Consider the following 55082-nt stretch of genomic DNA (forward strand, 5'->3'; position numbering starts at 1 on the left):
TTGGAGAGCGCCATGTCCGCTGATCTCGAGCATATCCGTCAAATCATGCGAGAGGCTGACTGCCTGTACACCGAAGCTGAAGTCGAGGCGGCCATCGCCCGCGTGGGGGCGCACATCAACGAGCAACTGGCCGACAGCAACCCGGTGGTGTTCTGTGTGATGAACGGCGGTCTGATTTTCGCCGGCAAGCTGCTCACCCACCTGCAATTCCCGCTGGAAGCGTCCTATCTGCACGCCACCCGCTATCGCAATGAAACCAGCGGCGGCGAGCTGTTCTGGAAAGCCAAGCCGGAAGTGTCGTTCATCGACCGCGATGTGCTGATCATCGACGACATCCTCGACGAAGGTCACACCCTGGGCGCGATCATCGACTTCTGCAAACACGCCGGTGCGCGCAAGGTGCACACCGCCGTGCTGATCGACAAGGACCACGACCGCAAGGCGCGTCCGGACCTGAAAGCCGATTTCGTCGGCCTGCCGTGCATCGACCGCTACATCTTCGGCTACGGCATGGACTACAAGGGCTACTGGCGCAACGCCAACGGGATTTTTGCCGTTAAAGGAATGTAAGCCATGAGCACGCCGCGCTTTCTTGACCAGACCCTGTTCAGCGAACTTGCCGAGAAAGCCAAGGCCAATCCTCGCGGGCGCCAGCACCATAATTTCCATCAGATGGAGGAGCCTTGCCACCGGATGGCGGTGGGTTTGCAACCGGCGACGTACATCCCGCCCCATCGACACCTGGGGCACGACAAGGCGGAAACCCTGCTGGTCCTCAAAGGACGCCTGGGCTTGTTGATCTTCGACGAGTCCGGCGCGGTGGTGCGCAAACAGATCCTTCAGGCGGGTGGCGAGTGCGTGGGGGTGGACCTGCCGCCCGGCGTGTTCCACGGCCTGGTGGTGCTGGAAGCCGACAGCCTGATGTTCGAGTGCAAGGCCGGCCCTTACCGGCCGGTGGGCGAAGGTGAGCTCGCGCCCTGGGCGCCCCGTGAAGGCGAGCCTGGCGTGGCTGAATACCAGGCGTGGATGTGTGAGCAGTTTGTGGAGCGTCTGTAGGAGCGAGCTTGCTCGCGAAGCATGCATGACCAATGCGCGGTACCAGACTGCCAGCGTTATTGTTAATGTCCATCGCGAGCAAGCTCGCTCCTACAAGAGGTCTGTGATGAATCTGTTGATCCGCTGCTGCGCCGCCCTGTTGCTCTCCCTCAGCCTGCCGCTGGCGGCCGCGCCTGCGCCGATGCACGCGCAGTTCCTGCCGCCCGATGACCTGACCCTGAGGGAGGCCGAGCCTGAGCAACAACAGTTGCTGCAGGTCACCGAGTACTCGGTGGTGGTCGGCAGTCAGCGCCAGTCAAACCAGCAGCCGATCCCGGTGACCTCGCCCTTGCTGATTCGCCTGAAGGGCAAGTCCTTGAACAAGGGCGCGACCATCAATCAGGTGCTGGTGAATTTCGACGGCGAAAGCAAAAGCCTGAAAAAGCCGATCTACGACGACAAGAGCAAGACCCTGACGCTGTTCTACCCGTTGGCGCAGTACCGCGTGGTGATCGACCTGTTGCGCAATGAGACGGTGTATTGCCAGTTCCTCAGCTACGCCAACGGCCATGTCTGGGGTGACCTGCACACCGGCGCCGTGCGTTCGCGTTGAGCCGGGCAGCCGGTGAAGGGTAAACTGCCTGCCCCGTGAAATGTCTGCGAGCTGGAGTCGGCAATGCGTAAAGATAAGAAGCAAGTGATTGGTGACGAGATCGGCGACGAGCAGATCAAGTTGTTCCTCGATTTCGAGCCGGTCGACGCCACTTCGCCGTCCCTGCACAAACTGATCAAGGCCTATCGTGGCCTGCGTATCGATGACTTCGAGCGCTTCCTGGTGTTCTTCGTTGCCGCCGGCTTTGATCTGGATGGCAAGGATGCACAGGGCAACGATTTCATTGCGTTGATCAAGGACCAGCGCAACGCCGCCGAATACATCGAGCTGATCAACGCCGCGCGCGGCTGACGGCTTTCAGGCAGCACAAAAAAACGCCCCGCTCTCGATGAGAGCGGGGCGTTTTTCATGGGGTCGAGTCAAGCGAAGCTTGGCGTCTCGCTGCTTTCTTCGACCAGTTCCAGCGCGATGTTGTTCTGCGCATTGATCTTGCGGTACAGCGCGGCATCGGTTTCCAGCTGTTTTTCACGGGCCGGGAAGATTTCCGCCAGTTTGGTGGCCCATTCGCCGGACGCTTTGCCCGGGAAACATTTCTCGATCAGTTCCAGCATGATCGAAACGGTCACCGAGGCACCAGGCGAAGCGCCGAGCAGTGCAGCCAGGGAACCGTCTCTGGCCGCGACCAGTTCGGTACCGAATTGCAGGATGCCGCCCTTTTTCGGGTCCTTCTTGATGATCTGGACCCGTTGGCCAGCCACTTCCAGACGCCAGTCCTCGGCTTTGGCCTGAGGGTAGAAGCGGCGCAGGGACTCCAGGCGCTGCTCCATCGATTGCATCACTTCGCTGACCAGGTACTTGGTCAGGTCCATGTTGTTCTTCGCCACGGCAAGCATCGGGCCGATGTTGCCGGCGCGAACCGACAGCGGCAGGTCCATGAAGGAGCCGTGCTTGAGGAACTTGGTGGTGAAACCGGCATAAGGTCCGAACAGCAGGGACTTCTTGCCATCGACCACACGGGTGTCCAGGTGCGGCACGGACATGGGCGGCGAACCCACGGCGGCCTGGCTGTACACCTTGGCCTGGTGGTGCTTGACCACTTCCGGGTTGTCGCAACGCAGCCACTGGCCGCTGATCGGGAAGCCGCCGAAGCCTTTACTTTCCTCGATGCCCGAGGCCTGCAGCAACGGCAACGCCGCGCCGCCCGCGCCGAGGAACACGAACTTGGCGTCGACTTCACGGGTGTTGCCGCTGTTGACGTCCTTGATGCTGACGGTCCAGCCGCCGTTGTTGCGCTTCAGGCCGGTCACGCGCTTGCAGTACTTGACCTGGGCATCGGGCGCGCTGGTCAGGTGCTTGAGCAACTGGTTGGTCAGGGCGCCGAAGTTGACGTCGGTGCCATTGATGACGCGGGTCGCGGCGAGCACTTCATCAGCCGGACGGCCTGGCATCATCAGCGGCATCCACTCGGCCATTTTGGCCTTGTCCTCGGTGTACTCCATGTCGGCGAAGGCGTGATGCTTGCTCAGCACCTTGAAGCGTTCCTTGAGGAACGATACGCCACTGTCGCCTTGAACGAAGCTCAGGTGCGGCACTGGACTGATGAAGGATTTGCACGAACCGAAGGTGCCTTTTTTGGTCAGGTAGGACCAGAACTGCTTCGACACCTCGAACTGGGTGTTGATGTGCACGGCTTTCTTGATGTCGACGACGCCGTCGGCGCCCTGGGGCGTGTAGTTGAGCTCACACAGCCCGGCGTGACCGGTACCGGCGTTGTTCCACGGGTTGGAACTCTCCGCGGCACCGGAATCCATCAGCTCGACGACTTCCAGCTTGATCGCGGGGTCGAGCTCTTTGAGCAGCACGGCCAGGGTGGCGCTCATGATGCCGGCCCCTACCAGTACTACGTCGACTGCTTCGTTATGCGCCATTTAACGCGTCTCCAAAATCTGCAGCACCAAATTGACGGCATGGCTGCCAGGCGTTCCGGGGCGTATCTGTGTTGCCCCAGGTACCCATGGCAGGATCGCCATGTCCGAATCTTCGCAATTTTTCGCAACTTCGACGGACGCTGCCTGCCGGGCTCGATCAGAGTCACATGAACTCATTTCAGCGGGCGGCTGGCAATTCGACTTATGGTCGAGACCTCCGTTCGTGCAACCAAATCCGTAGCGGACAGGCTTCAGGCTCCGGTGTTCGAGGTGTACTCGGTCCTGTGTCGTCGGGCTGTTTCAGACGCTAATGGTGCATATTCAGACGCAAAACTATTCATTTGCTCGCCACACTCTTGTGAAGTTGTGAAAACCCGTTTTTTTCACGCTCTTTTGAAGACGTGAACCTCAAAAAGGGCTGTCCCTGCCTGGCACCGTGCCCGGATGGATGGCCGCCATGGGGTGCATGACGGGCAAAACGGGCAAACAGCTCAGTGACCGAGCGTAACGACAGCTCTGCAGATTCGCGAAAAGAGGGGGTTGCTCAAGGAACAGCAAGCGCGCCAGCTTCACTCGATCTGTGTGGGCGGCTCTCTGTGGGGCGGTGCGGGGTGCCAAAACCGAAGCATTGGCGATGCTGCGAGGCCCGATCAGGAGACGTCCTTATAATCGGGGGGAGATTGTATCTAAGAAACGCAGGGAAATGGACGTGTTTAATGACTTTTATTAGGCGTCTGGTCAGGTTGCCAGCAGTTGCTGGGCCCTGGCGCGGGGTCGACGCGGGCTGACACGGGCGCTGGCGGGCAGGGGGTGATGCAGCCAGTTGAGGCGGATTTCCTCGATTTCGACCCAGCCTTCGCCCATGGGCTGCAAGCTGCATTGCTTGAATGCCTGGCAGTGACCGTTGTGATCGAGCAGCGCGAAGCAACGGTGCAACGGTCGAGGTGCAAACAACGAGATCAGGTAGCGCATGGCCGGTTACCTTGAGGGGTGATGGCTGTGGAGGTTGTCAAAAAAGCGTGACGGGCAAGTGTACGGAGGGTGAAATCTGTGTGACAGGCGTGGAATCCGAAGGTCTTGTCGGACTAATCCTTGATTGTTGCGCTGGTTCGCCGCACAGGCGCACCGCTATACTGCCGGCCTGTCTGTGCCTGATTCTGGAGAGAAGAGCATGTTGCAACGCTTGTTGTTCGGTTTGATCACTGTGACCAGCTTGACGCTGGTTGGCTGCGCCCACAGCCCGCAACAACTCAATCCGGAGCCGAAGCTGACGACTCAGCTGGCACCGGTCGGCCATGGCCAGCCTGTGGTGGTGCGCGTGGTGGACGGTCGTCCTTCACCGACCCTGGGCACCCGTGGCGGTCTGTATCCCGAGACCAGCGCGATCACCGTGCAGGGCGCGCAGATCCTGCCGAAGTTGCAGGCCCAGGCCGAAGCGGCCGTGCGTCTGCTGGGCTTCACCCCGACGTCCAATGCCCTGAATGCCCCGCAACTGACCGTCACCCTGGCCGAGCTGAAGTATCAGTCGCCCAAGGAAGGCATGTACGTGACCGAGGCCACTATCGGCGCGACGTTCCGCTCCGATGTGCAGAACGCCAACCGTCGCTACAGCGGTCGTTACGGCGCTTCCCTGGACCAGCGTTTCGGCATGGCGCCGAACCAGGAAACCAACACCAAGCTGGTCAGCGATGTGTTGAGCGATGCGCTGACGCGTCTGTTCAAGGACCCGACCGTAGGTCAGATCCTCGGCGAATGATGCGAGCCCCTGCAGGAGCGAGCAATCTCGCTGCTGCAGGGTAACGTTGGGTTCAGGCCGCTTCTGAATAGAAATCCAGCACACTCACGCCCGTCAGCAAGTCTGCTTCAGGCAGATCCGCATGTTGATGGCCACCCAGCGCGCAGTACACCAGCCAATGTCGATCCTGTACGTTGAAGGCGAGGCTGCCGACCAACGTTTGTTGTTCGTCGCTTTGGGCTATCAGGTAGAGGCGGTCCTGGTTTTCGGCGTGGAGCATGACAATGTCCGTGTCGGTTTTGGTGGGGCGAGAGACTGGCGTATTCAGATGACGAAGCCGTGACGCAGGACAGGAATCTGCCAAATGGTGGGTTATTTATCGCAAAACGGCGGGCAGCCCGGGTGTCTTTCGGTAGAATCCGCGCCGCAGTCGTCGGTTCGGCTGCCACACCCGTTATGTCCGAGGTTCGTGATGTCGCTGCATTTGATGACGCTGTTTACTGCCCATCCCGCCAAATTGATCAACTTGCTGGCCTTGCTGTTCGCCTTCCCGGGCAGCTGGTTGTTGCACGCCACGCGTCGCCGCGAACTGCGCGCCCAGGCCAGTCTCGCCGCGCAGCGCCAGACTCGCCCGAGCGACGAGCCAACCGTCGATTGGGCCACCTTGCGCATGAACCGGTTTTTCTATCGTTTCGGCTTTGCCTGCCTGGGGCTCGCGCTGCTGGTATCGTGGATCAGCACGCGCGTCTGAGCATTCCCAAACACCAATGGGAGCGAGCAGGCTCGCTCCCACAGGTTTGTAACCAGGCAAGACGCATCTAAAGCGGCAACCCAGCCTTCACCCGGTACTGATTACGAACCGGCGTGGCGTATTGCAGCACCAGGTACGGACGATGCGCTTCAGGGCAGGCGTCCAGGCGCTGTTGCCATTCTTCCTCGGCCTTGGCCAGTTCATCGGCGGCAAACACCTGGGCGGCGGTCGGCACCTGCAACTGCGGATCGGCGTCCTGCCACTGCGCGTAAGCCAGGTAGTGCACCGGGAACAGGCGATAGCCTCCCAGAATCTGCTTGTCCATTTCGATCGCCAACTGCTTGGTGTCTTCGAACAGTTCGGTGATCGGCGCGGCGAAGTTCACATGGACCCGGCCCTTGTAGCCGGTGATGCCCTTGGCAATGCTCACATCGTCTTCGCCCGGCGCCTTGGTGTAGCTGCCAGTGGTGGCGCGGATGTAGAGCTCGCGGGCCTTGGCCTGGTCGCACGGGTCGTATTCGTAACTGATCGACACCGGGGTGAGGTTCAGCGAGCGGATGACCTCGCCGAACGGCTCGTCCTTGCGGCTCATGTGGAACATCTTGAGGATCGCCGACTCGGTGCGGTCATCGCCGTCCTTGGCCCGGCCTTCGGCCTGGGCGATCCAGATCGAGGCGCAATCGTTGCGGATCGAGTGGTTGATGTAGGCGGACAGCAGCTGGTAGGCCGCCATTTTTTCCCGGCGCCCGGTGATCGAACGGTGCACGATGAAACTCTTGTTCAGGCGCATCAGGTCGCTGACGAAGGGTTTCTGCAACAAGTTGTCGCCGATCGCGATACGCGGTGTCGGCAGGCCGGCGTGGTACACCGCATAGTTGACGAAGGCCGGGTCCATCACGATGTCGCGGTGGTTGGCGATGAACAGGTAGGCACTGCCGGACTTGAACTGCTCGACACCCGTGTAGGTCACCCCGTCCGTGGCGCGGTCGATGGTGTGGTCGACGTAATACTCGACCTTGTCCTGCAGCGTGGCCACGGAATTGACGCCGGCGAACTCACGACGCAAGCGATGCGCTATAAGAGGTTTGAGCATCCAGCCGAAGGCACCGGCGAAACGCGGAAAGCGGAAGTGGGTGAGGATATCTAGAAACGCCTTGTCGCTGAGCAACCGTGCCAGCACCGCTGGTACTTCGCTATCGTCGTAAGGTCGGATGGCATCGAATTCGCCCATCATGCTCTCTTGTTGGAAACGGCTAGGGTAAGTAAAGGTTTTGATCGAAAACCGACAGGGCACGGTCTGAAAAGGTAGCCAGACACCAATAGCCCTGCAAATAGACCGGCGATTATACGCACAAGTCACCCGGGAGACCGCGATGCTGGAAACCGAGCGCTACGAATGTCCGTATTGTGGGGAGGAAGCCGAGGCGGTGCTGGATTTGTCCGGCGGCGATCAGACCTATATCGAAGACTGTCCGGTGTGTTGCCGGCCCATCACGTTTGTGCTGCAGACGGACGGGCAGGAATGGTTGCTTGAAGTTCACAGCGAAAATGAATGAAAGGGGCGCTCCATGCAGCGGATCTATGAACCGGAAAACCTGATGGAAGGCGAGTTGCTGCAAGGCATGCTGGCCAGCGAAGGCATCGAGGCGCATCTGGCCGGGCGGGATTTGCTCGGTGGCAGCGGTGAGTTGCCCATTTTCGGCCTGCTGGGCTTGTCGGTGGAGGACGACCAGGCGGACAACGCCCGGGCGTTGATCACGGCGTACAATGCCGCATTGCCGCTGCCCGGCGATGAACCGGAAAGTTTTCCCGGCACGCTGGTCTGTTAGGCTGGCGGTCGTTTTATCAAGAGTCGTGCAGCCCCATGTGTGGACGTTATGCCCTGTTTCGCTGGAATCCCGCCTTCGCGGCCCTGCCTGGCTTCCCCGCCGACCAGCAGGCCCAGTGGAATATCTCCCCCAACGATTCGGTGCTGATGCTGCGTGCCGGTGCCGACGGTCAGCGTGAGTTGGCCCAGGCGCGCTGGGGATTGACGCCGCCATGGCTGACCGACCTGTCCCGCACCCCGGCCCATGCCCGGGCCGAAACCGTGGCCGAACAACCGATGTTTCGTCAGGCCTTGCGCGAACGTCGCTGCCTGCTGCCGGCCAACGGTTTTTACGAATGGCGCGGTACCACGCGCAAGCGCCCCTACTGGCTGACGCCGGGAGAAGGTTCGTCGTTGTTCTTTGCAGCCGTCTGGGAAGCCTACCCCGTGCAGGAACAGGTCTGGTTGAGCACGGCCGTGATCACGCAGCCGGCGGCGAGTCAGCGACGGCCGTTGATTCTCGATGCAGCGGGGCAGAAGGCCTGGCTCGATCCCGAGACACCCCTGCATGTGTTGCAGGGGTTGCTGGCCGGGGAGCCGGTGGCCCTGCGCGAGCGGGCGCTGGCCAACCTGGTGAATGATCCGAAGTTGAACGGGCCGGAGTGTCTCACCCCCGGCTGATCGGCTGTTTCGGGCGTTCCGACGATGGGGTCCTTGGATCAAACCTTGAACTGATTGATCAACCGCCGCTGTTGCTCCGCCAGTTTGGTCAGGCCCGCGCTGGCGGCGCTCGATTCATCGGCGCCGCCCGCCACTTCATTGGCCACCTGGCCAATGTTGATCACGTTGCGATTGATGTCATCGGCCACCGCGCTCTGTTCCTCGGCCGCACTGGCAATCTGGGTATTCATGTCGTTGATCACCGAGACCGCCCGGGTGATGTCATCCAGCGCCTGGGCCGCCTTGGCAGCGTGTTGCACGCTTTCATCGGTGCGGTTCTGGCTGTCCTCCATCACCCGCACCACGTCACGCGTGCCTTGTTGCAGTTGCTGGATCATGGTCTGGATTTCTTCGGTGGCTTGCTGGGTTTTCTGCGCCAGGTTGCGCACTTCATCGGCCACTACTGCAAAACCACGGCCCTGTTCGCCGGCGCGGGCCGCTTCGATGGCTGCGTTCAACGCCAGCAGGTTGGTCTGTTCGGCAATGCCGCGAATGGCGGTCAAAATGGCGTTGATGTTCTCGCTGTCCTTGGCCAGGGTTTGCACCACGTTGACTGCCTTGCCGATTTCCACCGCCAGGGCGCCGATCGAGTTCGACGTGTCCTGGACGATCTGCTTGCCCTGGGCTGCCGACTGGTCGGCATGGCTGGCCGCCTGCGCCGCCTGGGTGGCATTGCGCGCCACGTCCTGGGCGGTGGCGGTCATTTCATGCACGGCGGTAGCGACCTGATCGATTTCGACCATTTGTTTCTGCACGCCGATGTTGGTGCGGATGGCGATGTCGGCGGTGTGCTCCGACGAGTCGCTGACGCTCTGCACCGAACTCACGACCTGGGTGATCATCGCCTGCAACTTGGCGAGGAAGGTGTTGAAGCCCTTGGCGATCGAGCCCAGCTCATCGGCGCGGTCGCTGGTCAGGCGGCGTGTCAGGTCGCCTTCGCCCTTGGCAATGTCGTCGAGCATCGCCACCATCTGTTTCAGTGGACGGGCAATGCCGTGGCCGACCAGCCAGATCACCAGCAAACCGATGCCGGCAATCAGCAGGCCGACCATGGCCATGCCAAAGGTGTCGGATTTGCGTTGGGCATCGAGGTCGGCCTGCAGCTTTTGCAGGTCGGCCATGACCGCGTCCAGCGGCAGTTGCAGCATCAGCGTCCAGCGCGCGTCGGTCTGGCCGATACCGAATGGCAGGTACAACTCGATCCGGCCCTGGTTTTTGTCGACGGTGTAGGTCACTTCGCCGCGCTTGAGATTGGCCATGTTGGCAATCTGCTGGCTGTCGAGGATATCGCTGACCTTCTCGCCGAATTTGCTCGGGTCCTTCGTGTAGGCGACGATTCGGCCGTTACCGCCAATCAGCGCCATGACGCCGGAGCCGTTGTACAGCTTCTGGTTCGCGCCCAGGAGCATTTCCTGGATGAAGTTCACCGACAGGTCGGCACCGACGATGCCCTGGAAGGCGCCGTTGAGCATGATCGGCTCAATGAACGAAGCGAGCATGACGATCTTGTCGCCGACCTTGTAGGGCGCCGGGTCGATGACACAGGATTTTTTGGTTTCCTTCGAGCACAGGTAGTACTCACTGGCGCGCACGCCGGTGGACAGGGTTTTCTGGTCGTCGACGTCCACCAGTTTGTCCAGGCCCAGGCTGCCATCGGCATTACGGAACCACCAGGGCAGGAAGCGGCCGTTGGCAGGGTCGATGCCTGTCACGCGGGTGCCGATGTAAGCGGCGTCATTGCGGTCCAGTACGTTTTGTTCCCAGGCAATGTAGGTGCCGAGAATTTTTGGGTTTTTGGCGACGTTTTCCTTGATCAGGTTGATCAGTTGCTCACGGTTCAGGCTCAACTGCGGCTGACCGTCGGCGCCGGGCGTGCCGATCAGCGCGTTGACCCGCACCAGTCCTCCGGCAATCAACAGGGGCGCTTCGAGCTCACGCTGGATCTGGCTGACCTGGGTCTGCGCCAGGGACGTCAGGCGTTGTTCGATGACCTGTTCGAATTGTGCCTGGGTTCGCTCCTGAACCATGGCCTGGGTGCGAGCGCCGGAGAACAGGGCGTACAGCACCAGCGCGGCAACGACGCTTAAGACGATGGCACCGGCCAGGGCTGCCACGGAAAACTGGATCGACTTGAATTTCATGGGGACTCCGCACGCAAGAGGGCATCTGCGGTGCTGTATCGGCATTGGCGTCTTCCGTCATGAGTGCGGCGCGATGAATTGACTGTTTTGGTGCGGTCGATGTCGTATTTGGAATCATTGCCCAGCGTGGCTGGCCGTGGTGGGGCGGGGTATGTGAATTTTTTCCTACCGCAGGACCTTCATCCGAAATGTTCGGTTGAATGTCTGTTGTATCTGGCGCCGATACAATTGGGCGCCTAGGATACGCGGCATGTTTTCAAGGAGTTTTTTGATGAACAAGCGATTGATTGTGTGTGCCCTGAGCGCGGGCCTGATGCTCGCCGGTTGTCAGTCGGTCAACACCACCAGCGGCGGTGCTGTGGGCGTGGAGCGCAAGCAGTACATGTTCAGCATGTTGTCCACGGACGAAGTGAACCAGATGTACGCCCAGTCCTATCAAAAGACCGTGGGCGAGGCGAGCAGCCAGGGCGTGCTGGACAAGACCAGCACCGAGGCCAAGCGTGTCCAGGCAATTGCCAACCGGTTGATCGCCCAGGCGCCGGTTTTCCGCCCGGACTCGGCGCAGTGGAAATGGGAAGTCAACCTGATCAAGAGCGATGAACTCAACGCCAACTGCGGACCGGGCGGCAAGATCATTTTCTACACCGGTTTGATCGACAGCCTGAAGCTCACCGACGACGAAATCGCTGCGGTCATGGGGCATGAAATCGCCCACGCCCTGCGTGAACACGGTCGCGAAGCGATGTCCAAAGCCTACGGTATCGAGATGGCCAAGCAGGGCGCGGGTGCCTTGTTCGGCCTGGGGCAGGACAGCCTCGCGCTGGCGGACACCGTCGCCAACTACGGCATGACGCTGCCCAACAGCCGCGCCAACGAAAACGAAGCGGACCTGATCGGCCTGGAGCTGGCCGCCCGCGCCGGCTACAACCCGAACGCCGCGATCACCTTGTGGAACAAGATGAGCAAGGCTTCGGAAGGTTCGCCGCCGGAGTTCATGAGCACTCACCCGGCCTCGAGCAGCCGGATTGCTTCGCTGGAGGCGGCGATTCCGAAGGTGATGCCGTTGTACGAGAAAGCGCCGAAGTCCTGATTTTGCGCTGTTGCTCCTGACGCCATCGCGAGCAGGCTCGCTCCCACAGTCGTTTGCATTCCAATGTGGGGGCGAGCCTGCTCGCGATGAACGATGACGCGGTTCAAACCCAGCCGCTGCTCTGCATCGCCTTGTACACTGCCACCACCGCGAGAATGAAGAACGCCGACGCCGCCAGGCGACGGATCAGCGTCAATGGCAGTTTTTCCGCAGCAAAATTACCCGCCAGTACCACCGGCACGTTGGCAATCAGCATGCCGGCGGTGGTGCCGATGATCACCAGCCACAATTCAGGGTATTGCGCGGCGAGCATCACCGTCGCGATTTGTGTCTTGTCGCCGATTTCCGCAAGGAAGAAGGCAATCAGCGTCGTCACGAACGGCCCGAACTTGCGGGAAGTGCTGGCTTCGTCGTCGTCCATCTTGTCCGGCACCAGGGTCCAGAGCGCCGTCGCGGCAAAGCTCGCGGCGAGAATCCAGTGCAGCATCGTATCCGAGAAGAAACCGCCGACCCAGGCACCGACTGCACCGGCTGCCGCGTGGTTGGCCAGGGTGGCGGCGACGATGCCGGCGATGATTGGCCACGGTTTGCGGAAGCGCGCAGCGAGAATCAGCGCGAGCAGTTGCGTCTTGTCGCCGATTTCGGCCAGGGCCACGATTGCGGTGGGGACGAGCAGTGAATCCAGCATCAGGGTTTTCCTAAGGGGCGGGTCGACACGGCTATGACACGTACAGCCTTCCCGCCCCGGGTAAGGTGTGCGTGTCATAGGTCTTGTCAAACCCTGCGATCCGTCTGATGCGGACGCTGGGGTCGCATGCGCCATGGTCTGAGGACCAAGTATGTTGACGCATGCCGGGCGAGCTGGGTGCTCGCGGGAGACTACTCCCCTAGGACGGAGCGGATTCTGCCTAGGCAAACCCGATAGGGCAAGTCCCTTGTTTTAAAAAACGTGTCAGCCGCGTTTGGCCCGATAGATTCGGAATCCCTGGCCCTCGGCCTTGATCGCACACACACCCAGGTGCTCTTCGATCAGTGGCTGGTACTTCAGGAAACTGTTAGCCACCAAGCGAAGTTCGCCGCCGTTTTTCAGGTGTTTCGCTGCTTTTCGCAGCAAGTTCTCCGTGGCGAAATAATCGGTGTGCACCCCGACATGGAACGGCGGGTTGCTCAAAATGGCACTCAAACCCATCGGCGCGGCGTCGATGCCGTCGCCGGTAATCACCTCGGCTTCCAGGCCGTTCGCGGCGAGAGTCAGGCGACTGCTGGCGGCCGCGAACGCGTCGACATCCAGCAGGGTCAATTGGTTGTGCGGGTAACGGCGCTTGACCGCTGCGCCCAGGACCCCGGCGCCGCAACCGAAGTCCAGTAAATGACCGCTCGGCAATTTGTCCAGGTGCTCCAGCAACAACGCGCTGCCACGATCCAGTCGCCCGTGGCTGAACACGCCCGGCAGACTGATGACTGTCAGCGGCCCTTCCGCCAGTGGCAACTCGTAGGTCTGGGCCAGGCTTTCCAGGGATCTGGCCTCTGGCGCATTGGCCACAGTGACTTGCCAGAGCTGGCAATGCCGCGCGCTGTCGAGCTTGCGCGGCTTGCCGAAGGGGTTCAGCTGTTTGGCCGCACCTTCGATGCCGCTGCGCTTTTCACCCACCAGGTACAGCGTTCGACCGGCCAGGCGCGAGGCGAGGGCGTTGAGCAGGTAATCGGTGAGGTCCTTGGCTTTTGGCAGGAACACCACTGCGGTCTCGAATTCACGCTCGGGGGCGGTCACGCCGAAATGGCTGCGGCCCTCGAAACGAGCGTCCAGGGCAGCCTGGTCGCCGGCATGCCAGCACCAGCCGTGGGCGTCGGGCAGGCGTCCCAGCAAGTCGTCGGCGGGCAAACCGGCCAGCAATACCGAACCCTGGAACAACTCGGCCTGACGAAGCAGTACTTCACTGCGCGGATCCATACTCTGCTCCCTGAAAAAAAGTGCGGCAGTTTATCAACTGACGACCCGCAGTGCCTTACCGCTGAAGTAGCCCAGTGCGTTTTCGGTCAATTGCCCCACGATTCGCTGCCGAGCCTCGCGACTGCCCCAGGCGTTGTGCGGTGTGACGATCAGGCGCGGAATGTCGGCGGCGAGCAACGGGTTGCCGGCGGCTGGCGGTTCGATGCTGAGCACGTCCGTGGCGGCGCCGCCAAGGTGGCCGTTACGCAGGGCATCGGCCAGCGCCTGCTCGTCGATCAGGCCACCGCGTGCGGTGTTGACCACGAAGGCGCCCGGCTTCATCGACGCCAGTTCGCGGGCGCCGATGAAGTGGCGAGTGTGCTCGTTGAGCGGGCAGTGCAGGGTCAGGGCATCGATCTGCGGCAACAGCTCCTCCAGCGGCAGGCGGTCCGGGCGGGCAGGGCGCCCTGGAATCTGGCCGAGCAGCACGCGCATGCCAAAGGCTTCGGCCAGGCGGGCGACCGCGCCGCCCAGTTCGCCGTGACCGAGCAGGCCGAGGGTTTTGCCTTCGAGTTCGACGATCGGGTAGTCCAGCAGGCAGAACTGTCTGGCCTGCTGCCAGCGACCTTCGCCCACGGCTTTCTGATAGTCGGCCAGGCGCGTGGCCAGGTTGAGCAGCAGCATGATCGTGTGCTGCGCCACCGATGGCGTGCCGTACCCCTGACAGTTGCAGACCGTCACGCCGTGGGCGCGGGCGGTGGCCAGATCGACGTTGTTGGTGCCGGTGGCGGTGATCAGGATCAGCTTCAGCTCGGGGCTGGCGGCAATGGTCGCGGCGTCGATCAGGATTTTATTGCTGATGGCGACCGTGGCGCCCTTGAGGCGTTCGGTGACCTGCTCCGGTGACGTCTGGGCGAACAGTTGCAGTTCATCGAAACATTCGCGCAGGGGGCTGAGTTCGAGATCGCCGAGGTCCAGCGAGGGGTGGTCGAGGAAAACGGCGCGGCGAATATTCGTCATCAACTGTACCTTTTGTGCGTTGAACTGAAGGCGTAATCTGCCGAGCCTACCAGATGAAACAAATCGTTACGCATTATCGAGACGCACGCGGGACCCTGTGGGAGCGAGCAAGTCCGCTCCCAGGGACGATGCGAGCCGACAGGCGTGAATCATACCGAACTGCCCCAGAGGACCCCCATGTACTGGACAGAATTCCTGACCGTTGCCCTCATCCACCTGCTGGCCGTGGCCAGCCCCGGGCCGGACTTTGCCGTGGTGGTACGCGAGAGCGTGACCCATGGTCGGCGTGCCGGCACCTGGACGGCGCTGGGTGTCGGCACAGCGATTTTCCTCCACGTCGGTTACTCGTTGCTCGGCATCGGCCTGATCGTGTCGCAGTCGATCGTGCTGTTCAACGCCTTGAAATGGGCCGCAGCTGCCTACCTGCTGTACATCGGCTTCAAGGCCTTGCGCGCGCAGCCCGCGAAGCCGGTGGCGGACGACCTGCACAAGGAAGCGGGTGAGCGTACCGCTCGCGGGGCGTTTACCTCGGGCTTCGTGACCAATGGCCTGAACCCGAAGGCCACGCTGTTCTTCCTGTCGCTGTTTACCGTGGTCATCAACCCGCATACCCCGATGGCGGTGCAAGCGGGTTACGGGGTTTACCTCGCTGCCGCAACGGCGACCTGGTTCTGCCTGGTGGCGATGCTGTTCAGCCAACAACGCGTGCGCGCCGGTTTTGCGCGCATGGGCCACTGGTTCGATCGGACCATGGGGGCGGTGCTGATCGCCATCGGCGTGAAACTCGCATTGACCGAAATGCACTGAGTTCACCGCGCTCCCGGCGAACAAATGCTGGCGCAAAGCTAGTATTTGTTCGCCTCTGCAAATCATTCCTTTGGCTGATTTGGCCGGCGTGAGAGGGCACTAGAGTGCTTACTTTCAGCCACGACCGTGCAGTCAGAAAAGGGATTCTTATGTTGCAGACTCGCGTTATCCCCCCAGCCGAAGGCGCTTACCAGTACCCATTGCTGATCAAACGGCTGCTGATGTCCGGGGCTCGCTACGAGAAAACCCGTGAAATCATTTACCGCGATCAGTTGCGCTACAGCTATCCGACCCTGATCGAACGGGTCGCGCGACTGGCCAACGTACTGACGGAGGCTGGCGTCAAGGCCGGTGATACCGTGGCGGTGATGGACTGGGACAGCCATCGCTACCTGGAATGCATGTTCGCCATCCCGATGATCGGCGCGGTGATCCACACCATCAACGTGCGCCTGTCGCCGGAACAGATCCTCTACACCATGAACCATGCCGAGGACCGCTTCGTGCTGGTCAACAGCGAGTTCGTGGGGCTTTACAAGGCGGTGGCCGGGCACCTGACCACGGTCGAGAAAACCCTGCTGCTGACCGACCTGCCGGAAAAGACCGCCGATTTGCCGAACCTCATCGGCGAATACGAGCAGTTGCTGGCGGCCGCGAGCACCCGGTACGACTTCCAGGACTTCGACGAGAATTCGGTCGCGACCACGTTCTACACCACCGGCACCACCGGCAATCCCAAGGGCGTGTATTTCACCCACCGGCAACTGGTGCTGCACACCATGGGCGTGTCGACCATCATGGGCGCCATCGACAGCGTGCGGCTGTTGGGCACCAACGACGTGTACATGCCGATCACCCCGATGTTCCATGTGCATGCCTGGGGTTTGCCGTATGTCGCGACGATGCTCGGCCTCAAGCAGGTGTACCCGGGGCGCTACGACCCGGAATACCTGGTGGAGCTGTGGCGCAAGGAAAAGGTCACCTTTTCCCACTGCGTGCCGACCATCCTGCAAATGCTCCTCAATGCCAAGGCTGCGCAAGACACGGATTTCGCTGGCTGGAAAATCGTCATTGGTGGCAGTGCGTTGAATCGCACGCTGTACGAAGCCGCCAAGGCCAGAGGCATTCAATTGACCGCCGCCTACGGCATGTCGGAAACCGGGCCGCTGGTGTCGTGCGCGCACCTCAACGACGAGTTGATGGCGGGCACCGAAGACGAACGCACCACCTATCGCATCAAGGCCGGGGTGCCCGGGCCACTGGTGGAAGCGGCGATCGTCGACGGCGACGGCAACTTCCTGCCCGCCGACGGAGAGACCCAGGGCGAGTTGGTGCTGCGCGCGCCGTGGCTCACCGAAGGTTATTTCAACGAGCCGCAGAAGGGCTCCGAGCTCTGGGCCGGCGGCTGGCTGCACACCGGTGATGTGGCGACGCTGGACAGCATGGGGGTGATCGACATCCGCGACCGGATCAAGGACGTGATCAAGACCGGCGGCGAGTGGATCTCGTCCCTGGACCTCGAAGACCTGATCAGCCGTCACGCAGCGGTACGCGAAGTAGCAGTGGTGGGCATCGCCGATCCACAGTGGGGCGAGCGTCCGTTTGCCTTGCTGGTGATCCGCGAGGGCCATGTAATCGGGGCCCGGGAACTCAAGGAACACCTCAAGCCATTTGTCGAGCTGGGGCACCTGAGCAAGTGGGCGATCCCGAGCCAGATCGCCCTTGTTACGGAAATTCCCAAGACCAGCGTCGGCAAGCTCGACAAGAAGCGCATCCGCCTCGACATCACCGAATGGCAGGCCAACAACAGCACCTTCCTCTCGACGCTTTAAGCCTTCCCCGGCGTGCCTGAAAAGGCACGCCAGGCCCACCAAGCAAGCGCTTGGCTTGTCATTTCCGGATTTTCAGCCATCCTTCCCCTGCCGACGGGCGTCGGTCTGGCGAAAGGACTGTTCCAGAGTGGCTGGCCGCTGCAAATCACACTTTAGAGGGATCAAGCAGTACTACCTGCTGGCTATAGTCCGCTCAAGGATTTTTAAGAACGGGGCACACGCACAACACGGGGCGATGCAACTTTGGAGTGACGTCGGGAGGCCTCTGGCACCCGGTCAACCACGGCGTTTTTAAAAGTACTCACTGCCATAACAATAATGCACATGGAGTAGCGTCGATGACATCAGCAAACCAGTTCTGGCGCCGGGCGAAACTGCCTCTGGCTGTCAGTCTTGCCTCCACGCTCGCCGGGCCCGCATTCGGCGTCAGTTTCAACATTGGTGAAATCGAAGGTCAGTTCGACTCATCCCTGTCGATTGGCGCCAGCTGGTCGACCGAGAGCGCCAACAAGAACCTCATCGGCGTCAACAACGGTGGTCGCGGACTGTCGCAGACTTCCGATGACGGCCACCTGAACTTCAAGAGCGGGGACACCTTCTCGAAGATCTTCAAGGGTATCCATGACCTTGAGTTGAAATACGGCGACACCGGTGTCTTCGTCCGTGGCAAATACTGGTATGACTTCGAACTCAAGGACGAAAGCCGTCCGTTCAAGGACATCAGCGACAGCAACCGCAAGGAAGGCGCCAAGTCCGCCGGCGGCCAGATCCTCGACGCCTTCGTCTACCACAACTACGCGATCGCCGATCAGCCGGGTTCCGTGCGTCTGGGCAAGCAAGTGGTCAGTTGGGGTGAAAGTACCTTCATCGGCGGCGGCATCAACTCGATCAACCCGATCGACGTGTCCGCGTTCCGTCGTCCGGGTGCCGAGATCAAGGAAGGCCTGATTCCGGTCAACATGTTCTATGTGTCCCAGAGCCTGACCGAAAACCTGTCGACCGAAGCGTTCTATCAGATCGAATGGGACCAGACCGTCGCCGACAACTGCGGCACGTTCTTCTCGCAACCGGACGTGATTGCCGACGGCTGCGACAACAACCTGGCCGTTCTGCGTACGCGTAACGGCCTCAACAGCTCGCTGGCCGCCGCAGGCCTGCCAGCCGGGCTGCGTAACGCCGCCATCAACACCCTGGCGGCCCGTGGCGTGAGATGGGGCGACCCGGATGAAGGTGCCATCGTGCGCCGCGGCCCCGACCGCGACGCCCGCGACAGCGGCCAGTTCGGCGTGTCCTTCAAGTACATGTTCGAACCGCTGGACACCGAGTTCGGTGCCTATTTCATGAACTACCACAGCCGTGCGCCGATCTTCAGCGGCAAAGGGGCTCCGCTGAGCGCGTACAGCGCCACGGCGCTGGGTGGCGCGCTGATCGGTGCAGGTATTCCAGGCGCTATCGTGGGCGGTCCGACCGGGCTGGCTGCACAGCTGCTGCCGTTGCAAGTGGCGGGCAACTCCGGCTACTTCGTCGAGTACCCTGAGGACATTCGCCTGTATGGCCTGAGCTTTTCCACCACGTTGCCTACCGGTACCGCGTGGAGCGGTGAGTTCAGCTACCGTCCGAATGCACCGGTGCAGCTCAACACCACCGACATTCTGTATTCCGGCCTGACGCCGCTGGATCCACGGGTGTCCGTGCTGCAAGGTCAGCCAGGGCAGGATCAACACGGCTATCGCCGCAAGGAAGTGTCGCAACTGCAGACCACCTTCACCCACTTCTTCGATCAGGTGATGGGCGCCGAGCGTCTGACCCTGGTGGGCGAGGTCGGCTGGACGCACGTGGGTGGCCTGGAAAGCACCTCCAAGGCACGTTACGGTCGTGATCCGAGCTACGGCCCCGGCCCGCTGCCTGGTGGTCAGTGCCAGGCGTTGAACGCCAATACCCTGGCGGGCGGAGCGCTAAACAACGTCAGCCGCTACTGCGAAAACGATGGCTTTACCACGACCGATTCCTGGGGCTACCGCGCTCGCGCCATCTGGGAATACAACGACGTGTTCGCCGGCGTGAACTTCAAGCCGAACATCGCCTGGTCCCATGACGTCGACGGCTACTCGCCGGGTCCTGGCGGCAACTTCGAGGAAGGTCGCAAGGCGGTCAGCCTGGGTCTGGATGCCGAGTACCAGAACACCTACACCGCGTCGTTGGCCTACACCAACTTCTTCGACGGCAAGTACACCACCGTGGACGATCGCGACTTCGTTGCGCTCAGCTTCGGCGTGAACTTCTAAGCACTGCATTTTCAGGACGAACACACTTATGAAAACAACAAAGAGTCTGTTCCACGTTGGTGTTCTGGGGCTTACGCTGCTGGCCACCAGTGTGATGGCTGCGGTCCCCGCAGCCGAAGCGGACAAGCTGGGCAAAAGCCTGACGCCGATGGGCGCCGAGATGGCGGGCAATGCCGACGGTTCGATCCCGGCCTGGAAACCGATGGCGAAAAACGCCGGCACCGTCGACAGCAAAGGCTTCCTGTCGAACCCGTACGCCAGTGAACAACCGCTGTTCACCATCACCGCGCAGAACGTCGACCAGTACAAGGACAAGCTTGCACCGGGCCAGTACGCGATGTTCAAGCGCTACCCGGAAACCTTCAAGATGCCGGTCTACACGTCCCATCGCGGTGCCACCGTGCCCGATGACGTGTTTGCCGCCATCAAGAAAAACGCCACCAACACCACGTTGGTCGGCGGCGGCAACGGTCTGGAAAATTTCGAAACCGCCGTGCCGTTCCCGATTCCAAAAAGCGGCGTCGAGGTGATCTGGAACCACATTACCCGTTATCGCGGCGGCAGCGTGACCCGTCTGGTGACCCAGGCCACACCGCAGCCGAACGGTTCGTACAGCCTGGTGTACTTCCAGGACCAGTTCGTGTTCCGCGACAAGATGAAGGACTACGATCCGGCGAACCCGGGCAACATCCTGTTCTACTTCAAGCAGAAAGTGACCGCGCCGTCGCGTCTGGCCGGTGGCGTGCTGCTGGTGCACGAAACCCTCGACCAGGTGAAGGAACCCCGTGCCGCATGGGTCTACAACGCCGGCCAGCGTCGTGTGCGCCGTGCGCCGCAAGTGTCCTATGACGGCCCGGGTACCGCAGCCGACGGCCTGCGTACGTCCGACAACCTGGACATGTACAACGGTGCGCCGGATCGCTACGACTGGAAACTCGAAGGCAAGAAAGAGATGTACATCGCTTCCGACAGCTACAAGCTCGACGATCCGAAGCTGAAGTACTCCGACATCATCAAGGCCGGTCACATCAACCAGGACCTGGCACGCTACGAGCTGCGCCGGGTCTGGCATGTGGTCGCCACCTTGAAGGATGGCCAGCGCCACATCTACGCCAAGCGTGACTTCTACATCGACGAAGACACCTGGCAAGCGGCGGTGATCGACCACTACGACGGCCGCGGCCAACTGTGGCGCGTTGCCGAAGCGCACGCCGAGAACTACTACGACAAGCAAGTGCCGTGGTACGCCCTGGAAACCCTGTACGACCTGCAATCGGGCCGTTACCTGGCACTGGGCATGAAAAACGAAGAGAAGCAGGCGTATGACTTCGGCTTCACCGCCACCACCAGCGACTTCACCCCGGCGGCATTGCGCCAGGATGGGGTTCGTTAACCGCAACTGAAGAGGCCGCATCCTCGAAAAAAAGCCCCGATCGGTTCGGGGCTTTTTTTTGTTCGTGACTTTTTGTAGCCATTTGTAGCAATAACCTTCATTACCTCCGCATTTACCGCTAGTCTGCAAAAATCTGCAACGCCGCCACCCGCAATTCAAACAAGAGCCGGCCATGACTGATCTGTCCCCCATCCCGGGCCCTGCCAGCGTTTCCGTCGCGACATTGGACGGGCGTTTTTTTCGCCCGCCGTTGCCCGACGGTTACGTCCTGCGGCCGCGTTTATGCGAGCGTTTAAGCGCCGGGCTCGGTGGCAGGCTGTTGCTGGTCAGTGCACCGGCGGGGTTTGGCAAGAGTTCGCTGGCCGTGGAGTTCTGCCAGGGCTTGCCCGATCACTGGCAAAGCCTGTGGCTGGGCCTGAGCCCGCGGGACAACGACCCGGGCCGGTTTCTCGAACGGTTGCTCGAAGGCCTTCAGGACTTTTTTCCACAACTGGGCCGTCAGTCGCTCGGCCTGTTGAAAATGCGCCAACGGCATCAGCCGTTCGCATTCGAGGAATGGCTCGATGGCCTGCTCGACGAGCTGGCTGTGCATCTGTTGCCGACGGCACCGCTGCTGCTGGTCCTCGACGACTACCATCTGGCCCAGGGCCCGGTGCTCGATCGCTGCCTGCAATTTTTCCTCAATCATCTTCCCGACGGCCTGCTGGTGATGGTCACCAGTCGTCAGCGCCCGGACTGGCACTTGGCGCGCCTGCGGTTGTCCCGCCAGTTGCTTGAGTTGCATGAACAGGATCTGCGCCTGACCCACGAAGAGGCCTCGACCCTGCTCGACCGGCACAGCACCTCCCTGCGTGGCGAAGCGCTGGAGAACCTGATCCAGCGCAGCGAAGGCTGGGTGGCCGGCCTGCGCTTCTGGTTGCTGGCGGCGTCCGAGGCCGGTTCCGAAGGCCCGCTACCCCAGTCATTGAACGGCGGGGAAGGGCTGATTCGCGATTACCTGCTGGAAGAGGTCATCGATTGTCTGCCCGCCGACGTGCAGGCATTCCTGTATGACACGGCGTCCCAGGAGCGTTTTTGCAGCGAGCTGTGCGACGCCATCCGCGAAGCCCATGACAGCGCCGAGATCCTGCGGTTTCTGCTCGCGCATCAAGTGTTCCTGGTGCCGTTGGACGAGCACGGTCACTGGTACCGTTATCACCATCTGTTTTCCGATCTGCTGCGCACCCGGCCGACCCGCCAGGCAATGGTACCGGCCGCCAGCCTGCACCTGCGCGCCTGTCGCTGGTTCAACGCCCAGGGGCTGCTCGACGAGGCGGTGGAACAGGCGTTGCGCGCCGGGCATCTGGATGTCGCCGCCAACCTGGTGCAGAACCTTTCCGAAGAACAATTGCTGGCCGAACAGAACGTCGGCATGTTGCTGCGCTGGAAAATGGACTTGCCCGACAGCCTGCTGATCAGCACGCCACGTTTGATCGTGCTCTACAGCTGGGCGCTGGGGCTGGCCTGTCAGTTGGATGCGGCCGAGGAGCTGGCCAGTCACCTGAGCCGCTTCCTCCCGGCGCCATCGGCCACCGCGCAGAAATCCATGCTGGCGCAGTGGCTGGCCTTGAGCGGCATCATTGCCCGGGGGCGCGGCAATCGGAGCTTGACCCTGCTCTATTGCACCGAAGCCCTGGAGAGCCTCCCGGCCAAGCGTTATGGCCAGCGCCTGATGTGCCTCTCGACCCTGTCCAATCTGGCGATTGCCGACAGCGACCTGTGGCGTGCCCGTGGCCTGAACCGCGAGTCGCTGGAGCTGGCGCAACGCGTCGGCAACCCGCTGTTCGAAGCCCTGGCCCATTACGACCGCGCCCGTGTATTGCAGGCGCGTGGGGAAATCCTGCGTTCGCTGGATGAAGTCCGCCAGGGGCTGCAACGCCTGCAGGGCCTGTCGCCGCAGCGGCTCTACGCGGTGCGCGCGCGATTGACGCTGTACGAGGGGTTTCTGCTGGCGCTGCGCCTGCAACCGCAGGCTGCGCGCCAGCGCTTGCAGACAGGTTTGAGCGAAGCCCGCGCCTGTCGCGACATCAGCGTATTGATCGGCCATTGCGTGATCGCCAGGCTAGAAGGCAGTAGCGGCGAATTCGCCAGGGCGTTCGCCGAACTCGCCGAAGCCGAACGGTTGATGCACATCTGGGACGTGCCGCCGATCTATTACCTGGCGATGATCACCCTGGTCAAATGCGAGCTCTGGCTGGCCCAGGGGCGTACCGACCTGGCGGAAGCCTGGCTGGCGCGCCTGGGGCAGACCTACAACGGCGAGCAACCGGCCGCGCCGCCGGAGTTTCATCCGCAACTGCCGCTGCATATCGAGTTGCAGCAGGCCTTGCTAGAGGCCATCCAGGGCCAGCCAATGCTTGCCGAGGGACGTTTGAAGGCCTTGCTCGAGCGCGGCCAGCAAACCGGTCATCAACTGCTCAGTACCATGGCCCTGACGCAACAGGTCGAGTTGCTGCTGGATAACGGCCGTGAACCGCAGGCGCGACAGGTTTTCGCCCAGGCGCTGGAGACGGCGAACGGCGGAGCCCTGCAGCCTTTCGACAACTTGTTGAAAAAGCACCCTGACTGGCTGCGCGAACAACTGCAGCACGGTGCGGCCGCACCGGTTTCGCAGAGCCTGTCGGACCGGCTCCCCGTCGTCGCTGCCCGGGTTCCCCTTGAGCCCGCCTGCGAACAGCTCAGTTCCCGTGAACTGGCGGTGCTGAAACTCATCGCTCAAGGTTGCTCGAACCAGGAAATCAGCGACCAGTTGTTTATTTCCCTGCACACGGTGAAGACCCACGCCAGCCACATCAACAGCAAACTCGGGGTCGAGCGGCGCACCCAGGCGGTAGCGCGGGCGAAGGCGCTGGGTGTGTTGGGCTGATATCGCCAGTCGGTTCACCTTGTGTTCAAGGATGGGCGGCCAATGTGTGCGAAAATCCCTCATCCCCCGTTTATCGAGCAGGCTCCCGATGTCGCAAAAATCGCCCCTCATCCGCGAAACCTTCCCCGTCGGCCCGTTGCAGTGCAACTGCACGAATGAGCAGAAGCGTAAGTGGTTGAATTAAATAATAAATTCTATTTTTTTTAGAAAAATCAAATAGTTGCGTCATTGCAGTTTAATGCAGTGTTTTGCGAGTTTTAGCAGGGTTTTGCTTTTTCGGTGTGCCGGATTTGTGCCACGCATTGCGATTCATCGAGCAATGGCCTGGCTAGCTCAAGGCTACGTTCATTTGAGTAAGGAACGTAGCCTTGAGACGTTGCGTCTCGCATTGGTTTACTGAGTTAACGATGCAAAAGCATTCAAAATCTCTTTGATTTCGATAATATCTTCTCCATTATCATTATATGTAGAACGCGCTTTTATCTGGTCGGCCGTCATGCGTGGCCAGAATCGCTCTAGTACATCGTCTTTTCGTATTGTAAGCGCGGTAGCGATTATTTTTTTTGCGTCACAGGTGTCTGTGTATGCAATATTGGCTTGGTGAGAATCAATAAAAAGCTGAGGATCTAAATAGTTCTCTGGTTCTCGTTTTCTAGTTGAGAAGGCAATTCTTCCTTCTGCCTTCAGTTTTGCAATGTTTTCAGTATTTCTGGTGTGTTGTATTTCATCGCCAACATCTGAATCGATTAATATTCCCCAGTTCAGATCTAGCTGCTCTATGAGCTTTTTTGAAACCCAATGTTTGAGGTTTCCGCAACCTCCTATTGGGATGCACGCGATGCCCAGTTCGTGAAGAGTTTTCTCAATATCTCCATTGTTCTTAAGGGCAGTTGCTGCATGGTTAAGGAAAGTGACGTCGCTATGGCCTTCGACCAATAACACAGCCTTTGACGCCGCTATTTCCCTTTCTGGCAGTACGCCGAGGCTTTGCGCGACTTTCTCTAAAACATCATCTCCTCCAAACTGTATGCAGGGATTTCCTGTGTTGTCTTTTTCAATAAAACGTATTGATTCCAACGGTAATAGGCCTGCTAGTGCAGGCACATGCGTGGTTAGTATTATCTGACAGTCAGGTCGGCATGATAGCGAGATTAGTGCTTCGATAAGCATGATCTGATAACTAGGATGTTGCGAGGTTTCCGGTTCCTCAATCGCATAGATTACTCTTGGGGAACTGTTCTCTGCTTTTATTTTTTCCGCCTCGGCGCGAAAAAAGTTGAGAAGGATCAATCTTCTTACGCCACTACCGCGTTTGTTTATCGGTACGCCATCTTCGCCATCCAGTGTAAAACTAAATGTCCATTTTGGTTTTTCTTTGAATCTAGGGTGTAATTCCGAAGCTAGGGCCGGGTCCATTTCCCTGAGTTTTTCTTTGGTTCTTTCAGCGACTTCTAGGACCGATTTTTCAATTTTCTCTTGTAAGGCATCAATCTCAGCTTGCAGAGCTTTTTTCGCCTGATCTACCGCAACTTGCATAGGGTTTTTTGCTTCTGGATCGGCATCATTGCTTTCTCTATCGGATTTAAATAGTGCGAATGTAGGAAGTTCTGCTTCTATTTTTTTGTAAATGGCTTTGGATTCTTTTTCCAAAGAGCTTACATCCAGGTATTGATCCTGGAGCAGCAAATTTTCAACGCTGCCCCAGAGCGCTTCTCTCCAAAGTGAAGCTACCCTTTTATCCGCTACCCGATCCTGTATGCCAAGTTCTTGTCCGAGTTGTTTTAGATCCCCTAGCTTCAAGTTATGCAGGTTGCTCAGTCTTTCAGTCGAAGGGTGTAGACATTTTAGGTGTATAGAAGGACCGCTAACGGTCTTTTGTATCTTATAGAGTTTCCTGATTTCAATTTCGCCCGTGGAATTTACCAGGTACTCTTTTTTGAAGCTGGTGGGGTAGTTTTCATCAACAATTAACTCGGTTGGCAGGTCGTCGAATATGCAGGTTATCTCGATGTCTGTGTTTTCTGTTTTTACATTCTTGTCGCCAATATCGATTTTTACGTTTTTGTTGTTGAAAAAAATCTCCAGCGCTTCAAGAATTGTCGACTTTCCGGCGTCATTGCGCCCTGTAATAGCCGTAAGACAGTCTTCAAATGATATGCTTGTTCGATCCCTATAGCCGCGAAAATTGCAAATAACTAATTCCTTCAGTCTCATTACATACTTTCCTTATAGTGAGTTTGTTTTTCAAGTGCGGTTTGGCGTATCTATCATCGGATTAGAAAGAACAGATTAGTATTGATAATTCGAATAATGGTAGCAGAGAGCTACTCCGGCGCTGAAGTTTTCATAGGTTCTGATTCCTACCTCGCGAGAAATGTACCGGTACAGATTTTCTAAAAACCTTACCGTGAGCATGACAGGGCATTGCTTGAACCTGAGGACATTCGCAAAACCATGCAGCCATGAGCACTAATCTGCTCAGGCCATACGAGTGTCAGCCTATGCAAGCCTTACTCACTGTCGACCAGCTTTCTGCCTGTCTACAAAAATCCGTCGCAAGCATCCGTAGCGATGCTACTCGTAATCCCCAGGCTCTACCGCCAATCTGTCGTCTGCCCGGGACTAAACGTTTGCTATGGCGTTTGGAGGATGTGGAGACATGGCTGGCAGAGCATGTCGTTGGTAGTGGTTTTGCAACGTCAGGTGCGGAGCATCAGCACGCTCGGCCAGGGCGCCCTACTAAAGCCGCGCAAATCGCTCAGCAGCGCCGCTCTGCAAAATGAGCTCCCGGGGTTCTCTTTCTGAGCGGGTGGAACAATTACGAAAATCCGCCCCAACAAGACCTACTGTAGCGCTGCCACCTACCCCCTTGTTTCTGCCGGGCTTAAGTGAATTCAGTCGTGCAATGCCTAATCACCTTGCCCGTTCCAGCTTGTTCGCCCCGGTGGCTCGTGGAGGTAAGAAAATGCACAAGGAAACGGTATTGGTCAGCCGAAAGGACGCTGTGCTCACTTTTTGGGGTGAACAGTTAGATGAGGCCCAGGCCGATGTTTGGATGCAGTTGATGCACGAGGCAATTAAAGCTCCGCTAGGTGATGCTGTGCCAATCAATCGTGCACGTCTGCTGCGAACGATAGGTAGGCAGACCGGGAATTATGAGTATCAGTGGTTGCACCGAACGATGAAAGCGTTGAGCTTTGCCATGCTGATCGTCGAGTTGACGAAGGATGGTATGCCGAAGCTTGAGGTTGGCAGAGCAGAGTCACTGCATCTGATTGATAAGTTTATGTACGACCCAGAGCGAGAGAGCTACATCGTCCGTATCGATCCAAGGTGGCGTTTTCTGTACCGTAATCGCGAGTACGCATTAATCGATTGGGAGAAGCGGCTGCGTATTCGCAAAGGTCAAGATATGGCCAAGGCCTTGCAGCGTCTCGTCGCAACTTCGAGTGAGTCTGTGCAGCGATTTCAGCTCGTTTGGTTGAAGGAACGCTTCCAGTACTCCAGTCCAATGCGCAAATTCAGGGCTTCATTAGATGCTGCGATGCAGGAGTTGGAACGCGTGGAGGTCATTGCAGCCGGAAGAATCGAGCTCAGCACTAAAGGGGTGGAGCAGGCAGTGTGGACACGCCTTTAACCCGGTTGACCTATCGGGGTTGTGTTCCGCCCGCTTCGGGGTTGCATTCCGGTCAGTCGGGGTTGCATTCCGCTTTATCGGGGTTGCGTTCCCCCCGAGGTGCTAGAGGCCGCGTAATCCGTGGTGTCCAAAGGAGCAAAATGCCTTCTACCTTTTTTCTACTGTTTAACTACCATCACGATGCTGTGGATAACCTTACTTTTAGACATCATTCGATGTCGTCCGACCGCACGAGCTTGAGTGTTGTATTTGTTCGAAACACGACTGCCAAAGCGCTAGACCAGCCCGCACTCGATGGGACTAACCCAATACGGTCTGTTGCTGACGCGCTCCTTTTCGATTTTTCTGATTTCTAACTGAACTCCTTCCTAAATCCCCAATTCGGATAAATGCTTTTTTATTTCATCCAGTTTTAGTATTTTCTTTAGTTGTAGGTATGTCGAGAATGCTCGTCCGAAACCATAACCATCGCCAAATCTTCCGTATGGATCTGTTGTAGCTAGATATCTGTATGAAGCGATGGTTGATGTAAGAGAAAAAGAACCATGAACCAAGTAATCCATAAAGACTTTATTTAATGCCTCCTCGGTTGTCGATTGTTCCAAGGTTTTTGAGATGGTTTTTACTATGGTTGAGGTCTGGTGAGCCTCGCCCCACAACGCAGACCAGATATCCTCTGGTCCGCTCCAATAAATATCTTCTGCATTATGAAAAAGCTGAGAAAGAAGGTTCAATATCTGTGTCGGATGTCTTCTTACATCTCCTCGAAAGTATTTATAGAGTCTGTTCGATTCCACCATATCTGGCCAGCCAAGGCTCTTGGTCTTCTGGTCGATAATGCAACTGAGTTGATATGGGCTTGACGCTCCAGCACCCATGCGCAGGTGATTCATTAGTGCGATAGTCCGTAGCTTTATGCGATCACCGCTATTTTTAGAATTCATAAATTTATCGTCCTTAAGAATTTTCTCGGGTAATGAAACGTAGCAACAAGCGACGTGAAGCACCAAAAGGGATCGGTATGTAGTGGACGGTGACTGGTGTGTGATCCGTTGCGGCACCTTAGAGGGGGCTGAGGTTTGAAATGCATTTGTTACACCGTCGATTACACGCTGCTCCCTTTTGGTGTTTATCAAAAATGCTCCGGTGACGTAGTGAGATTTTGGTGTTGGGTAGCGGTGATTTTTTTGTAGTCAGGCGTCATGCAGTATCGGGATACATATTTTGTAAATTGGGTATATCCGATACTTAGTTTGGGTGCACTGCTGGCGTATATATTAATCAGCGTATGGCCTGCATTGATTTGTTTTTGAAAAGTATCTTGCAGCTTAAGGAAGTCAACCTTCCCCTGGCCGCGCCTGGCCTCAGAATTAGGGCTGTTGAAAGCTTTCATGATGGTTCCTGTTTGATGGTTTTTTCTATGTCTAACAGGAGGAAAGAAAATTTGGAAGAAGTTAGTTAAAGATTTTTATTGTATATGCGATTTAGCGCGATTTAGCGCGATTTAATGCGACGCAAAGAAGATTAATGCGATTGATGTCTGAGATTTAACCTGCCGCATTAAATCGCATAGATTCGCAAACGATATGACGGCAAGATGTGTGTTGTACGGGTACAGGCTTCGCCCTTCCTCTCCCGACACCTTGTCTTACTCGCCTGAGGCTCGACGGAATCTTGTTCTGCGAAGCCCACTATCGCTACCGCGACACAAGCAATGTCATGTGAAAAGGAGCGCAGCTATGATCGATACCGAACTACCAAAAACGAAAGCCCGCCGACGCGGTAAGCCGATTGAGGTTTGGGTGAATGATGAGGAAAAAACGCGCATCACCGCACGTGCCGAGCAGTGCGGGATGTCCCGCTCTGGATACTTGCGGGCTGTTGGATTGAACTACCCAATTCGGTCTGTGGTAGACCTGACCGCCGTCGCCGACTTGGTAAAGGTCAATGGCGACCTTGGGCGAGTAGCAGGCCTATTGAAGTTATGGCTGTCTGAGAAGCGTGGGCGGGGAGAACGAGTGTTGGAAGTTGACGCCATGATGCTGGAGTTTCGTGGACTACAGGGAGAGGTTAGGTCGATTATGAGCAAGATTGTTTACGAGCGGAGTTAACTCTGGTCGTGAAGGTTTTCTAGTATCTAATTAGGTGTCGGATGCGGAGGGGGGCGTGCAGCTACGTTGGTTAATCTAAAACCATTTTATCTAGCGAAGTTTAATATTAAATCATTGCACTGATCATAAGCTGGCTGTTGAGATCGAAGCTCGCAAGGCCGAGCGTAGCGGGGACGCTTTTACAAATATTTTATGCTATGCAGTGAAAAAAAAGAGAATATTAGCAGTGAATATTGCTCTAGGATGGTGTGCGGAGCTGGAATGAACACTGGAGGATTCATGCGCGAGAAATCTCACGACGAAATCATGGGCAGAAATTACCGTGAACGACCGGCAGAAGCTGTGGCAATGTTCCAAGCACTTCTGTTCGAAGGTGGGCAACTTGGTGAATGGCGCATTTTTTTTCGCCATATCCGGAAAGCATTCTTGAGACGCTGAGTACGTGTAGGTTTACCAGCTTCTGGGGGATATCGCGCCAATGGACAGCTCACGAAGATCTGTTTAGAAAGCGCCGTTTCAGCTACTCCGTCGAATAGCCTTCAATCCTATGGGAGGTTGGCTGCCCTGGTACAAAATATCCGCAGCGACTTAGCATACCCTCGTGGTGGACAGGGGAAGCCGTCTACGTCTAAAATCCCAAAATAGGTTTTTTTGAAGATAATCATGACAGAAGACACAAACGTTAAGAAGCCACGCACCAGCACAGTTGGACGGGCGAAGGCTTTGGAACGCTCATCACCCCCTAGCCAGTCGATCTACAAGGATGAATCGGTTTCTCTGAGCAACGGAAATAGTCTGAATCATTATGACCATTGGGATACACCCACTGTTATCATTTCAGACGGTGCATACGGCATTCTAGGATTTGAAGGCGACACGTCAGATCATTTGGGCATCCCTGAGTGGTACGAGCCTCACATTCAGGCATGGAGTAAGCGTGCGACCGCTCAAACAACACTTTGGTTTTGGAATTCTGAAATTGGCTGGGCTGCAGCACATCCAATTCTTCAAAAACATGGGTGGCGTTATGTAAATGCTAATACTTGGAATAAAGGCAAAGCCCATGTGGCTGGAAACGTAAACACAGCTAAAATCCGACGCTTTCCGGTAGTTTCTGAAGTATGCGTTCAATATGTTTTCGAAGCACGGATCGAAAATGAGACTTTGCAACATTGGCTTCACAAAGAGTGGAAAAGAACAGGACTCACTCTTCGGTCAGCAAATGAAGCGTGCGGAGTCAAAGATGCAGCTACCAGGAAATATTTAGACCAAGGGCATTTGTGGTACTTCCCGCCTCCAGAAGTGTTTGCCAAGATGGCTGTGTATGCCAATGAGAAAGGTAGACCTGAAGGTCGCCCTTATCTTTCTCAAGATGGCATCCGTCCCATGACGGCCGACGACTGGTCTAAAATGCGCTCAAAGTTTTATTGCCCGCACGGCTGGATGAACGTGTGGGATCGGCCCCCTCTCAAGGGATCGGAGCGTATAAAAGTACCCGATAAAGGCGCCAAGGTTGCTCATTTGAATCAGAAGCCACTGGACCTGATGAAGTTGATCATTGAGGCTTCTTCCGATCCAGGTGACGTAATTTGGGAGCCCTTTGGTGGTTTGTTTTCTGCCAGTCTTGCGGCAAAACAGACACAGCGCAGGGCATTTTCAGCTGAGCTCGACTCCGATTACTTTCAACTTGCTCTATCTCGCTTTCAGATAGAACCAGATTTGTTCACTTAAGTAGAACTTCTTCAGCATCTAAGTCTTGGATGTTGAATCTTTCAGCTAAAGCCGCTTTGATAGCGGCTTCGTCACGACTAGCCAAAAGCTTATTCCATTGACCAATTGTCATACCATGGTACTCAGTCGCGTAAATTGATTCCGCAAAGGCTTCGATTTCATTGTGCCCTATCCGATCTAGCTTGGCGAAATTGGTATCTAGGCGGTAACTGAATTTGGCCATCAAAGTTTTTAACTTTTGCTGGTAGTCTTGCGAAGGAGAGTAACTATTACTATCTTCTCCCCAGGAAGCCATTAGCGCAGCAGCCTCTTCCAGATTTCTTTTTTCAATAGCTGAATCGTTATTCGCTTGCCACTTATAACCTGCAGTATTCGTTTGCTGGAGGTTTCTGGTGCGTGCCTTTGTATCCTGCGGTTCAAGCACCAAATAATCAGGGGGATTATGATAATGGCTATCCCGGGCGCTGGCTACAGACGCTCCTGACGCAACCGAAACACCAATAATTCTTGGTCGCCCAAAAATGACGAATTCCGGTAGCCATGCGATTAGTGCGAGATACGTGTGGTCGTCCAAGAAGTGGTTTTGGCTATCCTTAAAGCGTCCGGTTATTTCTGTTGCTAGCGGAAACCACGCTTTAATTTCAAATCCGGGAGTCGGAGCCACGGCTCCCTCAAATATAATGTCGGGAAATCCTGGATCTTGGCGTTTCCATTTGCCGAGCGCGTGGAACTCCTCCTTCTCATTGAGAAATTCACACGTATTGAACTCGATCATATTTCCCATGAGAGGCGAGAGTTTTGAAATGACCTTGGAAAGGTTAACTGACGCTTCAGGCGACACTGGCTTATTTATCAGGAGAACGTCAAAAATGCGTCCCGATAATTCATTTAAGTGTTGGCTCGCTGCCTGGATAATTTGATTTGTGTTCATGAATTGCACCGAGGACGGAGTGAAAGATCACCGTTGCCTCTACCTCAAGGGCATCGCAAACCGAAACAAACTCAACCATGTCTAAACGCCGCTCACCACTCTCGTACTTCGATACGAAGGACTGGGGTCTGCCTAGGCGTGCAGCTAGTTCAGCTTGCGTCATTCCTTGACGCTCGCGGGCCAGCGTCATAATTCGACGAAAAGCTCCATAGGCGGGCGTGTGTAGAGATTTAACCATTCCGGTATTCTCTAACCTATATTGGGATATCCCATTTCGGGATTATCGATAGCCAACAAACACAGGCTCCACGCGTTAGCTTGCATTTACGAAATTCGTAATCGGCTGGCGGATACACCTTCCTGACCATGCAGCGGTATGTTCTGCTTTTTTTGCGCGACCTGTTGCGATGATCCGCATCGACACCTCCTGGCTCGCCACTGAGCCTATGCGCTCGCTGGCACCAGTTTTGGAGGGGCGTGGCGGTCTTCGGTGTGGCGAGCCTTCCATGCTGCTTGCATTCGTTTCGATTCACAGACTCACTCTGCTAGAGCAGAATGCCGCGCAAGACCTTTTGGAGGAGCGTCAGATGCCGGATCTAAAAACAATGTTTCAACTTAGCGGCCGTGGCTACGCGGCAGCGGGCTTGAGCCATGCCACCCTAATTATTATTGACGCCCAGAACGAGTATCTCAGCGGCCCACTGGCGCTGAAAGGTGTAGATTCTGCCGTAGTCAATATCGGCAAATTGGTAGCCGCAGCGCGAGCCCTCGGTCGGCCTGTAGTTCATATCCACCACCTCGGAACTGTCGGCGGACTATTTGATCCCCAAGGTGAACGCGGTGATTTTATATCTGAACTGCGTCCCCAAGCAGCTGAGTCGATTGTAGAAAAACGTCTGCCGAACGCTTTCAATGGCACTGGTTTGGATGAGTTGCTGCAAAAACTTGGCCACGTTGACTTGATAGTTTGCGGTTTCATGAGCCATTCGAGTGTTAGTGCCACGGTAAGGGCCGCTAAAGATTATGGCTATCGATGTACTTTGGTTGAGGACGCATGTGCTACCCGTGACCTGCCAAGCAAGCTCGGAGTGGTAACAGCCGAAGTCGTGCACCAGACCGAAATGGTAATCATGGCTGATAATTTTGCAACTCTAGCTTTGACTGAAGATCTGATTTGATCATCGGAGCAATATTTTTTCGGCGGACTAGTAATACGCTTTCTACCACTGGGAGATGCTGAGAAATACGCCGATCGGCTCTCAGCGAGACTAGACCGATTTAAATCGCGCGCTGTTGATGCCTTTTCGAGCGTGAGTAAGATCAGGCCTAGTGACTGGTCCTCAGTCTATAAGCATATTGCCTAGAAAGCGGCATTCTGAATGGCCCCCTCTGTAGGCAGTTGAGCGCCTAGGCCACAACGCCACAGCACTCTAAAAAATCCTCATAATGCTGATGGGGAACATAGGTCGATCAACCGAAAAAATGCCCTAGCATTGTTAAGTGCGGGGCAGTTGATCGGAAATTGATGTGCGACCAGATGACGTCACAGAAAAAATACAATGGGGGTGCAGTGCTGAGCTTCCTCCGCCTCAGCCTAATTACCGTCGACACCAGTTGCTGCGCCGCTTTCAGCTACCTATTCATACGCGTGTTTATAATTGATTTTACTTGGCGTCTGGTATGGCTGGGCAACTCACAATTAGCGGGTTAATTGCTAAGCGAGCTTCTTGGCTAAGTCCTCCGTTTTGGGATGGTAATAACGCATGAGCATGCGCGTGTCCTGATGGCCAGTAATCTTGGTCAGTTCATGTAGCGGGAATATTTCCGCTAGACGCGAGGTTGCCTCATGACGTAGATCGTGGAAGCGCAAATCTATTAGGAACGGATCGGCCTTTATGCGCTTGTCGATCTTGTCTTGGGAGATTTTCTTCTGTTTGAGGTGAAGGAACAGGCCTTCGCTGTAGGCGTTGCGTGCATCGGCGATAGCATCGGCGAACGCTTTAGTAATTGAATCGGGTCTGCTCCGAAAGCAGCGTCCATCGTCCCGCTCGGCAAGGTTTTTCAATATATCCACTGCCTTGCTGGAGAGGGGAACGCCACGTGAAGAGCCGTTCTTGGTCATTGGGAGCAGAGCAACTCGTTTATCTAGATTGACGTTATTGCTCTGCAAGCCAGTTATTTCACTGCGGCGCATCGCGGTTTCCACTGCGAAGGTCATAATTTTTGGTAGCTCGGTTGAGCGAGAGTGACGGCGAATCATTTCGAGCTCGTCCAGATGCTCGCACACGAGCTTTCCATTGTTTTGTGTCCATACATCTGCACTGAGAACCCGTCGCTCGCGTGCGTCGTCAACGCTCGGTTGGCGGATTAGTTCTACCGGATTGCTTAGTGACTCCATGCGCCATTCTTTGCGAGCGATGGTGAATACGTGAGAGATCAAGGCCAGCTCGCGGCGTACTGTGGAGGGAGCTAGGCCGTCCCCGAGGCGCTTATCGCGGTAAGTTGCTATATCGGAGCCTCGAATGCTGGCAAGCGAGCGAAGAGCCAGTGGATGACGTTGCATGGCCTGGATACGTGACAGCTCGGAGGCGCTACTGCGTTTTTTGCTGGTCACTTCCTTGGCGTACAACTCCAATGCGCTGGCGAAGGAGGTCGCTTCAGCTTCGCTGCGGCTTACGAATACGCCAGCGTCCATTTCCCGCTCTATCATGGTCGCCCAGGTTTTTGCTTCTACCTGGGTATTGAATGTGCGTGTCTGTTGGGGCCACCCTTTGCGTCTGATCTGGGCGTGCCATTGGTGGGGGCCTTTTTTCCTAAACGTCGCCATCGCTTTTCGCACTGTGCCAAAAATGTGCCATTAACTTTACAGGAACACCCATGGAAGCCGCAAAGCCCTTGCTTATCCGCGAAACCTTCCCCGTCGGCCCTTTGCAGTGCAACTGCACGATCATCGGTGATCCGGTCACGAAAAAGGCGGTGGTGGTCGACCCGGGTGGCAATCACGAATTGATCCTCGCCCGGCTCGACGCGCTGGGCCTGAAGGTGGTCAGCATCATCCACACCCACGCGCACCTCGATCATTTCCTGGCCTCCGGGCAGTTGAAGGAAAAGACCGGCGCGACCCTGCACCTGCACAAGGAAGACCAGTTCCTCTGGGACAACCTGGAAATGCAATGCCAGATGTTCGGGGTGCCTTATACCCCGGTGCCTTCCCCTGATCGCTGGCTGGCCGATGACGAGGAACTGGCCTGCGGCTGCGGCGTAGCGCTGCACACCCCGGGCCACACGCCGGGTTCCATGAGTTTCTGGTTTTCAGAGGCCAAGCTGCTGATTGCCGGAGACACACTGTTCCGTCGCGGAGTCGGGCGCACGGATTTGTGGGGGGGTGATCAGGCGACCATCGTGCGTTCGATCAAGCAGCGTTTGTATACCCTGGACGAGGACGCGACGGTGGTGACGGGCCACGGACCGGACACGCGCCTGGGCGATGAAATGCGCGACAACCCTTTTGTGCGCGCTTGAAGGTCGGCTACGGAATTTTCGGCGTCTGGCGTGATCCAAAGCGCGCAAAGGCCGATGTCCGTTGCACCACAGAATGCCAAGAGTAGGAGCTTTTCATGTTCACCAAACAGCGTTTGATTATCGTCGCTACTGCTGTGGCCTTGCTGTCTGGCTGCGCCTCGCCCAACCCTTACGACAACCAGGGTCAGGCTGACGGCGGCTCCGCAGGCATGAACAAAACCGCGAAGTACGGCGGCCTGGGCGCATTGGCCGGCGCACTTGCAGGTGCTGCCATCGACCACAACAACCGTGGCAAGGGGGCGCTGATTGGTGCCGCCGTGGTGGGCGCTTCCGCTGCCGGCTATGGTTACTACGCCGACCAGCAGGAGAAAAAACTGCGCGCCAGCATGGCCAATACCGGTGTCGAGGTGCAGCGTCAGGGTGACCAGATCAAGCTGATCATGCCGGGCAACATCACGTTCGCCACCGATTCGGCGAACATCGCTTCCAGCTTCTACCAGCCGCTGAACAATCTGGCCGGTTCGCTGAAGGAATTCAACCAGAATCAGATCGAAATCGTTGGCTACACCGACAGCACCGGCAGCCGTCAGCACAACATGGACCTGTCCCAGCGCCGGGCCCAGAGCGTTGCGACCTACCTGACCTCGCAGGGTGTGAGCGGTGCCAACCTGAGCGCCCGTGGCGCCGGCCCGGATAATCCGGTGGCGAGCAACGCCGACGTCAACGGCCGCGCACAGAACCGCCGTGTCGAGGTCAACCTCAAGGCGATTCCGGGTCAGCAGTACGGTGGCCAGCAGCAACCGGGGACGGTGCAGCAGTATCCGTAACATCCTGGATTGATAAAAATGCCCGGTCTGATGATCGGGCATTTTTTTGTGTGGCTTTTGCGGGCCCCATCGCGGGCAAGCCCGCTCCCACAGGTTTCGCGGTGCAAACACGATTGGTCCAACACAGCAGATCCCTGTGGGAGCGGGCCTGCCCGCGATGGGGCCGGATCAGACGCTCATCAGTTAGCCTCTTTCACCGCACTGAGAAATGCACAGGTCCGCTCCTGCTGCGGATGCTCGAAGATCTGCGCGGGTGTGCCCTGTTCGTGGATCTGCCCCTTGTAGAAGAAACACACGCGATCGGCGAACTCGCGGGCGAAGCCCATCTGGTGTGTGACCATCAGCATCGTCAGATTGTGTTCGGCGCCGAGCTTGCGAATCACATTGAGTACTTCGCCGCACAGCTCCGGATCGAGCGCCGAGGTCACTTCATCGAACAGCATGACTTTGGGCCGCATCGCCAAGGCCCGGGCAATCGCGACCCGTTGTTGCTGCCCGCCTGACAGCTGCGACGGGTAATGCCCCAGCTTGCTGCCCAACCCCACCAGCTCCAGCAAGTCGGCCGCGCGCTCGCGGGCTTCGGCGGTTTTCATGCCCAGCACCTGCACGGGCGCCTCGATGACGTTTTGCAACGCGGTCATGTGCGGGAACAGATTGAAGCTCTGGAACACCATGCCGATCTTGCCGCGCACGCGGCGGATATGCCGGTCGTTGGCAGGCACCAGCACGCCGTTGCGATTGGGCATGTGCGTCAGCAGATCGTCTTCGATGCGGATGACCCCGTCGTCGATGCCTTCAAGTGTCATCAGCACCCGCAACAGCGTGGATTTTCCCGAGCCGCTGGGGCCGATGATCGCGACTTTCTCCCCGGGTGTGACATCCAGATTCAGGCGGTCGAGCACGGTGAAGTTGCCGTAACTCTTGGTCACGTCCTGGAAGCTGACGATCGGCTTGACCTCGTTCGGTTGATGCATGGCCGTGGCCTCCTGCGGATGCAGCGATGTCAGGTTGCCGCGCCGGGAAAGGTCGTGGGTCGTCGAGAGTGGAGAAGTCATTAGCGTAGCTCCAGGCGCAATTCGAGGCGCCGTACCAGATAAGCCAGGGCGATGCTCAGGGCGAGGAAAAACAGGCCGACCAGGGTGATCGGTTCCAGGTAGCGGAAATTCTCGGAGCCGATGTTCTTGGCCTGTTGCATGATTTCCACCACGGTGATCGCCGACAGCACCGGCGTGTCCTTGAGCATCGCCACCAGGTAGTTGCCCAGCGGCGGCAGGATCGGCCGCAGGGCCTGGGGCAGGATGATGTTGCGGTAGGCGCTGTAGGGGGCGATGTTCAGCGCGGTGACGGCTTCCCATTGCGCCCGAGGCACGGCGTCAAGGCCGCCGCGATACACCTCGGCGATGTAGCAGGCGTAGTGCACGCCAATCCCGATGATCCCGACTTGCATGGCGGTCATGCTCAGCCCGTAGTTGGGTAGCACGTAGTAGAGGAAATACACCTGGATCAGCAGCGGCGTGCTGCGGATGAATTCGATCGTCCCGGCAATTGGCCAGGACAGCCAGTACAGGCGGCTGCGACGGCCGATGGCCAGAAACAGCCCCAGCACGATGGCAATCAGGAAGCCGATCAGGGTGATGCCTACTGTGTTGAGCGAGGCGCGCAGCAGATCGGGGAGGATCTGCCAGGCATACGTCCAGTCGAACAGGGTCATGACAGACCTCCACGCATCCGGCCGCGTGCCAGGCGACGTTCAAGGCCGCGCATGCCGAGGTTGATGGCCTGGGCCAGAATGAAATACATCAGCAGCGCCAGGCTGAAGATCTCCAGGGTTTGGAAAGTGGCCTGGTCCAGTTGCCGAGCGCGGAAGCTCAGGTCGGACAAGGTGATCAGCGAGACCAGCGAGGTGTTTTTCAACAACTCGATCAGCAGGTTGGTGCCCGGTGGAATCGCGGCCAGCAGCGCCTGCGGCAGGATGATCCGGCGAAAGCGCTTGTAGCCGCTGAAGTTCAGCGCGGTCGCCGCTTCATATTGACCCTTGGCCACCGAGCTGATAGCTCCACGCATGACCTCGGCACCATAAGCGCCGATGTGCAGGCCGAGGCCGACAATGGCCACGGCATAGGGGCTCAATTCCACATTGAACGGCGGCAGCGGCAGCACGAAAAACAGCCAGAACAGTTGCACCAGCAGCGAGGTGCCGCGAAACACTTCGATGTACGCGACCGAGAACCCGCTCAGCAACCGCCACGAGGACATGCGCCCGAGTGCGGCGAGAATGGCCGCGACGATCGCCAGGATCGAGCCGAAGAAGGTCACCTGGATCGTGACCCAGGCGCCCTGTATCAACAGCGGAAGTAATTCAGCCATGGTTCAACATCCCGATTAAGCAGGGAAATAGGCATCGCGCCTTAGCGCCATGCCTGTTTCGACTATTGAGCGCAGAGCTCGGCAGCCGTTTTGCTTGTCACGTTGGATTTGTCGAAGCCGAAAGGCGCGACCGCTTTGAGGTGCTCTTCGGAGCCCAGCCACTTTTTCAGTTCGGCGTTGACCGCATCGCGCAGGTCCTTGTCTTCCGGGCGGAAGGCGAGGGCACCGTAACCGGTGTGCGATGGGTCGTCCTTGAACTCGGTGACTGCCTCGACCTTGTCGCCACCCTTGGCAGCCAGCCCCTTCATGGTCAATTGCGTGCCCACGGCGGCATCGGCACGGCCGGCACGCACGGCTTGCAATTGGGCGGTGGTGTCCGGAACCTGGAGGATCTGTGCGTCTTTTACGCCCGAGTCCCGTGCATATTTGAGGTTGACCGTACCGGCCATGATCGCCAGTTTCACATCAGGATTTTTCGCGACGTCTTCATAGCTGTGCAGGTTCTTCGGATTGCCCTTGGCGGTGAGCAACGCATCCGGCAATTGATATTGCGGGTCGGTGAAGATCACTTGCTTGCAGCGTTCCGGGGTGATGTACATCCCGGCGGCAATCACGTCAAAGCGCCCGGCGCGCAATCCCGGGATCAATGACCCCCATTCGGTCAGTACGCCGTTGACGTCCTTGATGCCCATTTTGGCGAAGATGGCCTTGGCGATTTCCGGCGACTCGCCCGTCACCCGACCGTCGGTCTCGGTGTAGGCGAACGGCGTTTCGTTGGCGTAGCCGATGCGGATGCTGCTGTTTTTCGTGATGGTTTCCAGGGTCGTCGCGGCGTGGGCGCTGGCGGCCAGGCCGAAGATGGCGCAAGCCACGAACAGGCGACGCAAAGGATGGGTAGCGCAGGGAAGGGAATTGCTCATCGATAAAATCTCCTGTTTCTTGTGGACCCGTCGTCGACGGCTCTGTGTTAGGAGGCAGTGTGGCAAGAGCAAAGCGTACGGGGACGGGTTCCATGGTTGGACACCGTACCGGCACAGATCGACTGATTTTATTGTGAGGGCCTGACAAGCCCCGGCATCGACCTTGAACCGAGCATACAAAAGCCTCGCCCAACATTGCATTGCACTAGGACAATTGCTTTGCGGCGATTCTCGCGGGATGCTGTCGGCACAGCTGAACACGCGGGTTCCAAGCCGATGGACAAGTGGAAGGCAGCATTGGATATCGCCCGCAGCGGCGAGTCCAAATACAAGATCCTGGTGCAGGCGATCGCCGATGACATCGAAAAGGGTGTGCTGGCCAACGATCAGCGCCTGCCGCCCCAGCGCAATGTTGCCGACGCCATGGGCATCAGCGTGCAAACGGTGACCAATGCCTACAAGGAGCTGGAGCGCCAGGGCCTGGTGCGCTGCGAAGTCGGGCGCGGCAGTTTTGTCTCGCGGCGCATGAGCGATCGGGTCGCCACCTACATTCTCGACAGTCCCGAGCGGGCGCTGGTGGACTTTTCCATCGCGCGCATCCTCCGCACCCGCACGCATGACCAGTTCTGGCGCGATACCTGCCGCGAACTCAGCACAGAGGAGGACCAGCCGTGGATCCATGCCTTCCGACCGATTGCCGGCTTCGAATCGCACCGCGAGGCGGCGATGCACTGGATCGGCCGCCAGGGGCTGCGAGTCGAGCGCGATGACATCCTGATCACCAACGGCGCCGCCCACGGCATTTTTCTCGCCCTGGCTTCATTGGCCGGGCCCGACGATGTGGTGCTCAGCGAAGGCTTGACCGATCACGGTGTGATCGGCAACTCACAGGTGCTGGGATTCACCCTCAAGGGGCTGGACATGGACCGCCATGGCATCGATCCGGAACATTTCGAGGACATGTGCAGCAACGAGCGCATCACCGCCCTGGTGTGCACGCCGAACCTCAATAACCCCACCACCAGCCTGATGCCGGACAGCCGACGTCGGGAAATCGCCGAGATCGCCCGGCGCTTTGGCGTGCATATCATCGAAGATGATGTGTATGGACCGTTGCTGGATGAGCACCGAGCGCCCCCGATCAGCCATTACCTGCCGGAGCTGTCGTTCTATTGCACGAGCATGACCAAGTCGGTGCTCACCGGTTTGCGTACCGGTTACCTGGTGGTGCCCAAGCGTCTTGCGTTGCGCACCGAAAGCATCCTGCGCGTCAACAGCTGGATGGGCACGCCGATGGTGTCCGAGATTGCCGCACGCTGGATTCGCGACGGTCGCGCCGACACGCTGCTGCGTTTGCAGCGCAAACTGCTATCTGTCCGTCAGGCCATGGTCAGCGAGTATCTGGGGGAGTACATCCTCGGCCAGCATCCCCATGCGCTGAACACCTGGGTGGGCATCCCGCCCCACTGGGAGGTCGACGGCCTGGTGCGGGTGTTGCGTCGTCGGCACATTGCCGTCACGTCGCCGGACCCGTTCACAGTCCGTGGCACGCCTCGCGCCCGGGCGGTGAGAGTCTGTGTCGCTGCCGAATGCAGTAATGAAGAGATGCGTGAGGCGCTGATGAGCATGCGCGAGATCTTCGGCCAGTACCCGCAGATCCACGATTTTTGAGGGGGAAAAAGACGGAGGAAAATTTTTCGCCTGAATTGCCCTAGTACATTCAGTGTGACAATCCTGCCCTCTTAGACTGCGCCCAATACCTCATCGGGATGCGGTCATGTCAGCGCTACAGCTCAACGATGTTTATCTCGCCCGCCAGCGCATTGAATCCCTGGTGCGGCGCACGCCGATGGAACATTCGCCGAGCCTGTCGCGCCTGCTCGGTGTGCCGGTCTACCTCAAGCTCGAATCCCAGCAGATCACCGGTAGCTTCAAGCTGCGCGGGGCGAGCAATGCCGTGGCGCAACTCGCTCCCGAGCAACAGGCCCGTGGGGTCGTTGCGGCGTCCACCGGCAACCACGGCCGGGCGCTAGCCTATGCCGCCTCCCGGTTGGGCGTGACGGCGACGATCTGCCTGTCGCAGTTGGTGCCGGAAAACAAGGTGCAGGCCATCCGCGATCTCGGCGCCGAGGTGTGCATCGTCGGCCGCTCCCAGGATGACGCCCAGCGCGCAGCCGAGCGCATTGCTGCCGAGCAGGGCGCAACCCTGCTGCCGCCCTTCGATCATCCGGCGATCATTGCCGGGCAGGCCACGCTGGGGCTGGAAATCCTCGAACAGCAACCGGACGTCGCCCAAGTGCTGGTGCCGTTGTCCGGTGGCGGTCTGTTCGCAGGCGTGGCGCTGGCACTCAAAAGCGCGAACCCGCTGATCGTGACCCACGGTATCAGCATGCAGCGCGGCGCGGCGATGCACGCCAGTCTTCAGGCCGGGCATCCGGTTGAAGTCGAAGAACTGCCGACCTTGGCCGATTCCCTCGGCGGTGGCATCGGCCTGGACAATCAATACACCTTCAGCATGACCCGCGATACCTGCGATCTCCTGCACCTGCTCAGCGAAATCTCGATTGCCAATGCCATCCGCCATGCCTATCGCGAAGAGCGCCTGGTACTCGAAGGCGCGGCTGTGGTGGGGATCGCGGCGCTGCTCGAGGGCCTGATCGAACCCAAGGGCCCGGTCGTGGTGGTGGTCAGTGGACGTAACGTCGATACCGATCAACATCTGCGCGTGCTTGCCGGCGCCGATGCCTGAAACCCAGCCCTAACGAATCCATGGAGCGCCGCATCGATGAGTGAAGTCACCCTGTTGAGCGAAGCCGATCTGCGTGCCTGCGTGGCGCTGGATCTGCTCAGCATCGAAGCCGTCCAGCAAGCCTTCGTGCTGCTGGCCACCGCCGCCGTGGCGATGCCGCCGATCCTGCGCCTGGACATCCCCGAGCACAACGGCGAAGTGGACGTGAAGACCGCGTACCTGCCGGGTCTGGAGCGCTTTGCGATCAAAGTCAGCCCGGGTTTTTTCGACAACCCGAAACTGGGCCTGCCCAGCCTCAACGGCATGATGATGCTGTTGTCGGCGCGCACCGGTCTGCTCGATGCCTTGCTGCTGGATAACGGTTACCTGACGGCCGTGCGCACCGCTGCGGCTGGGGCGGTGGCGGCGCGGGCCCTGTCACGCACCGACAGCCACAGCGTTGCGCTGATCGGTGCCGGCGAGCAGGCCGCGTTGCAGTTGCAGGCGCTGCGGCTGGTGCGACCGATCGACAGCGTGCGCGTATGGGCGCGGGATTCGGACCGGGCGCAGGCGTTCGGTGCCCAGCTGGCGCGTGACAGCGACCTGGTCGTCAAGGCCTGCGCCAGCATCGATGAAGCCATGGACGGGGTCGATATCGCCATCACCTGCACGCCCAGCCGCGAACCATTGATCGACGTGCGCCATCTGCATCCCGGCCTGCACATCACCGCCATGGGCTCGGACGCCGAGCACAAGAACGAGATTTCCCCGCAGGCGCTGGCGCAGGTCGACCGCTATGTGGCGGATCGTCTGAGCCAGACCCGCATCCTCGGCGAACTGCATCACGCGCTGGCGGCCGGTGTCGTCGGCGACGAGTCAGGTTTCGCCGAATTGGGTCAGGTACTGGCCGGCCAACGGCCCGGTCGTACGCACGCCAATCAGGTCACCTTGTGCGACCTCACCGGCACCGGCGCCCAGGACACGGCGATGGCCAATCTGGCGTTCGAGCGTGCGCGCTCGGCCGGCAAGGGTTTGCAGTTCGGCAGTTGACCGGTTTTCCATCCGCGCGTCATTTATTCCGCTTCGTCTACAAGAGGGCAGGTGCATGTCTCAGATAGTCGTCAATCTTCCGTTCACCCGGGAGGAATACGCCCAGCGTCTGGCCAAGGTGCGAGTGGCCATGCAGGCCCAGGGCATCGAGCTGTTGCTGGTTACCGATCCGTCGAACATGGCCTGGCTGACCGGCTACGACGGTTGGTCGTTTTATGTTCACCAATGCGTGCTGCTGGCTCTGGATGGCGAACCGGTCTGGTTCGGTCGCGGCCAGGACGCCAATGGCGCCAAGCGCACGGTGTTCATGCAGCAGCAAAACATCGTCGGTTACCCGGACATCTACGTGCAGTCCCGTGAGCGTCATCCCATGGATTATCTGTCGCGGGAGGTGATCAGCGCTCGGGGTTGGGACGGGCTGACCATCGGCCTGGAGATGGACAACTACTACTTCAGCGCCGCCGCCTACCTGTCGCTGCAGAAAAACCTGCCCAAGGCCCGGTTGATCGATGCGGTGGGGCTGGTGAACTGGCAGCGGGCAATCAAGTCGCCACAGGAAATCGCCTACATGCGCATCGCCGCGCGCATCGTCGAAAACATGCACGGGCGCATTCTCGAGCGCATCGAGCCGGGCATGCGCAAGAACGAACTGGTGGCCGAGATCTACAGCAGCGGCATCCTCGGGGCCGATGGCCATGGCGGCGATTACCCGGCCATCGTGCCGCTGCTGCCCACTGGAGCCGACGCCAGTGCCCCGCACCTGACCTGGGACGACACGCCCTTCGAAAAGGGCGCCGGCACCTTCTTTGAAATCGCCGGTTGCTACAAACGTTATCACTGCCCGTTGTCGCGCACGGTGTACCTGGGCAAGCCGCCGCAACATTTTCTCGACGGCGAGAAAGCCGTAGTCGAAGGCATTGCCGCCGGTCTGGAAGCGGCCAAACCGGGCAACACCACCGGCGACATCGCCGTGGCATTTTTCAAGGTGCTGGAGAAGTTCGGTATTCACAAGGACAGCCGCTGCGGCTACCCGATCGGTATCAGCTATCCGCCGGACTGGGGCGAGCGCACCATGAGTCTGCGTCCCGGCGACACCAGCGTGTTGCAACCGGGCATGACCTTCCACTTCATGCCGGGCCTGTGGATGGATGACTGGGGGCTGGAAATCACGGAGAGCATTTTGATCACCGACAGCGGCGTCGAGACGCTGTGCAACGTACCACGCCAACTGTTCGTGAAGGATTGAGCCATGAGCGACCTGCCTGCCAACCCGATCAGCGCCACGGTGGATTTCGACCGTGAAGGCGTGCAGCACGGCTTTCTCAAACTGCCGTATTCCCGGGACGATTCCGCCTGGGGGGCGGTGATGATTCCGGTCACGGTGATTTCCCGAGGCCATGGCCCGACCGCGCTGCTTACCGGCGGCAACCACGGTGACGAATATGAAGGCCCAGTGGCTCTGAGCAAGCTGGCCCAAGGCTTGACGGCTGCCGAAGTCAGCGGGCGGGTGATCATCATCCCGTTCATGAACACCCCGGCCTTCCATGCCGGGCGACGCACGTCGCCCATCGATCAGGGCAACCTCAACCGCAGCTTCCCCGGCAAACCCGATGGTACGGTGACCGAGAAAATCGCCGATTACTTCACCCGCACCTTGCTGCCCCTGGCCGACATCGTGCTGGACATCCACTCCGGCGGGCGCACTCTGGATTTTCTGCCGTTCGCCGCGTGCCATGTGTTGCCGGACAAACAGCAGCAGGCTCGCTGCGAGGCCGGTATGCGCGCGTTCAATGCGCCTTACAGCATGCGTATGCTGGAACTGGATGCCGGGGCGATGTACGACACCGCTGCCGAATCCCAGGGCAAGGTGTTCGTCACCACGGAGCTGGGGGGTGGCGGTTCGTCCACCGCGCGCAGCGTGGCGATTGCCGAGCGCGGTGTGCGCAACCTGTTGATCCATGCAGGGATCGTTGAGGGTGAGGTCGAGTTCGGGCCAACGATCATGCTCGACATGCCCGATGGCGATTGTTTCATCGCCAGTCAGCACGACGGTTTGCTGGAGATGTGCCGTGACCTGGGCGACACCGTGGAGCAGAGCGACGTGATCGCCCGGGTCTACGATGCCACCCGCAGCGGCGTGCCGCCCGTGGAGTATCGCGCCGCACGCAGTGGCCTACTGGCGGCGCGGCATTTTCCCGGTCTGGTGCAGCGTGGCGATACCATCGCGGTGATTGCCGACGTGTTGAACTAGCACAGATCCACCTGTGGGAGCGGCTTGCTCGCTCCCACAGGGTGCGCTATCCATTCAGGAGATCCCATGCACAAACTCGATCGCTATGACCTGAAAATCCTGCGAATCCTCGCTGAAGACGGGCGTATCACCAAGTCGAGTCTGGCCGAGGCGATCAACCTTTCGGTGACCCCGGCGTGGGAGCGTGTGCGCAAGCTCGAAGCCCTCGGCCTGATCAAGGGCTACCGGGCGCAGATCGAATGGAATTCGGTGTTCAAGAGTCAGCAGGTGCTGGTGGAAATCACTCTGGCTCGGCACACCGCGCAGGACATGCGCCGGTTCGAGCAGCGGATGAGTGAGGCGCCACAGGTTGCGTTCTGCTATGCCACCGGTGGCGGGGTCGATTACATGGCAATGATCCAGGCACCGGACATCGACCATTACCAGCGTTTTATCGACCAGTTGCTGCTCGAAGACCTGGGCATCGAGCGTTACTTCACCTACATCGTCACCAAGACGATCAAGACGGGGGGCGCACTGCCTGCAGAGTTGTCACAAGAATCCTGAACACGGCGAAAACCTCCTGTGGGAGCGGGCTTGCTCGCGAATAGGGACTGTCAGTCGACAGATTGGTTGCCTGGCACAACCTATTCGCGAGCAAGCCCGCTCCCACATTGGATTTGTTCGAACAGGTACACCGCAAAAACTGACCGATTACCCCCGCCCAATCAGAAAAAACCACCTGCCAGCACCCACCCAAACCGCAATTCTCCAGGCCCCCGCTGCCCTAGCATGGACTCCACGCACACGGTTTGGAGTGAACGTCATGACCTACAAACATCCACTGCTGTTCAAGGCACTCTGCTACGTCGATGGCCATTGGGTGCACAGCGACAGTGGTCAGAGCATTGCGGTGCACAATCCGGCTGATCAGAAATTGATCGGTCACGTCCCCATGCTTGATCAGCCGCAGATCGTCGCCGCTGTCGACGCCGCACACCGGGCGTTTGTCGGGTGGCGCGAGCAGAGCCTGGATGCGCGCGGTGCGATTCTGTGGCGTTGGGCGACGTTGATCCTGGAGCATCAGGAGGACCTGGCGCGGATTCTCAGCCTGGAGCAGGGCAAATCCCTGGCCGAGTCCAGAGGTGAAATCGCCTACGCGGCCAGCTTCATTCCGTGGTTCGCCGAAGAAGCCCGGCGTCTGTATGGCCAGAACATTCCGAGCCACATCCCGGGTGCCCACCTGGGCACGGTCAAGGAGCCGGTCGGCGTCTGCGCGTTGCTGACACCCTGGAATTTCCCCTCGGCCATGATCACCCGCAAGGCCGCCGCCGCCCTGGCTGCCGGTTGCACGGTGGTGATCAAGCCGGCCCACGAAACCCCGTACTCGGCATTCGCCCTGGCGCAACTCGCCGAAGAGGCCGGTTTTCCGGCGGGCGTGTTCAACGTGGTGCTGGGTGAACCGCAGATGGCCATGCAAACCCTGGTGCAGGACAAGCGCGTGCGCTCCGTGAGTTTCACCGGCTCGACCCGGGTGGGTCAGCTGGTGCTGCAAGCCGCCGCTCAGGATGTGAAGAAAGTGGCGCTCGAACTGGGCGGCAATGCGCCCTTCATTGTCTGCGCCGACGCCGATCTGACGCTGGCGGTGAAAGTGGCGTTAGAGGCCAAATTCCAGACCTCCGGCCAGGATTGCTGCGCCGCCAACCGGATCATGGTCGAGCGCTCGGTCTACCCGGAATTTCTCCAGCGCTTTGCTGCAGCGGTACGCGAGCTGCGTGTCGGCCCGGCGATGCTTGGTGATCGAGAGCAGCAGGTCGATATCGGCCCGCTGATGCACCAGGCGGCCTTCGACGTGACCGCCGAGCGCGTGGCCGATGCCCTGCAGCAGGGCGCACAACGGCTGGTGGGTGGTGAGGCCCATGCCCTTGGCGGCCTGTTCTACCAACCGACGGTGCTGGCCGATGTCACCCCGAACATGCGCATCTACCGCGAAGAGAATTTCGCGCCGATTGCCGGGGTGATGCCCTTCGACACTCTGGACCAGGCCGTCGAGATGGCCAACGACACCGAATATGGTCTGGCCGCCTACATTTGCTCCAATCGCCTGGACCTGATCTACCCGCTGATCCGTCGCCTCGACCACGCCATGGTCGCGGTCAACGGCGTCAAGTTCACCGGCCATCCGATTCCGTTCGGTGGCATGAAAGCCTCGGGGCTGGGCCGCGAGGGCGGCACCGAAGGCTTCGAAGCCTTTGTCGAAACCAAATACTTCTGCCTGCACCATCAAGGCCAGTTTTAAGGAGATCCACCATGAAGCAAGAACTCGACTCACTGTTCGAACAAGACCGCGCACACTTCATGCATCCTTCGACGCACGCCCATGATCACGCCAGCGGTGCACTCAAGGGGCGCATCATCAAGAGTGCGTCGGGCATTCGCATCCGCGACCACGAGGGCCGTGAACTGATCGATGCCTTCGCCGGCCTCTACTGCGTCAATATCGGCTACGGCCGCACCGAGGTGGCAGACGCCCTCTACAAGCAGGCCAAGGAGCTGGCGTATTACCACACCTATGTCGGTCACTCGACCGAGGCCATCATCGAGCTGTCGAGCCGCATCATTGACTGGGCGCCCCAAGGGATGAAAAAGGTCTACTACGGCCTCTCCGGTTCCGACGCCAACGAAACTCAGATCAAACTGGTGCGTTATTACAACAACGTGCTGGGGCGGCCGCAGAAGAAGAAAATCATCTCCCGCGACCGTGGTTATCACGGCTCGGGCATCATGACCGGCAGTTTGACGGGCCTGCCGAGTTTTCATCAGCACTTCGACTTGCCGGCCGAAGGGATCAAGCACACTGTCTGTCCGCATTGGTATCGCAAGGCTCCCGCCGGCATGGACGAAGCCGCCTTTGTGCGTTACTGCGCCGACGAGTTGGAAAAAATGATCCTGGCCGAAGGCCCGGACACCGTGGCTGCCTTTATCGGCGAGCCCCTGATGGGCACCGGCGGCATCATCGTTCCACCGGCTGGCTACTGGGCGGCGATTCAAGCGGTGCTGAACAAGTACGACGTCTTGCTGATCGCCGACGAAGTGGTCTGCGCTTTTGGTCGCCTGGGTTCGAAAATGGGCAGCCAGCGCTACGGCATGCGGCCTGACCTGATCACCACGGCCAAAGGGCTGACGAGCGCCTACGCACCATTGTCGGCGGTGATCGTCGGCGAAAAAGTGTGGGACGTGATCGAAAAGGCCTCCGAATCCCAGGGCGCCATGGGCCATGGCTGGACCTACTCCGGGCATCCGATCTGCGCGGCGGCGGCCTTGGCCAACCTCGATATCCTGGAACGTGAGAACCTCACGGAAAATGCCGAGAAGGTAGGCGGTTACCTCAATCGCCGGTTGCGTGAAACCCTCGAAGGCCATCCGCTGGTAGGTGAAGTCCGGGGTGATGGCATGCTCGCCGCCGTCGAGTTCATGGCGGATCGGGAGCAGCGCACGCCGTTCGACGCGGTGTTGAAGGTCGGCCCGAAAGTCTCGGCGGCCTGCCTGGAGCGCGGCATGGTGGCTCGGGCGATGCCCCACGGCGACATCCTCGGCTTCGCACCGCCGTTGATTCTGACCGAGGCCGAGGCCGACCTGATCGTGGGCATCGCCAAGGAGGCAATCGATCAGGTAGCGGGAGAGGTGTTGGGCTGAAGCTAATGCAGTGAGGCCCAAGGCCCCATCGCGAGCAGGCTCGCTCCCACAAAGACCTGCGCTCTCTCTGTGGGAGCGAGCCTGCTCGCGATAGGGCCAGTACAGACTGCAAGGATCAAAACTATAAAAAAGCCCCCGAACGATCACTCGTCCGGGGGCTTTTTACTGGCGTAATGCCGGCCTACTTCTTCAAGCCGTAATGCTCATCGAGCATGCCCGGCGCGTTCGGCGCCTTGGGCGCGTAGTCGCGCGGCGGCTCCTGATTGCGCGGTGGCGTCAGGCGTTCACGTGGGGCCACCGTGGCATCGGAGTGCAGCGAGGCCAGCAGGCGTTGACGGGTCTGCTCGTCCAGGGCCAGGCGGTTGGCGCCCTCGGCGAGATGATCCTGCACTTCCTGGTAGCTCTGAGTCAGCTTCTTGACCAGCGATGCGGTGCTGTTGAAGTGGGTGACCACCTCGTTCTGATAACTGTCGAAACGTTCCTGAATGTCATCCAGCTGACGTTGCGTGCTGCTCGGCGCAGCATTCGGCACCAGGCGAGCGATCAGGAAACCAATGGCGACACCCACAACCAGGGCAAGAGTCGGCAACAACCAAACTAAGAGCGAGTGTTCCACGAGTCCTTCCTCTATAAACGGCTTTGCTTTACGTTAACGGCTCGAACCTGCGCTGTATACCGCGATTCGCTCGCAATACACCGGCACAGACAATTTGCTAGACGAGTCGACCCGATTCAAGGTCACGGAGTTCCTTTCTTGCTTATGCGCGAAACCCCTGTAGTGATTGATGGCCCGGTGGGTCAACTGGAAGCCCTTTACCTTGAGACAGAGACGCCCCGCGGCCTGGCACTGATCTGCCATCCGAACCCGGTGCAGGGCGGCACCATGCTCAATAAAGTCGTGTCGACCCTGCAGCGCACCGCGCGCGATGCCGGCTTGATTACCTTGCGTTTCAATTACCGCGGTGTCGGTGCCAGCGAAGGCACGCATGACATGGGCACTGGCGAGGTCGACGACGCCCAGGCCGCAGCCGCCTGGCTTCGGGCGAAGCATCCGGACCTGCCGCTGACCCTGTTCGGCTTCTCCTTCGGTGGTTTTGTCGCCGCCAGCCTCGGTGGGCGCCTGGAAGCAGGTGGTGAGCAGCTCAAGCACCTGTTCATGGTCGCACCGGCGGTCATGCGCCTCGGCGATCAGGATCAGTTGCCGCAGCAGGGCGAACTGACCCTGATCCAGCCGGAAACCGACGAAGTCATCGATCCGCAAGTCGTCTACGACTGGTCCTCGACACTCCAGCGCCCCCATGAGCTGCTGAAAGTGGCAGAATGCGGACACTTTTTTCATGGCAAGCTGACCGATCTCAAGGATCTGATCCTGCCGCGTCTCTCGAAATGATTGCAGTCTGACAAGCGATTACCCATGACGACTCGTACCCGTATCCTCACCGGCATCACCACCACCGGCACGCCGCACCTGGGCAACTACGCCGGTGCCATCCGCCCGGCGATCGTCGCCAGCCGTGACAGCAATGCCGATTCGTTCTACTTCCTGGCGGACTACCACGCCCTGATCAAATGCGATGACCCGCTGCGCATCCAGCGCTCGCGCCTGGAGATCGCCGCGACCTGGCTGGCCGGTGGCCTCGATGTGGACCGCGTGACCTTCTATCGCCAGTCCGACATTCCGGAAATCCCCGAGCTGACCTGGCTGCTGACCTGCGTCGCCGCCAAGGGCCTGCTCAACCGTGCCCACGCCTACAAAGCCTCGGTGGACAAGAACGTCGAGAGCGGCGAAGACCCGGATGCCGGGATCACCATGGGCTTGTACAGCTACCCGGTGCTGATGGCCGCCGACATCCTGATGTTCAACGCGCACAAGGTGCCGGTAGGGCGCGACCAGATTCAGCACGTGGAAATGGCCCGTGACATTGGCCAGCGTTTCAACCATCTGTTTGGTCAGGGCAAGGAGTTCTTCACCCTGCCCGAAGCGCTGATCGAGGAAAGCGTGGCCACCTTGCCAGGCCTCGACGGGCGCAAGATGTCGAAAAGCTACGACAACACCATCCCGTTGTTCAGCAGCGCCAAGGACATGAAAGACGCGATTTCGCGGATCGTGACCGACTCCCGCGCACCGGGCGAAGCGAAAGATCCGGACAACTCGCACCTGTTCACCCTGTACCAGGCGTTCGCCACGCCGGCGCAGGCCGACGCGTTCCACAGCGAACTGTTGCAGGGACTGGGCTGGGGCGAGGCGAAGAATCGCCTGTTCCAGTTGCTCGACAACGAACTGGGCGAATCCCGCGAGCGTTATCACCAGTTGATCGAACGCCCGGCGGATCTGGAAGACATCCTGCAACATGGCGCGAAAAAGGCCCGTGCGGTGGCGACGCCCTTCCTCAACGAACTGCGTGAAGCAGTGGGTCTGCGTTCCTTCGTGGCCCAGACACAAGTCGCGGCGACCAGCAAAAAGAAAGCCGCGAAAGCCGCGCGTTTTGTCAGCTTCCGTGAAGACGACGGCAGTTTCCGCTTCCGTCTGCTGGCGGCCGATGGCGAGCAACTGCTGCTGTCGCGCCACTTCGCCGACGGCAAGACCGCAGGCCAGGTGACCAAGCAACTGCAAGCGGGCCAGCCACTGGACGTGCGCAGTGAAGCCCTGAGCTTCAGCGTCTGGCTGGAGGGCGAGTGCGTCGCCGACAGCCCGGCCTTCGCCGACGGTGCCGCTCGGGACCACGCTATCGACGCCCTGCGGGTCGCCCTGACGCCGGTTCAGGCGTAAACAATGGCTCGGCCCGACCAAGGGCTGATTGCCATTCCTCTGGGCCGTCGCTACAGTGACGGCCCGTTTTTGTTGCCTTGCTAACGAATTATGACGCCCCTAGAACGATACCAAGCTGATCTGAAACGCCCGGAATTCTTCCATGACGCCGCGCAGGAAACGGCTGTGCGTCATTTGCAGCGCCTGTACGACGACCTGATCGCGGCCGATCAGAACAAGCCGGGTCTGCTGGGCAAACTGTTTGGCAAGAAGGATCAGACCCCGGTCAAGGGCCTGTACTTCTGGGGCGGCGTAGGGCGCGGCAAGACCTATCTGGTCGACACGTTCTTTGAAGCGCTGCCGTTCAAGGAAAAGACCCGCACGCACTTCCACCGCTTCATGAAGCGCGTGCACGAAGAAATGAAAACCCTCGGCGGCGAGAAGAACCCGCTGACCATCATCGCCAAGCGTTTTGCCGCCGAATCGCGGGTGATCTGCTTCGATGAATTCTTCGTGTCCGACATCACCGACGCGATGATCCTCGGCACGCTGATGGAAGAGCTGTTCAAGAACGGCGTGACCCTGGTCGCCACGTCGAACATCGTGCCGGACGGCCTGTACAAGGACGGCCTGCAACGTGCGCGTTTCCTGCCAGCCATCGCGCTGATCAAGCAGAACACCGAGATCGTCAACGTCGACAGCGGCGTCGATTATCGTCTGCGTCACCTCGAACAGGCGGAGCTGTTCCATTTCCCGCTGGACGAGGCGTCCCAGGAAAGCCTGCGCAAGAGCTTCCGCGCCCTGACGCCGGAATGCACGGCGGCGGTCGAGAACGATGTGCTGATCATCGAGAACCGCGAGATCCGCGCCTTGCGCACCTGCGACGACGTGGCCTGGTTCGACTTTCGCGAACTGTGCGACGGCCCGCGCAGCCAGAACGACTACATCGAGCTGGGCAAGATCTTTCACGCGGTGCTGCTCAGCGGCGTCGAACAGATGAGCGTCACCACCGACGACATCGCCCGCCGCTTCATCAACATGGTCGACGAGTTCTACGACCGTAACGTCAAGTTGATCATTTCCGCAGAGGTCGAACTCAAGGATCTCTACACCGGCGGTCGTTTGAACTTCGAATTTCAGCGCACCCTCAGCCGCCTGCTGGAAATGCAGTCCCACGAGTTCCTGTCCCGGGCGCATAAGCCCTAGGCAGACTCGCGAACGGCGTCCTCCACCATCAGGCCCACGGGGCCGACGATGGCGGAGGAAAACGCCTGCAACGCCCGACAACCATCGAGCGCTGACGCTGCCGCCGGGTGGACTCAATGGGTGATCAGAAAGCCGATAAACGGAATGATCAGCAGCGTACTGATGGCCATGGACAGCACATTGCCGATGAAGCCATGCATGTCGGCCGGCAGCCGTCTGGCCAGTTCACAGGCCAGGGGTGGGGCAATCAAGGCCCCCAGCAGAGCGCTCATGACGATCACCTGCCAACTGCCGCCATACGTCAGCAGTGCTGCCGGCACGACTGAAACCAACGGAATGTAGGTGGGGTACCAGCCATGCACCATCCAGTGGCGACGCCAGATCACGATGCCCAGGGCTGATGTCAACGCCTGGGCGCCGATCAGTTGTGGCAGCAACAGCGAACCGTAGACCGGACTCGCCGGATTCAGGGTGAACGCCAGCAGCGCACCGAGGATCAGGCCGAGACTGGCCCACTCGTTGCCATAGAACGGCGCTTCCGAAAAGTCCGCGAGGACTCGGCGCAGGCTCCAGATCACGCCGTAGTCGGGCGTTTCGCGGGTGGCAGGTTCGGCAGGCGGCTCCACGGGTTTCACCGGGTTCACCAGACCCGACCGATAGCGACAGAGCAGGAAGGCCAGGACGCTGGCAAGCGCCATGCCCGAGACATTGCCAATCACCACCGGCAACCCCAGCGGATTGCACACGTAATTGACCATCAGCAGGCACACCGGCGTCACCAGCACGGCGCCCATGATTGCGCCGTTGATCGTGACCTTCCAGCCGCCACCGAACATCAGCACCATCGCCGCGGGCAGTGAAACGAACGCGACAAACGTGGGTTGCCAACTGGCGGCGGTCACCGTCCAGCCCCAGAGCAGATTGCTCAGCAGCAACCCGAGCAACGAACTGGTCACCAGCCACGGCCACAAGCCGCTGCCGTAGCAGATGGCAAAGCCTTGCCAGCGCTGCCGTGTGCGGTTTGCCCAATAGGCCAGGTAGGCGCCGGCCAGCAGGCCAATGGAAGCGAATTCGTGCTTGTAGAACGCCACTTCACTGATATCGCCAAGCACCCAGCGCAGCCAGGCCCGCGGATCGGGAAGGGCCGTCAGCAGATCGTGGTAACCCGGCCAAGGGGCCGACCAGTGCGTGCGGTGAGTGAGTGACAGCCAGAGCACCAGCAGTGCGGTGCCGATCATCAGCAGGATGACCGCCGTGTCCAACAGCGATCGTTGGCCCGGACGGTTTTTCTCGGTCGAGGAGTGCATGAGTCAGGCCTCCTGTCAGCGCGGGAGGCATGAATGTTGGCGATAACCGAGCATCTGATCGTAGAGATCGGCGCGACG

At 59.0% G+C, this 55082-nt stretch carries 54 protein-coding genes, 1 pseudogene and 1 riboswitch (1 of these 56 cut by a window edge); of the genes and pseudogenes, 33 read left to right on the forward strand and 22 right to left on the reverse strand.

All coding sequences use genetic code 11. The features are described 5' to 3' along the window. Window positions 1–12: 12 nt before the first annotated feature. From ACM6IM_RS23705 to ACM6IM_RS23720, 4 genes are all read left to right on the forward strand, one after another. Window positions 13–570 carry a hypoxanthine-guanine phosphoribosyltransferase gene (locus tag ACM6IM_RS23705; protein WP_201194381.1) on the forward strand — a complete coding sequence of 186 codons (558 nt, stop codon included), beginning with the start codon at window positions 13–15 and terminating at the stop codon, window positions 568–570. A 3-nt stretch (window positions 571–573) separates the two neighbouring features. Next, complete coding sequence (locus tag ACM6IM_RS23710; protein WP_414866465.1) at window positions 574–1056, forward strand: WbuC family cupin fold metalloprotein; 483 nt, start codon at window positions 574–576, stop codon at window positions 1054–1056. 106 nt (window positions 1057–1162) lie between these two features. Continuing rightward, a complete protein-coding gene (locus tag ACM6IM_RS23715) occupies window positions 1163–1648 on the forward strand; it encodes a hypothetical protein (protein WP_414866466.1) in 486 nt (161 codons plus the stop codon). 63 nt (window positions 1649–1711) lie between these two features. After that, the gene (locus ACM6IM_RS23720; RefSeq protein WP_201194378.1) at window positions 1712–1999 is read left to right on the forward strand and encodes a PA4642 family protein; all 288 of its coding nucleotides are present in this window, start codon (window positions 1712–1714) and stop codon (window positions 1997–1999) included. Window positions 2000–2067: 68 nt separating this feature from the next. On the opposite strand, the gene mqo is transcribed toward ACM6IM_RS23720, so the two are convergent. Next, window positions 2068–3576 (reverse strand): malate dehydrogenase (quinone), encoded by a 1509-nt coding sequence (gene mqo, locus ACM6IM_RS23725; protein ID WP_192305017.1) that lies wholly within the window; start codon window positions 3574–3576, stop codon window positions 2068–2070. A gap of 738 nt (window positions 3577–4314) precedes the next feature. Continuing rightward, complete coding sequence (locus ACM6IM_RS23730; RefSeq protein WP_201194376.1) at window positions 4315–4548, reverse strand: hypothetical protein; 234 nt, start codon at window positions 4546–4548, stop codon at window positions 4315–4317. A 199-nt stretch (window positions 4549–4747) separates the two neighbouring features. Between ACM6IM_RS23730 and ACM6IM_RS23735 the strand changes: the two genes are divergently transcribed. Next, entirely contained in the window at window positions 4748–5332 is a 585-nt protein-coding gene (locus tag ACM6IM_RS23735; RefSeq protein WP_192305021.1) for a YajG family lipoprotein, read from the forward strand. 52 nt (window positions 5333–5384) lie between these two features. Here ACM6IM_RS23735 and ACM6IM_RS23740 read toward each other — a convergent pair whose 3' ends face one another. After that, a complete protein-coding gene (locus ACM6IM_RS23740) occupies window positions 5385–5591 on the reverse strand; it encodes a hypothetical protein (protein WP_030129737.1) in 207 nt (68 codons plus the stop codon). A 192-nt stretch (window positions 5592–5783) separates the two neighbouring features. On the opposite strand from ACM6IM_RS23740, the gene ACM6IM_RS23745 reads away from it, so the two are divergent. Continuing rightward, window positions 5784–6062 (forward strand): hypothetical protein, encoded by a 279-nt coding sequence (locus ACM6IM_RS23745; protein WP_192305025.1) that lies wholly within the window; start codon window positions 5784–5786, stop codon window positions 6060–6062. A 67-nt stretch (window positions 6063–6129) separates the two neighbouring features. On the opposite strand, the gene ACM6IM_RS23750 is transcribed toward ACM6IM_RS23745, so the two are convergent. Further along, a complete protein-coding gene (locus ACM6IM_RS23750; protein ID WP_414866467.1) occupies window positions 6130–7293 on the reverse strand; it encodes a 1-acyl-sn-glycerol-3-phosphate acyltransferase in 1164 nt (387 codons plus the stop codon). Window positions 7294–7435: 142 nt separating this feature from the next. On the opposite strand from ACM6IM_RS23750, the gene ACM6IM_RS23755 reads away from it, so the two are divergent. From ACM6IM_RS23755 to ACM6IM_RS23765, 3 genes are read left to right on the forward strand one after another with little or no spacing between them, the layout of a single operon-like run. Further along, a complete protein-coding gene (locus tag ACM6IM_RS23755; RefSeq protein ID WP_008153387.1) occupies window positions 7436–7618 on the forward strand; it encodes a CPXCG motif-containing cysteine-rich protein in 183 nt (60 codons plus the stop codon). 12 nt (window positions 7619–7630) lie between these two features. After that, entirely contained in the window at window positions 7631–7891 is a 261-nt protein-coding gene (locus ACM6IM_RS23760) for a putative signal transducing protein (protein WP_201194367.1), read from the forward strand. A gap of 35 nt (window positions 7892–7926) precedes the next feature. Then, window positions 7927–8550 carry an SOS response-associated peptidase gene (locus ACM6IM_RS23765; RefSeq protein ID WP_414866468.1) on the forward strand — a complete coding sequence of 208 codons (624 nt, stop codon included), beginning with the start codon at window positions 7927–7929 and terminating at the stop codon, window positions 8548–8550. Between the two features lie 38 nt (window positions 8551–8588). Here ACM6IM_RS23765 and ACM6IM_RS23770 read toward each other — a convergent pair whose 3' ends face one another. Beyond that, a complete protein-coding gene (locus ACM6IM_RS23770) occupies window positions 8589–9431 on the reverse strand; it encodes a methyl-accepting chemotaxis protein (protein ID WP_412548006.1) in 843 nt (280 codons plus the stop codon). 12 nt (window positions 9432–9443) lie between these two features. Further along, window positions 9444–10775 (reverse strand): annotated as a pseudogene (locus ACM6IM_RS23775) (HAMP domain-containing protein); the annotation flags it as partial. Between the two features lie 226 nt (window positions 10776–11001). Here ACM6IM_RS23775 and ACM6IM_RS23780 point away from each other — a divergent pair. Next, the gene (locus ACM6IM_RS23780; protein ID WP_192305035.1) at window positions 11002–11820 is read left to right on the forward strand and encodes a M48 family metallopeptidase; all 819 of its coding nucleotides are present in this window, start codon (window positions 11002–11004) and stop codon (window positions 11818–11820) included. A 103-nt stretch (window positions 11821–11923) separates the two neighbouring features. Here ACM6IM_RS23780 and ACM6IM_RS23785 read toward each other — a convergent pair whose 3' ends face one another. The 3 genes from ACM6IM_RS23785 to ACM6IM_RS23795 form a co-directional block, all read right to left on the reverse strand. After that, window positions 11924–12508 (reverse strand): TMEM165/GDT1 family protein, encoded by a 585-nt coding sequence (locus tag ACM6IM_RS23785; protein WP_192305037.1) that lies wholly within the window; start codon window positions 12506–12508, stop codon window positions 11924–11926. 75 nt (window positions 12509–12583) lie between these two features. Continuing rightward, window positions 12584–12720, reverse strand: a riboswitch (yybP-ykoY riboswitch). Between the two features lie 52 nt (window positions 12721–12772). Continuing rightward, a complete protein-coding gene (locus tag ACM6IM_RS23790) occupies window positions 12773–13771 on the reverse strand; it encodes a methyltransferase (RefSeq protein ID WP_414866469.1) in 999 nt (332 codons plus the stop codon). 33 nt (window positions 13772–13804) lie between these two features. Next, window positions 13805–14770: a 2-hydroxyacid dehydrogenase gene (locus tag ACM6IM_RS23795; protein WP_414866470.1), complete on the reverse strand. Its 966-nt coding sequence runs from the start codon at window positions 14768–14770 to the stop codon at window positions 13805–13807. Window positions 14771–14947: 177 nt separating this feature from the next. Here ACM6IM_RS23795 and ACM6IM_RS23800 point away from each other — a divergent pair, with 177 nt between their 5' ends. The 5 genes from ACM6IM_RS23800 to ACM6IM_RS23820 all read left to right on the forward strand — a co-directional run bounded on the left by ACM6IM_RS23800 (window position 14948) and on the right by ACM6IM_RS23820 (window position 23992). Then, window positions 14948–15577 carry a LysE family translocator gene (locus ACM6IM_RS23800; protein WP_414866471.1) on the forward strand — a complete coding sequence of 210 codons (630 nt, stop codon included), beginning with the start codon at window positions 14948–14950 and terminating at the stop codon, window positions 15575–15577. Window positions 15578–15726: 149 nt separating this feature from the next. Continuing rightward, entirely contained in the window at window positions 15727–17409 is a 1683-nt protein-coding gene (locus tag ACM6IM_RS23805) for a fatty acid--CoA ligase (RefSeq protein WP_414866472.1), read from the forward strand. Between the two features lie 338 nt (window positions 17410–17747). Next, window positions 17748–19694, forward strand: a complete 1947-nt coding sequence (locus tag ACM6IM_RS23810) for a DUF1302 domain-containing protein (protein ID WP_414866473.1) — start codon at window positions 17748–17750, stop codon at window positions 19692–19694. 28 nt (window positions 19695–19722) lie between these two features. After that, complete coding sequence (locus tag ACM6IM_RS23815) at window positions 19723–21087, forward strand: DUF1329 domain-containing protein (RefSeq protein ID WP_192305049.1); 1365 nt, start codon at window positions 19723–19725, stop codon at window positions 21085–21087. A 172-nt stretch (window positions 21088–21259) separates the two neighbouring features. Next, window positions 21260–23992 (forward strand): LuxR C-terminal-related transcriptional regulator, encoded by a 2733-nt coding sequence (locus tag ACM6IM_RS23820; RefSeq protein ID WP_414866474.1) that lies wholly within the window; start codon window positions 21260–21262, stop codon window positions 23990–23992. 393 nt (window positions 23993–24385) lie between these two features. Here ACM6IM_RS23820 and ACM6IM_RS23825 read toward each other — a convergent pair whose 3' ends face one another. After that, window positions 24386–26206, reverse strand: a complete 1821-nt coding sequence (locus tag ACM6IM_RS23825; RefSeq protein WP_414866475.1) for an AAA family ATPase — start codon at window positions 26204–26206, stop codon at window positions 24386–24388. Between the two features lie 751 nt (window positions 26207–26957). Between ACM6IM_RS23825 and ACM6IM_RS23830 the strand changes: the two genes are divergently transcribed. Continuing rightward, complete coding sequence (locus ACM6IM_RS23830; protein WP_332875158.1) at window positions 26958–27629, forward strand: hypothetical protein; 672 nt, start codon at window positions 26958–26960, stop codon at window positions 27627–27629. A gap of 368 nt (window positions 27630–27997) precedes the next feature. Here the strand turns inward: ACM6IM_RS23830 and ACM6IM_RS23835 are convergent, their stop codons facing one another. Further along, a complete protein-coding gene (locus ACM6IM_RS23835; RefSeq protein WP_414866476.1) occupies window positions 27998–28573 on the reverse strand; it encodes a hypothetical protein in 576 nt (191 codons plus the stop codon). A gap of 188 nt (window positions 28574–28761) precedes the next feature. Continuing rightward, entirely contained in the window at window positions 28762–29022 is a 261-nt protein-coding gene (locus tag ACM6IM_RS23840; RefSeq protein ID WP_414866477.1) for a TraK family protein, read from the reverse strand. Between the two features lie 346 nt (window positions 29023–29368). On the opposite strand from ACM6IM_RS23840, the gene ACM6IM_RS23845 reads away from it, so the two are divergent. From ACM6IM_RS23845 to ACM6IM_RS23855, 3 genes are all read left to right on the forward strand, one after another. Next, on the forward strand, window positions 29369–29740 hold the full coding sequence (locus ACM6IM_RS23845) for a plasmid mobilization protein (protein WP_414866478.1): 372 nt from the start codon (window positions 29369–29371) through the stop codon (window positions 29738–29740). A gap of 279 nt (window positions 29741–30019) precedes the next feature. Continuing rightward, on the forward strand, window positions 30020–30178 hold the full coding sequence (locus tag ACM6IM_RS23850) for a hypothetical protein (protein WP_414866479.1): 159 nt from the start codon (window positions 30020–30022) through the stop codon (window positions 30176–30178). A gap of 225 nt (window positions 30179–30403) precedes the next feature. Continuing rightward, entirely contained in the window at window positions 30404–31471 is a 1068-nt protein-coding gene (locus ACM6IM_RS23855; RefSeq protein WP_414866480.1) for a DNA methyltransferase, read from the forward strand. On the opposite strand, the gene ACM6IM_RS23860 is transcribed toward ACM6IM_RS23855, so the two are convergent. Then, window positions 31464–32402 carry a hypothetical protein gene (locus ACM6IM_RS23860; protein ID WP_414866481.1) on the reverse strand — a complete coding sequence of 313 codons (939 nt, stop codon included), beginning with the start codon at window positions 32400–32402 and terminating at the stop codon, window positions 31464–31466. The genes ACM6IM_RS23855 and ACM6IM_RS23860 overlap by 8 nt on opposite strands. Then, complete coding sequence (locus tag ACM6IM_RS23865) at window positions 32356–32592, reverse strand: helix-turn-helix domain-containing protein (protein WP_414866482.1); 237 nt, start codon at window positions 32590–32592, stop codon at window positions 32356–32358. The genes ACM6IM_RS23860 and ACM6IM_RS23865 overlap by 47 nt, the downstream gene beginning before the upstream one ends. Before the next feature lie 397 nt (window positions 32593–32989). On the opposite strand from ACM6IM_RS23865, the gene ACM6IM_RS23870 reads away from it, so the two are divergent. After that, the gene (locus tag ACM6IM_RS23870) at window positions 32990–33580 is read left to right on the forward strand and encodes a cysteine hydrolase family protein (RefSeq protein ID WP_414866608.1); all 591 of its coding nucleotides are present in this window, start codon (window positions 32990–32992) and stop codon (window positions 33578–33580) included. Window positions 33581–34116: 536 nt separating this feature from the next. Here ACM6IM_RS23870 and ACM6IM_RS23875 read toward each other — a convergent pair. Continuing rightward, window positions 34117–35097, reverse strand: a complete 981-nt coding sequence (locus ACM6IM_RS23875) for a tyrosine-type recombinase/integrase (RefSeq protein ID WP_414866483.1) — start codon at window positions 35095–35097, stop codon at window positions 34117–34119. A gap of 182 nt (window positions 35098–35279) precedes the next feature. Here ACM6IM_RS23875 and ACM6IM_RS23880 point away from each other — a divergent pair, with 182 nt between their 5' ends. Together ACM6IM_RS23880 and ACM6IM_RS23885 are read left to right on the forward strand one after the other, a co-directional pair. Continuing rightward, on the forward strand, window positions 35280–35924 hold the full coding sequence (locus tag ACM6IM_RS23880) for an MBL fold metallo-hydrolase (RefSeq protein WP_414866484.1): 645 nt from the start codon (window positions 35280–35282) through the stop codon (window positions 35922–35924). Between the two features lie 95 nt (window positions 35925–36019). After that, window positions 36020–36751 (forward strand): OmpA family protein, encoded by a 732-nt coding sequence (locus ACM6IM_RS23885; protein ID WP_414866485.1) that lies wholly within the window; start codon window positions 36020–36022, stop codon window positions 36749–36751. A 179-nt stretch (window positions 36752–36930) separates the two neighbouring features. Here ACM6IM_RS23885 and ehuA read toward each other — a convergent pair whose 3' ends face one another. From ehuA to ehuB, 4 genes are all read right to left on the reverse strand, one after another. Then, on the reverse strand, window positions 36931–37725 hold the full coding sequence (gene ehuA / locus ACM6IM_RS23890) for an ectoine/hydroxyectoine ABC transporter ATP-binding protein EhuA (RefSeq protein ID WP_207195580.1): 795 nt from the start codon (window positions 37723–37725) through the stop codon (window positions 36931–36933). Between the two features lie 80 nt (window positions 37726–37805). Beyond that, window positions 37806–38462, reverse strand: a complete 657-nt coding sequence (ehuD, locus tag ACM6IM_RS23895; RefSeq protein WP_192305057.1) for an ectoine/hydroxyectoine ABC transporter permease subunit EhuD — start codon at window positions 38460–38462, stop codon at window positions 37806–37808. After that, complete coding sequence (ehuC, locus tag ACM6IM_RS23900) at window positions 38459–39118, reverse strand: ectoine/hydroxyectoine ABC transporter permease subunit EhuC (protein ID WP_201194343.1); 660 nt, start codon at window positions 39116–39118, stop codon at window positions 38459–38461. Before ehuC ends, ehuD begins: the two co-directional genes overlap by 4 nt. Window positions 39119–39180: 62 nt before the next feature. Continuing rightward, a complete protein-coding gene (ehuB, locus tag ACM6IM_RS23905; protein WP_192305061.1) occupies window positions 39181–40038 on the reverse strand; it encodes an ectoine/hydroxyectoine ABC transporter substrate-binding protein EhuB in 858 nt (285 codons plus the stop codon). A 276-nt stretch (window positions 40039–40314) separates the two neighbouring features. Here ehuB and ACM6IM_RS23910 point away from each other — a divergent pair, with 276 nt between their 5' ends. From ACM6IM_RS23910 to ACM6IM_RS23945, 8 genes are all read left to right on the forward strand, one after another. Continuing rightward, a complete protein-coding gene (locus ACM6IM_RS23910; RefSeq protein ID WP_414866486.1) occupies window positions 40315–41709 on the forward strand; it encodes a PLP-dependent aminotransferase family protein in 1395 nt (464 codons plus the stop codon). A gap of 106 nt (window positions 41710–41815) precedes the next feature. Beyond that, the gene (gene eutB, locus ACM6IM_RS23915; protein WP_414866487.1) at window positions 41816–42787 is read left to right on the forward strand and encodes a hydroxyectoine utilization dehydratase EutB; all 972 of its coding nucleotides are present in this window, start codon (window positions 41816–41818) and stop codon (window positions 42785–42787) included. 36 nt (window positions 42788–42823) lie between these two features. Next, window positions 42824–43816, forward strand: coding sequence for an ectoine utilization protein EutC (gene eutC / locus ACM6IM_RS23920; RefSeq protein WP_414866488.1), 993 nt, complete (start codon window positions 42824–42826; stop codon window positions 43814–43816). A 55-nt stretch (window positions 43817–43871) separates the two neighbouring features. Beyond that, entirely contained in the window at window positions 43872–45062 is a 1191-nt protein-coding gene (gene doeA, locus ACM6IM_RS23925; protein ID WP_414866489.1) for an ectoine hydrolase DoeA, read from the forward strand. A gap of 3 nt (window positions 45063–45065) precedes the next feature. Next, on the forward strand, window positions 45066–46067 hold the full coding sequence (gene doeB, locus ACM6IM_RS23930) for a N(2)-acetyl-L-2,4-diaminobutanoate deacetylase DoeB (protein WP_192305069.1): 1002 nt from the start codon (window positions 45066–45068) through the stop codon (window positions 46065–46067). A 66-nt stretch (window positions 46068–46133) separates the two neighbouring features. After that, complete coding sequence (locus ACM6IM_RS23935; protein WP_414866490.1) at window positions 46134–46613, forward strand: Lrp/AsnC family transcriptional regulator; 480 nt, start codon at window positions 46134–46136, stop codon at window positions 46611–46613. 259 nt (window positions 46614–46872) lie between these two features. Continuing rightward, window positions 46873–48345, forward strand: a complete 1473-nt coding sequence (locus tag ACM6IM_RS23940; RefSeq protein ID WP_414866491.1) for an NAD-dependent succinate-semialdehyde dehydrogenase — start codon at window positions 46873–46875, stop codon at window positions 48343–48345. Between the two features lie 11 nt (window positions 48346–48356). Beyond that, the gene (locus ACM6IM_RS23945; RefSeq protein WP_414866492.1) at window positions 48357–49742 is read left to right on the forward strand and encodes an aspartate aminotransferase family protein; all 1386 of its coding nucleotides are present in this window, start codon (window positions 48357–48359) and stop codon (window positions 49740–49742) included. A gap of 181 nt (window positions 49743–49923) precedes the next feature. Here the strand turns inward: ACM6IM_RS23945 and ACM6IM_RS23950 are convergent, their stop codons facing one another. Next, on the reverse strand, window positions 49924–50358 hold the full coding sequence (locus ACM6IM_RS23950) for a YhcB family protein (protein ID WP_192305073.1): 435 nt from the start codon (window positions 50356–50358) through the stop codon (window positions 49924–49926). Between the two features lie 144 nt (window positions 50359–50502). Here ACM6IM_RS23950 and ACM6IM_RS23955 point away from each other — a divergent pair, with 144 nt between their 5' ends. The 3 genes from ACM6IM_RS23955 to zapE all read left to right on the forward strand — a co-directional run bounded on the left by ACM6IM_RS23955 (window position 50503) and on the right by zapE (window position 53697). Further along, complete coding sequence (locus ACM6IM_RS23955) at window positions 50503–51132, forward strand: alpha/beta hydrolase (RefSeq protein WP_414866493.1); 630 nt, start codon at window positions 50503–50505, stop codon at window positions 51130–51132. Window positions 51133–51156: 24 nt separating this feature from the next. After that, complete coding sequence (locus ACM6IM_RS23960) at window positions 51157–52512, forward strand: tryptophan--tRNA ligase (RefSeq protein WP_414866494.1); 1356 nt, start codon at window positions 51157–51159, stop codon at window positions 52510–52512. Window positions 52513–52602: 90 nt separating this feature from the next. Next, entirely contained in the window at window positions 52603–53697 is a 1095-nt protein-coding gene (gene zapE / locus ACM6IM_RS23965; RefSeq protein WP_192305076.1) for a cell division protein ZapE, read from the forward strand. Window positions 53698–53810: 113 nt separating this feature from the next. Here the strand turns inward: zapE and ACM6IM_RS23970 are convergent, their stop codons facing one another. Continuing rightward, window positions 53811–55004 carry a hypothetical protein gene (locus ACM6IM_RS23970; RefSeq protein ID WP_414866495.1) on the reverse strand — a complete coding sequence of 398 codons (1194 nt, stop codon included), beginning with the start codon at window positions 55002–55004 and terminating at the stop codon, window positions 53811–53813. Between the two features lie 15 nt (window positions 55005–55019). Continuing rightward, window positions 55020–55082: the end of a nitrilase family protein gene (locus ACM6IM_RS23975; RefSeq protein WP_414866496.1), read on the reverse strand. It continues 825 nt past the right edge of the window; 63 of the gene's 888 nt are visible here — the last part of the coding sequence; its start codon lies beyond the right edge, outside the window — the gene reads right to left on this strand; the stop codon is at window positions 55020–55022.

Origin of the sequence: Pseudomonas sp. IT-P12, assembly GCF_949767465.1 — a bacterium.
Classification (GTDB): Bacteria; Pseudomonadota; Gammaproteobacteria; order Pseudomonadales; family Pseudomonadaceae; genus Aquipseudomonas.

What these genes read in the sequence shown, in the direction of transcription:
- ACM6IM_RS23705 (WP_201194381.1), top strand. Translation starts at nt 13, where the DNA reads ATGTCCGCTGATCTCGAGCATATCCGTCAAATCATGCGAGAGGCTGAC.
- ACM6IM_RS23710 (WP_414866465.1), top strand. Translation starts at nt 574, where the DNA reads ATGAGCACGCCGCGCTTTCTTGACCAGACCCTGTTCAGCGAACTTGCC.
- ACM6IM_RS23715 (WP_414866466.1), top strand. Translation starts at nt 1,163, where the DNA reads ATGAATCTGTTGATCCGCTGCTGCGCCGCCCTGTTGCTCTCCCTCAGC.
- ACM6IM_RS23720 (WP_201194378.1), top strand. Translation starts at nt 1,712, where the DNA reads ATGCGTAAAGATAAGAAGCAAGTGATTGGTGACGAGATCGGCGACGAG.
- mqo (WP_192305017.1), bottom strand. Translation starts at nt 3,576, where the DNA reads ATGGCGCATAACGAAGCAGTCGACGTAGTACTGGTAGGGGCCGGCATC.
- ACM6IM_RS23730 (WP_201194376.1), bottom strand. Translation starts at nt 4,548, where the DNA reads ATGCGCTACCTGATCTCGTTGTTTGCACCTCGACCGTTGCACCGTTGC.
- ACM6IM_RS23735 (WP_192305021.1), top strand. Translation starts at nt 4,748, where the DNA reads ATGTTGCAACGCTTGTTGTTCGGTTTGATCACTGTGACCAGCTTGACG.
- ACM6IM_RS23740 (WP_030129737.1), bottom strand. Translation starts at nt 5,591, where the DNA reads ATGCTCCACGCCGAAAACCAGGACCGCCTCTACCTGATAGCCCAAAGC.
- ACM6IM_RS23745 (WP_192305025.1), top strand. Translation starts at nt 5,784, where the DNA reads ATGTCGCTGCATTTGATGACGCTGTTTACTGCCCATCCCGCCAAATTG.
- ACM6IM_RS23750 (WP_414866467.1), bottom strand. Translation starts at nt 7,293, where the DNA reads ATGGGCGAATTCGATGCCATCCGACCTTACGACGATAGCGAAGTACCA.
- ACM6IM_RS23755 (WP_008153387.1), top strand. Translation starts at nt 7,436, where the DNA reads ATGCTGGAAACCGAGCGCTACGAATGTCCGTATTGTGGGGAGGAAGCC.
- ACM6IM_RS23760 (WP_201194367.1), top strand. Translation starts at nt 7,631, where the DNA reads ATGCAGCGGATCTATGAACCGGAAAACCTGATGGAAGGCGAGTTGCTG.
- ACM6IM_RS23765 (WP_414866468.1), top strand. Translation starts at nt 7,927, where the DNA reads ATGTGTGGACGTTATGCCCTGTTTCGCTGGAATCCCGCCTTCGCGGCC.
- ACM6IM_RS23770 (WP_412548006.1), bottom strand. Translation starts at nt 9,431, where the DNA reads ATGATCACCCAGGTCGTGAGTTCGGTGCAGAGCGTCAGCGACTCGTCG.
- ACM6IM_RS23780 (WP_192305035.1), top strand. Translation starts at nt 11,002, where the DNA reads ATGAACAAGCGATTGATTGTGTGTGCCCTGAGCGCGGGCCTGATGCTC.
- ACM6IM_RS23785 (WP_192305037.1), bottom strand. Translation starts at nt 12,508, where the DNA reads ATGCTGGATTCACTGCTCGTCCCCACCGCAATCGTGGCCCTGGCCGAA.
- ACM6IM_RS23790 (WP_414866469.1), bottom strand. Translation starts at nt 13,771, where the DNA reads ATGGATCCGCGCAGTGAAGTACTGCTTCGTCAGGCCGAGTTGTTCCAG.
- ACM6IM_RS23795 (WP_414866470.1), bottom strand. Translation starts at nt 14,770, where the DNA reads ATGACGAATATTCGCCGCGCCGTTTTCCTCGACCACCCCTCGCTGGAC.
- ACM6IM_RS23800 (WP_414866471.1), top strand. Translation starts at nt 14,948, where the DNA reads ATGTACTGGACAGAATTCCTGACCGTTGCCCTCATCCACCTGCTGGCC.
- ACM6IM_RS23805 (WP_414866472.1), top strand. Translation starts at nt 15,727, where the DNA reads ATGTTGCAGACTCGCGTTATCCCCCCAGCCGAAGGCGCTTACCAGTAC.
- ACM6IM_RS23810 (WP_414866473.1), top strand. Translation starts at nt 17,748, where the DNA reads ATGACATCAGCAAACCAGTTCTGGCGCCGGGCGAAACTGCCTCTGGCT.
- ACM6IM_RS23815 (WP_192305049.1), top strand. Translation starts at nt 19,723, where the DNA reads ATGAAAACAACAAAGAGTCTGTTCCACGTTGGTGTTCTGGGGCTTACG.
- ACM6IM_RS23820 (WP_414866474.1), top strand. Translation starts at nt 21,260, where the DNA reads ATGACTGATCTGTCCCCCATCCCGGGCCCTGCCAGCGTTTCCGTCGCG.
- ACM6IM_RS23825 (WP_414866475.1), bottom strand. Translation starts at nt 26,206, where the DNA reads ATGAGACTGAAGGAATTAGTTATTTGCAATTTTCGCGGCTATAGGGAT.
- ACM6IM_RS23830 (WP_332875158.1), top strand. Translation starts at nt 26,958, where the DNA reads ATGCACAAGGAAACGGTATTGGTCAGCCGAAAGGACGCTGTGCTCACT.
- ACM6IM_RS23835 (WP_414866476.1), bottom strand. Translation starts at nt 28,573, where the DNA reads ATGAATTCTAAAAATAGCGGTGATCGCATAAAGCTACGGACTATCGCA.
- ACM6IM_RS23840 (WP_414866477.1), bottom strand. Translation starts at nt 29,022, where the DNA reads ATGAAAGCTTTCAACAGCCCTAATTCTGAGGCCAGGCGCGGCCAGGGG.
- ACM6IM_RS23845 (WP_414866478.1), top strand. Translation starts at nt 29,369, where the DNA reads ATGATCGATACCGAACTACCAAAAACGAAAGCCCGCCGACGCGGTAAG.
- ACM6IM_RS23850 (WP_414866479.1), top strand. Translation starts at nt 30,020, where the DNA reads ATGCGCGAGAAATCTCACGACGAAATCATGGGCAGAAATTACCGTGAA.
- ACM6IM_RS23855 (WP_414866480.1), top strand. Translation starts at nt 30,404, where the DNA reads ATGACAGAAGACACAAACGTTAAGAAGCCACGCACCAGCACAGTTGGA.
- ACM6IM_RS23860 (WP_414866481.1), bottom strand. Translation starts at nt 32,402, where the DNA reads ATGAACACAAATCAAATTATCCAGGCAGCGAGCCAACACTTAAATGAA.
- ACM6IM_RS23865 (WP_414866482.1), bottom strand. Translation starts at nt 32,592, where the DNA reads ATGACGCTGGCCCGCGAGCGTCAAGGAATGACGCAAGCTGAACTAGCT.
- ACM6IM_RS23870 (WP_414866608.1), top strand. Translation starts at nt 32,990, where the DNA reads ATGCCGGATCTAAAAACAATGTTTCAACTTAGCGGCCGTGGCTACGCG.
- ACM6IM_RS23875 (WP_414866483.1), bottom strand. Translation starts at nt 35,097, where the DNA reads ATGGACGCTGGCGTATTCGTAAGCCGCAGCGAAGCTGAAGCGACCTCC.
- ACM6IM_RS23880 (WP_414866484.1), top strand. Translation starts at nt 35,280, where the DNA reads ATGGAAGCCGCAAAGCCCTTGCTTATCCGCGAAACCTTCCCCGTCGGC.
- ACM6IM_RS23885 (WP_414866485.1), top strand. Translation starts at nt 36,020, where the DNA reads ATGTTCACCAAACAGCGTTTGATTATCGTCGCTACTGCTGTGGCCTTG.
- ehuA (WP_207195580.1), bottom strand. Translation starts at nt 37,725, where the DNA reads ATGCATCAACCGAACGAGGTCAAGCCGATCGTCAGCTTCCAGGACGTG.
- ehuD (WP_192305057.1), bottom strand. Translation starts at nt 38,462, where the DNA reads ATGACCCTGTTCGACTGGACGTATGCCTGGCAGATCCTCCCCGATCTG.
- ehuC (WP_201194343.1), bottom strand. Translation starts at nt 39,118, where the DNA reads ATGGCTGAATTACTTCCGCTGTTGATACAGGGCGCCTGGGTCACGATC.
- ehuB (WP_192305061.1), bottom strand. Translation starts at nt 40,038, where the DNA reads ATGAGCAATTCCCTTCCCTGCGCTACCCATCCTTTGCGTCGCCTGTTC.
- ACM6IM_RS23910 (WP_414866486.1), top strand. Translation starts at nt 40,315, where the DNA reads ATGGACAAGTGGAAGGCAGCATTGGATATCGCCCGCAGCGGCGAGTCC.
- eutB (WP_414866487.1), top strand. Translation starts at nt 41,816, where the DNA reads ATGTCAGCGCTACAGCTCAACGATGTTTATCTCGCCCGCCAGCGCATT.
- eutC (WP_414866488.1), top strand. Translation starts at nt 42,824, where the DNA reads ATGAGTGAAGTCACCCTGTTGAGCGAAGCCGATCTGCGTGCCTGCGTG.
- doeA (WP_414866489.1), top strand. Translation starts at nt 43,872, where the DNA reads ATGTCTCAGATAGTCGTCAATCTTCCGTTCACCCGGGAGGAATACGCC.
- doeB (WP_192305069.1), top strand. Translation starts at nt 45,066, where the DNA reads ATGAGCGACCTGCCTGCCAACCCGATCAGCGCCACGGTGGATTTCGAC.
- ACM6IM_RS23935 (WP_414866490.1), top strand. Translation starts at nt 46,134, where the DNA reads ATGCACAAACTCGATCGCTATGACCTGAAAATCCTGCGAATCCTCGCT.
- ACM6IM_RS23940 (WP_414866491.1), top strand. Translation starts at nt 46,873, where the DNA reads ATGACCTACAAACATCCACTGCTGTTCAAGGCACTCTGCTACGTCGAT.
- ACM6IM_RS23945 (WP_414866492.1), top strand. Translation starts at nt 48,357, where the DNA reads ATGAAGCAAGAACTCGACTCACTGTTCGAACAAGACCGCGCACACTTC.
- ACM6IM_RS23955 (WP_414866493.1), top strand. Translation starts at nt 50,503, where the DNA reads ATGCGCGAAACCCCTGTAGTGATTGATGGCCCGGTGGGTCAACTGGAA.
- ACM6IM_RS23960 (WP_414866494.1), top strand. Translation starts at nt 51,157, where the DNA reads ATGACGACTCGTACCCGTATCCTCACCGGCATCACCACCACCGGCACG.
- zapE (WP_192305076.1), top strand. Translation starts at nt 52,603, where the DNA reads ATGACGCCCCTAGAACGATACCAAGCTGATCTGAAACGCCCGGAATTC.
- ACM6IM_RS23970 (WP_414866495.1), bottom strand. Translation starts at nt 55,004, where the DNA reads ATGCACTCCTCGACCGAGAAAAACCGTCCGGGCCAACGATCGCTGTTG.